At 58.3% G+C, this 57671-nt stretch carries 55 protein-coding genes and 1 riboswitch (2 of these 56 cut by a window edge); of the genes, 23 read left to right on the top strand and 32 right to left on the bottom strand.

The features are described from left to right. A protein-coding gene (locus tag AC2TAD_RS16540; RefSeq protein WP_480868981.1) for a peptidylprolyl isomerase crosses the window boundary here: on the bottom strand, nt 1-688 show its 5' portion. It extends 161 nt beyond the left edge of the window; only the first 688 of its 849 coding nucleotides appear in the window; its start codon is at nt 686-688; the stop codon falls past the left edge of the window. A gap of 176 nt (nt 689-864) precedes the next feature. Between AC2TAD_RS16540 and secA the strand changes: the two genes are divergently transcribed. The 3 genes from secA (at nt 865) to AC2TAD_RS16525 (ending at nt 6183) form a co-directional block, all read left to right on the top strand. After that, the gene (gene secA / locus AC2TAD_RS16535; protein ID WP_170755467.1) at nt 865-3582 is read left to right on the top strand and encodes a preprotein translocase subunit SecA; all 2718 of its coding nucleotides are present in this window, start codon (nt 865-867) and stop codon (nt 3580-3582) included. 99 nt (nt 3583-3681) lie between these two features. Further along, on the top strand, nt 3682-4602 hold the full coding sequence (locus tag AC2TAD_RS16530; protein ID WP_480868979.1) for a hypothetical protein: 921 nt from the start codon (nt 3682-3684) through the stop codon (nt 4600-4602). A 24-nt stretch (nt 4603-4626) separates the two neighbouring features. Continuing rightward, nucleotides 4627-6183, top strand: coding sequence for a substrate-binding domain-containing protein (locus AC2TAD_RS16525; RefSeq protein WP_480868977.1), 1557 nt, complete (start codon nt 4627-4629; stop codon nt 6181-6183). Between the two features lie 3 nt (nt 6184-6186). Here the strand turns inward: AC2TAD_RS16525 and radC are convergent, their stop codons facing one another. The 13 genes from radC to dnaK form a co-directional block, all read right to left on the bottom strand. Continuing rightward, the gene (radC, locus tag AC2TAD_RS16520; protein WP_480868975.1) at nt 6187-6942 is read right to left on the bottom strand and encodes a RadC family protein; all 756 of its coding nucleotides are present in this window, start codon (nt 6940-6942) and stop codon (nt 6187-6189) included. A 35-nt stretch (nt 6943-6977) separates the two neighbouring features. Next, entirely contained in the window at nt 6978-7712 is a 735-nt protein-coding gene (locus tag AC2TAD_RS16515) for an ABC transporter permease (RefSeq protein ID WP_480868973.1), read from the bottom strand. Continuing rightward, complete coding sequence (locus AC2TAD_RS16510; RefSeq protein ID WP_170755471.1) at nt 7709-8434, bottom strand: ABC transporter ATP-binding protein; 726 nt, start codon at nt 8432-8434, stop codon at nt 7709-7711. The genes AC2TAD_RS16515 and AC2TAD_RS16510 overlap by 4 nt, the downstream gene beginning before the upstream one ends. Then, nucleotides 8431-9105 carry a thiaminase II gene (gene tenA, locus AC2TAD_RS16505; protein WP_480868972.1) on the bottom strand — a complete coding sequence of 225 codons (675 nt, stop codon included), beginning with the start codon at nt 9103-9105 and terminating at the stop codon, nt 8431-8433. Before tenA ends, AC2TAD_RS16510 begins: the two co-directional genes overlap by 4 nt. Next, the gene (locus AC2TAD_RS16500; protein WP_170786111.1) at nt 9102-10037 is read right to left on the bottom strand and encodes an ABC transporter substrate-binding protein; all 936 of its coding nucleotides are present in this window, start codon (nt 10035-10037) and stop codon (nt 9102-9104) included. The genes tenA and AC2TAD_RS16500 overlap by 4 nt, the downstream gene beginning before the upstream one ends. A gap of 20 nt (nt 10038-10057) precedes the next feature. After that, nucleotides 10058-11023: a ThiF family adenylyltransferase gene (locus tag AC2TAD_RS16495; RefSeq protein ID WP_480868970.1), complete on the bottom strand. Its 966-nt coding sequence runs from the start codon at nt 11021-11023 to the stop codon at nt 10058-10060. Next, on the bottom strand, nt 11020-11616 hold the full coding sequence (locus tag AC2TAD_RS16490; RefSeq protein ID WP_480868968.1) for a thiamine phosphate synthase: 597 nt from the start codon (nt 11614-11616) through the stop codon (nt 11020-11022). The genes AC2TAD_RS16495 and AC2TAD_RS16490 overlap by 4 nt, the downstream gene beginning before the upstream one ends. Next, nucleotides 11613-12377 carry a thiazole synthase gene (locus AC2TAD_RS16485; protein ID WP_170355657.1) on the bottom strand — a complete coding sequence of 255 codons (765 nt, stop codon included), beginning with the start codon at nt 12375-12377 and terminating at the stop codon, nt 11613-11615. Before AC2TAD_RS16485 ends, AC2TAD_RS16490 begins: the two co-directional genes overlap by 4 nt. Nucleotides 12378-12379: 2 nt before the next feature. Further along, nucleotides 12380-12574 (bottom strand): sulfur carrier protein ThiS, encoded by a 195-nt coding sequence (gene thiS / locus AC2TAD_RS16480; protein WP_170355656.1) that lies wholly within the window; start codon nt 12572-12574, stop codon nt 12380-12382. Then, on the bottom strand, nt 12558-13535 hold the full coding sequence (locus AC2TAD_RS16475; RefSeq protein WP_480868966.1) for an FAD-dependent oxidoreductase: 978 nt from the start codon (nt 13533-13535) through the stop codon (nt 12558-12560). Before AC2TAD_RS16475 ends, thiS begins: the two co-directional genes overlap by 17 nt. Further along, a complete protein-coding gene (gene thiD, locus AC2TAD_RS16470) occupies nt 13532-14335 on the bottom strand; it encodes a bifunctional hydroxymethylpyrimidine kinase/phosphomethylpyrimidine kinase (RefSeq protein WP_480868964.1) in 804 nt (267 codons plus the stop codon). The genes AC2TAD_RS16475 and thiD overlap by 4 nt, the downstream gene beginning before the upstream one ends. 46 nt (nt 14336-14381) lie before the next feature. Continuing rightward, nucleotides 14382-14488: riboswitch (TPP riboswitch) on the bottom strand. Between the two features lie 173 nt (nt 14489-14661). Next, entirely contained in the window at nt 14662-15807 is a 1146-nt protein-coding gene (gene dnaJ, locus AC2TAD_RS16465; protein WP_480868962.1) for a molecular chaperone DnaJ, read from the bottom strand. Between the two features lie 74 nt (nt 15808-15881). Beyond that, nucleotides 15882-17789 carry a molecular chaperone DnaK gene (dnaK, locus tag AC2TAD_RS16460; RefSeq protein ID WP_480868960.1) on the bottom strand — a complete coding sequence of 636 codons (1908 nt, stop codon included), beginning with the start codon at nt 17787-17789 and terminating at the stop codon, nt 15882-15884. Nucleotides 17790-18002: 213 nt separating this feature from the next. Here dnaK and AC2TAD_RS16455 point away from each other — a divergent pair, with 213 nt between their 5' ends. Beyond that, entirely contained in the window at nt 18003-18605 is a 603-nt protein-coding gene (locus tag AC2TAD_RS16455) for an alpha-ketoglutarate-dependent dioxygenase AlkB family protein (RefSeq protein WP_480868958.1), read from the top strand. On the opposite strand, the gene AC2TAD_RS16450 is transcribed toward AC2TAD_RS16455, so the two are convergent. Further along, complete coding sequence (locus AC2TAD_RS16450; protein ID WP_170755481.1) at nt 18602-19429, bottom strand: ABC transporter permease; 828 nt, start codon at nt 19427-19429, stop codon at nt 18602-18604. The two genes, AC2TAD_RS16455 and AC2TAD_RS16450, sit on opposite strands and share 4 nt — an antisense overlap. Before the next feature lie 122 nt (nt 19430-19551). Here AC2TAD_RS16450 and cysQ point away from each other — a divergent pair, with 122 nt between their 5' ends. The 7 genes from cysQ (at nt 19552) to AC2TAD_RS16415 (ending at nt 27550) form a co-directional block, all read left to right on the top strand. Further along, nucleotides 19552-20349, top strand: coding sequence for a 3'(2'),5'-bisphosphate nucleotidase CysQ (gene cysQ / locus AC2TAD_RS16445; protein WP_480868956.1), 798 nt, complete (start codon nt 19552-19554; stop codon nt 20347-20349). Then, on the top strand, nt 20349-21149 hold the full coding sequence (locus AC2TAD_RS16440; protein ID WP_480868954.1) for a 3-deoxy-manno-octulosonate cytidylyltransferase: 801 nt from the start codon (nt 20349-20351) through the stop codon (nt 21147-21149). The genes cysQ and AC2TAD_RS16440 overlap by 1 nt, the downstream gene beginning before the upstream one ends. A 70-nt stretch (nt 21150-21219) precedes the next feature. Further along, on the top strand, nt 21220-22203 hold the full coding sequence (gene galE / locus AC2TAD_RS16435; RefSeq protein WP_480868952.1) for a UDP-glucose 4-epimerase GalE: 984 nt from the start codon (nt 21220-21222) through the stop codon (nt 22201-22203). A gap of 7 nt (nt 22204-22210) precedes the next feature. After that, complete coding sequence (locus AC2TAD_RS16430) at nt 22211-23278, top strand: glycosyltransferase family 2 protein (protein WP_480868950.1); 1068 nt, start codon at nt 22211-22213, stop codon at nt 23276-23278. A 136-nt stretch (nt 23279-23414) separates the two neighbouring features. After that, nucleotides 23415-24401, top strand: coding sequence for a glycosyltransferase family 2 protein (locus AC2TAD_RS16425; RefSeq protein ID WP_480868948.1), 987 nt, complete (start codon nt 23415-23417; stop codon nt 24399-24401). Next, a complete protein-coding gene (locus AC2TAD_RS16420; RefSeq protein ID WP_480868946.1) occupies nt 24398-26098 on the top strand; it encodes a DUF5927 domain-containing protein in 1701 nt (566 codons plus the stop codon). Before AC2TAD_RS16425 ends, AC2TAD_RS16420 begins: the two co-directional genes overlap by 4 nt. Before the next feature lie 6 nt (nt 26099-26104). Continuing rightward, nucleotides 26105-27550, top strand: coding sequence for a nodulation protein NodH (locus AC2TAD_RS16415; protein WP_480868945.1), 1446 nt, complete (start codon nt 26105-26107; stop codon nt 27548-27550). Here AC2TAD_RS16415 and AC2TAD_RS16410 read toward each other — a convergent pair. From AC2TAD_RS16410 to hslO, 8 genes are all read right to left on the bottom strand, one after another. Continuing rightward, a complete protein-coding gene (locus AC2TAD_RS16410; RefSeq protein WP_480868943.1) occupies nt 27534-28052 on the bottom strand; it encodes a L,D-transpeptidase family protein in 519 nt (172 codons plus the stop codon). The two genes, AC2TAD_RS16415 and AC2TAD_RS16410, sit on opposite strands and share 17 nt — an antisense overlap. A 61-nt stretch (nt 28053-28113) precedes the next feature. After that, a complete protein-coding gene (locus tag AC2TAD_RS16405) occupies nt 28114-28899 on the bottom strand; it encodes an ion transporter (RefSeq protein ID WP_170355643.1) in 786 nt (261 codons plus the stop codon). A 20-nt stretch (nt 28900-28919) separates the two neighbouring features. Next, entirely contained in the window at nt 28920-30143 is a 1224-nt protein-coding gene (locus AC2TAD_RS16400; RefSeq protein ID WP_480868941.1) for a class I SAM-dependent RNA methyltransferase, read from the bottom strand. Between the two features lie 48 nt (nt 30144-30191). Next, nucleotides 30192-32024, bottom strand: coding sequence for an ABC transporter ATP-binding protein (locus AC2TAD_RS16395; RefSeq protein WP_480868939.1), 1833 nt, complete (start codon nt 32022-32024; stop codon nt 30192-30194). Next, nucleotides 32021-33859, bottom strand: coding sequence for an ABC transporter ATP-binding protein (locus tag AC2TAD_RS16390; protein WP_480868937.1), 1839 nt, complete (start codon nt 33857-33859; stop codon nt 32021-32023). Before AC2TAD_RS16390 ends, AC2TAD_RS16395 begins: the two co-directional genes overlap by 4 nt. A gap of 191 nt (nt 33860-34050) precedes the next feature. After that, nucleotides 34051-35205, bottom strand: coding sequence for a CCA tRNA nucleotidyltransferase (locus tag AC2TAD_RS16385; RefSeq protein ID WP_480868935.1), 1155 nt, complete (start codon nt 35203-35205; stop codon nt 34051-34053). Then, nucleotides 35202-35801, bottom strand: a complete 600-nt coding sequence (locus AC2TAD_RS16380; RefSeq protein WP_480868933.1) for a CoA pyrophosphatase — start codon at nt 35799-35801, stop codon at nt 35202-35204. Before AC2TAD_RS16380 ends, AC2TAD_RS16385 begins: the two co-directional genes overlap by 4 nt. Next, nucleotides 35791-36768, bottom strand: a complete 978-nt coding sequence (gene hslO / locus AC2TAD_RS16375; RefSeq protein ID WP_170355637.1) for an Hsp33 family molecular chaperone HslO — start codon at nt 36766-36768, stop codon at nt 35791-35793. Before hslO ends, AC2TAD_RS16380 begins: the two co-directional genes overlap by 11 nt. Nucleotides 36769-36844: 76 nt before the next feature. Between hslO and AC2TAD_RS16370 the strand changes: the two genes are divergently transcribed. Next, the gene (locus tag AC2TAD_RS16370) at nt 36845-37288 is read left to right on the top strand and encodes an NUDIX hydrolase (RefSeq protein WP_170755495.1); all 444 of its coding nucleotides are present in this window, start codon (nt 36845-36847) and stop codon (nt 37286-37288) included. On the opposite strand, the gene AC2TAD_RS16365 is transcribed toward AC2TAD_RS16370, so the two are convergent. Then, complete coding sequence (locus AC2TAD_RS16365; protein ID WP_480868931.1) at nt 37285-38556, bottom strand: PP2C family protein-serine/threonine phosphatase; 1272 nt, start codon at nt 38554-38556, stop codon at nt 37285-37287. The two genes, AC2TAD_RS16370 and AC2TAD_RS16365, sit on opposite strands and share 4 nt — an antisense overlap. 154 nt (nt 38557-38710) lie before the next feature. Between AC2TAD_RS16365 and AC2TAD_RS16360 the strand changes: the two genes are divergently transcribed. Then, nucleotides 38711-39037, top strand: coding sequence for an Hpt domain-containing protein (locus tag AC2TAD_RS16360; RefSeq protein ID WP_170355634.1), 327 nt, complete (start codon nt 38711-38713; stop codon nt 39035-39037). 2 nt (nt 39038-39039) lie between these two features. On the opposite strand, the gene AC2TAD_RS16355 is transcribed toward AC2TAD_RS16360, so the two are convergent. The 3 genes from AC2TAD_RS16355 to AC2TAD_RS16345 all read right to left on the bottom strand — a co-directional run bounded on the left by AC2TAD_RS16355 (nt 39040) and on the right by AC2TAD_RS16345 (nt 42046). After that, nucleotides 39040-39918, bottom strand: coding sequence for a hypothetical protein (locus tag AC2TAD_RS16355; RefSeq protein ID WP_480868929.1), 879 nt, complete (start codon nt 39916-39918; stop codon nt 39040-39042). A gap of 81 nt (nt 39919-39999) precedes the next feature. After that, nucleotides 40000-41226 carry a threonine ammonia-lyase IlvA gene (gene ilvA, locus AC2TAD_RS16350; RefSeq protein ID WP_480868927.1) on the bottom strand — a complete coding sequence of 409 codons (1227 nt, stop codon included), beginning with the start codon at nt 41224-41226 and terminating at the stop codon, nt 40000-40002. Between the two features lie 58 nt (nt 41227-41284). Beyond that, the gene (locus AC2TAD_RS16345; protein WP_480868925.1) at nt 41285-42046 is read right to left on the bottom strand and encodes a hypothetical protein; all 762 of its coding nucleotides are present in this window, start codon (nt 42044-42046) and stop codon (nt 41285-41287) included. Between the two features lie 141 nt (nt 42047-42187). Here AC2TAD_RS16345 and AC2TAD_RS16340 point away from each other — a divergent pair, with 141 nt between their 5' ends. The 5 genes from AC2TAD_RS16340 (at nt 42188) to msrA (ending at nt 46823) form a co-directional block, all read left to right on the top strand. Next, nucleotides 42188-43411 carry an argininosuccinate synthase gene (locus AC2TAD_RS16340; protein ID WP_480868924.1) on the top strand — a complete coding sequence of 408 codons (1224 nt, stop codon included), beginning with the start codon at nt 42188-42190 and terminating at the stop codon, nt 43409-43411. 141 nt (nt 43412-43552) lie between these two features. Then, the gene (locus AC2TAD_RS16335; RefSeq protein ID WP_480868923.1) at nt 43553-44620 is read left to right on the top strand and encodes a YjgN family protein; all 1068 of its coding nucleotides are present in this window, start codon (nt 43553-43555) and stop codon (nt 44618-44620) included. A gap of 3 nt (nt 44621-44623) precedes the next feature. Next, nucleotides 44624-45667: a M48 family metallopeptidase gene (locus AC2TAD_RS16330; RefSeq protein ID WP_480868922.1), complete on the top strand. Its 1044-nt coding sequence runs from the start codon at nt 44624-44626 to the stop codon at nt 45665-45667. Between the two features lie 114 nt (nt 45668-45781). After that, complete coding sequence (locus AC2TAD_RS16325) at nt 45782-46063, top strand: SCP2 sterol-binding domain-containing protein (RefSeq protein ID WP_170355627.1); 282 nt, start codon at nt 45782-45784, stop codon at nt 46061-46063. An 88-nt stretch (nt 46064-46151) separates the two neighbouring features. Then, nucleotides 46152-46823 carry a peptide-methionine (S)-S-oxide reductase MsrA gene (msrA, locus tag AC2TAD_RS16320; RefSeq protein ID WP_170755505.1) on the top strand — a complete coding sequence of 224 codons (672 nt, stop codon included), beginning with the start codon at nt 46152-46154 and terminating at the stop codon, nt 46821-46823. On the opposite strand, the gene AC2TAD_RS16315 is transcribed toward msrA, so the two are convergent. Together AC2TAD_RS16315 and AC2TAD_RS16310 are read right to left on the bottom strand one after the other, a co-directional pair. After that, complete coding sequence (locus AC2TAD_RS16315) at nt 46820-47689, bottom strand: ribokinase (RefSeq protein ID WP_480868919.1); 870 nt, start codon at nt 47687-47689, stop codon at nt 46820-46822. The genes msrA and AC2TAD_RS16315 overlap by 4 nt on opposite strands. Then, complete coding sequence (locus AC2TAD_RS16310; protein WP_480868918.1) at nt 47686-49950, bottom strand: NADP-dependent malic enzyme; 2265 nt, start codon at nt 49948-49950, stop codon at nt 47686-47688. The genes AC2TAD_RS16315 and AC2TAD_RS16310 overlap by 4 nt, the downstream gene beginning before the upstream one ends. 161 nt (nt 49951-50111) lie before the next feature. On the opposite strand from AC2TAD_RS16310, the gene mutS reads away from it, so the two are divergent. Further along, nucleotides 50112-52727, top strand: coding sequence for a DNA mismatch repair protein MutS (gene mutS / locus AC2TAD_RS16305; protein WP_480869038.1), 2616 nt, complete (start codon nt 50112-50114; stop codon nt 52725-52727). Between the two features lie 28 nt (nt 52728-52755). Here the strand turns inward: mutS and AC2TAD_RS16300 are convergent, their stop codons facing one another. Next, the gene (locus tag AC2TAD_RS16300; protein WP_170355624.1) at nt 52756-53319 is read right to left on the bottom strand and encodes a nucleotide exchange factor GrpE; all 564 of its coding nucleotides are present in this window, start codon (nt 53317-53319) and stop codon (nt 52756-52758) included. 10 nt (nt 53320-53329) lie between these two features. Further along, nucleotides 53330-54394, bottom strand: coding sequence for a heat-inducible transcriptional repressor HrcA (gene hrcA / locus AC2TAD_RS16295; RefSeq protein WP_170755507.1), 1065 nt, complete (start codon nt 54392-54394; stop codon nt 53330-53332). 112 nt (nt 54395-54506) lie between these two features. Here hrcA and rph point away from each other — a divergent pair, with 112 nt between their 5' ends. From rph to AC2TAD_RS16275, 4 genes are read left to right on the top strand one after another with little or no spacing between them, the layout of a single operon-like run. Beyond that, entirely contained in the window at nt 54507-55220 is a 714-nt protein-coding gene (gene rph / locus AC2TAD_RS16290) for a ribonuclease PH (RefSeq protein WP_480868916.1), read from the top strand. After that, nucleotides 55217-55831 carry an RdgB/HAM1 family non-canonical purine NTP pyrophosphatase gene (rdgB, locus tag AC2TAD_RS16285; protein WP_480868914.1) on the top strand — a complete coding sequence of 205 codons (615 nt, stop codon included), beginning with the start codon at nt 55217-55219 and terminating at the stop codon, nt 55829-55831. The genes rph and rdgB overlap by 4 nt, the downstream gene beginning before the upstream one ends. After that, nucleotides 55821-56975 (top strand): radical SAM family heme chaperone HemW, encoded by a 1155-nt coding sequence (hemW, locus tag AC2TAD_RS16280; protein WP_480868912.1) that lies wholly within the window; start codon nt 55821-55823, stop codon nt 56973-56975. The genes rdgB and hemW overlap by 11 nt, the downstream gene beginning before the upstream one ends. A 1-nt stretch (nt 56976) precedes the next feature. After that, a complete protein-coding gene (locus tag AC2TAD_RS16275; protein ID WP_480868910.1) occupies nt 56977-57330 on the top strand; it encodes a YbaN family protein in 354 nt (117 codons plus the stop codon). On the opposite strand, the gene AC2TAD_RS16270 is transcribed toward AC2TAD_RS16275, so the two are convergent. Beyond that, on the bottom strand, nt 57320-57671 hold the 3' end of the coding sequence (locus tag AC2TAD_RS16270; RefSeq protein ID WP_170355618.1) for a ParB/RepB/Spo0J family partition protein. Its footprint extends 545 nt past the window's final position; 352 of the gene's 897 nt are visible here — the last part of the coding sequence; the start codon falls outside the window, past its right edge — the gene reads right to left on this strand; its stop codon occupies nt 57320-57322. The two genes, AC2TAD_RS16275 and AC2TAD_RS16270, sit on opposite strands and share 11 nt — an antisense overlap.

Here is a 57671-nt window from a genome sequence, read left to right as displayed (position 1 = left end):
GTGCCTCGGTTTTGCGTTTGTCGTTCAGGATGATCACGTGCCAACCGAACTGAGTCTGCACCGGATCAGAAACTTGTTCTTTGTCCAATCCTACGACGGCTGTCTCGAATTCCGGAACCATCCGCCCTTTTCCGAACCAACCCAGCTCGCCCCCATTCGGGCCAGAGGGACCGGTCGATTTTTCTTTGGCGAGTTCCGCGAAATCCGCACCGTCATCCAGTTGCGACTTGATCTCGTTGGCTTCTTCTTCGGTTTCGACAAGTATATGGCTGGCGTTGAACTCATCTTCACCTTCGAACTCGGCGAACCGCGCGTCGTAGGCGGACTGAATCGCCTCGTCGGTGACCAGATCGCCGATCAAAGCGTTCACAGTCTGAACGGCCAGCAACGAGCGGGTTTCATTCGCCAGCGCCAATGCGTTCAGCTTGGTCAGCTCGTCCTGTTGCTGACCCAATAGCTGCTGCTGGATCAACTGTTCGATGATGAAGTCATACAAGACGTCGTCTTCAATCTGCTGATAATTCGCCGGAAGGGTCGCAACAGTGGCGATAACGTGACCCAAAGTGATCTCATCTCCGTTCACGCGGGCGACCACGGTGCTGGCGTCAGGCTTGGTTTCGGCGGCCAGCGGCAGGGCCAGCACGGCAGTCAGAGCCAGCGATGGCAGAAAAGTGAGGCCTTTGGGCATGGAATCATCCTATTTCTTTGCCACGACGGGGCGCAGCGTTGACACTGTGGAACCTGCCGCTTACATCGCTTTGAAGCCTTGGACAGGGCCGCCTTTCACCCCCCGTATCTATGGGTTGCGCGCAAGGTGGGCAAGCCTGTCGCAACCAAGACAAGAACAGATCCGCTGGAGTGAACATGCTGGGACTCGGAACGCTCGCCAAAAAGGTGTTCGGAACACCGAACGACCGCAAGATCAAGGCGACCCGCCCCCTGATCGAAAAGATCAACGCACTGGAGCCCGAGTTCGAAAAGCTCACCGATGAAGGTCTGATCGAAAAGACCGCCGAACTGCGCAAACGCGCGCTGGACGGTGAAAGCCTGGACGATTTGCTGCCCGAAGCCTTTGCCAATGTGCGCGAGGGCGCGAAGCGCGCGCTGGGTCTGCGGGCGTTTGACGTGCAGTTGATGGGCGGCACCTTCCTGCATCAAGGCAATATCTCGGAAATGAAGACGGGTGAGGGCAAAACCCTGGTCGCCACTTTCCCAGCCTATCTGAACGCACTGACCGGCAAGGGCGTGCATGTGGTCACGGTGAACGAATACCTGGCCAAGCGCGACTCGGAATGGATGGGCAAGGTGTTCGCCGCGGTTGGCATGACAACCGGCGTGATCTGGTCGGGGCAACCTGACGCCGATAAAAAAGCCGCTTATGGGTGCGATATCACCTATGCCACCAACAATGAGTTGGGCTTTGACTATCTGCGCGACAACATGAAATCGGACCTTGCCGAGATCTACCAGAAATACCACAACTTCGCGATTGTGGACGAAGTCGACTCGATCCTGATCGACGAAGCGCGGACACCGCTGATTATCTCAGGGCCGTCGCAGGACCGATCTGATCTGTATACCGCGATTGACGCGCTGATCCCTTCGCTGGCCGATGATCATTTCACGCTGGACGAAAAATCGCGAAACGTGACCTTCACCGATGAGGGCAATGAGTTTCTGGAACAGCAACTGATCGCCAACGGGCTGATCCCCGAAGGCCATTCGCTTTATGATCCCGAAAGCACGACCGTGGTGCACCATGTGAACCAGGGACTGCGCGCGCATAAGCTGTTTCAGCGCGACAAGGATTATATTGTTCGTGACAATAACGTGGTCCTGATCGACGAGTTTACCGGCCGTATGATGGCGGGCCGCCGCCTGTCCGAGGGTTTGCATCAGGCCATCGAAGCCAAGGAAGGCGTTCCGATCCAGCCCGAGAACGTGACGCTGGCCAGCGTGACCTTCCAGAACTATTTCCGCCTGTATGACAAGCTGGGCGGCATGACCGGCACCGCCCTGACCGAGGCCGAAGAATTCCAAGAAATCTATGGTCTGGGCGTGGTCGAAGTGCCGACCAACAAGCCGATTGCCCGCGTGGATGAAGATGATCAGGTCTATCGCACCGCGATGGAAAAATACGGCGCCATGATCGAGCAGACGAAAGAGGCGCAGGAGAAGGGGCAACCAGTTCTTCTGGGCACTACCTCGATCGAGAAATCCGAACTTCTCAGCCAGATGCTCCAGAAAGAAGGCATCGAACATAACGTTCTGAACGCCCGCCAGCATGAACAAGAGGCGCAGATCGTCGCCGATGCGGGCCGTCTGGGTGCAGTGACCATCGCCACCAACATGGCCGGTCGCGGAACCGACATCCAGTTGGGCGGGAATGTCGAGATGAAGGTTTTGCAGGCCCTGGCCGAAAACCCCGAGGCCGACCCGGCCGAACTGCGTGCAGCCGAAGAGGCGCGCCACGCTGAGGAAAAAGAAAAGGTACTGGCCGCCGGTGGCCTTTACGTGATGGCGTCCGAACGCCACGAAAGCCGCCGCATCGACAACCAGCTGCGTGGACGCTCGGGCCGTCAGGGCGATCCGGGCCGCACCGTGTTCTACCTCAGCCTAGAAGACGATCTGATGCGGATTTTCGGCTCGGAGCGGTTGGACAAGGTTCTGACCACGCTGGGCATGAAAGAGGGTGAGGCGATCGTCCACCCCTGGGTGAACAAGTCGCTGGAGCGCGCGCAATCCAAGGTCGAAGGTCGCAACTTTGACATGCGCAAGAACGTCCTGAAGTTTGACGACGTGATGAACGACCAACGGAAAGTGGTGTTCAGCCAACGACGCGAGATCATGTCTGCGGATGACCTCTCCGAGATCGTCTCGGACATGCGCGAGCAGGTGATCGACGACCTGATCGACGAATACATGCCGCCCAAAACCTATGCCGATCAGTGGGACACCGACGGTCTGCATGAGGCGATCAAGGACAAGCTGACCATCGACGCGCCGGTTCAGGACTGGGCCGCCGAGGAAGGCGTGGACGACGAACAGGTGCGCGAGCGTCTGGTCAATGCCGCCGATGAGATGATGGCGCAAAAGGCCGCCGCCTTTGGCCCCGAAAACATGCGCAACATCGAAAAGCAGGTTCTGCTGAACACCATCGACGGCAAATGGCGCGAGCACCTGCTGACACTGGAACATCTGCGCTCGGTCGTTGGGTTCCGAGGCTATGCCCAGCGTGATCCGCTGAACGAATACAAGAACGAGAGCTTCCAGCTGTTCGAAAGCATGTTGGACAGTCTTCGCGAAACCGTGACGCAACAATTGTCACGCGTGCGCCCGCTGACCGAAGAAGAGCAGCGCGAGATGCTGGCTCAGATGCAGGCGCAACAGGCGCAGGCTCAGCAAGCTGTCGACCAAGCAACCGAACAGGCCGAAGCAGTGGCCGAGGCCGAAGCCTCAGGCGATCCGCTCCCCGGGTTTGATGAAAACGATCCCAACACATGGGGTAACCCATCGCGCAATGACCGCTGCCCCTGCGGATCGGGCAAAAAGTTCAAACACTGCCACGGCAGACTGACCTGATTTAACCGGGTTCAGTCACAATGAGTCCGCGCCACGGCCACATATTGGCCGTGTTTCGGCTTAAACATCCGACTCGCTCCTTCAACTGGGGAGGGTGTTTTGTTTGTAATCAAGAACTACGTGACCACCGGGGGAACAGTCGCATGCGCCCTCGCCATTGGTTACTTAATGCAGAATGGAACACCTGCGCAGCCGCAAGGCACGCAGGTCGCAGCAAACTCGGCCTCGTATCAGAGTGTCGGGATAACCTGGCTTGAGCATATCGTTCTGACCTCCTCGGCTCCTTCCGGTAATGGCGCCAGCGAACCGCACTCTCAACGACACGTGGTCACGACCGCGCAATCGATCGCGGACAACAGCGATTGTGCCATCAGCGCACGCGCAGTTGCCGTTCCCGGTGCCGCCGCACATCTAAGCGTCATTGCCCCCTGCCACAGCAATTCGCGCATCGATGTCCACCACAGGGGTCTAACTGTCACCCAGAAGACTGACAAGAACGGCAAGGCAGACCTAACTGTTCCAGCCTTGTCGGAATACGCGATCTTTCTGATCTCGACAGAGGATCAACAGGGAACGGTTGCCACGACTCATATTCCAGAAATCGCGCATTACAACCGGGTCGCCCTACAATGGACCGGGCAGACCGATCTTCAGATTCATGCTCTGGAATTCGGTGCCAGCTATGGCGGCAAGGGGCATGTCTCAGCCGATCCTGAAACCCAGGGAATCGGCAAAGTCGTACATCTGGGGCACACCGGGATAGGCGATGCCAAAAACATTCAGGTGTATTCCTACCCGGCTGGCCAATCCGCCCAATCCGGTTCGATTGCCCTGTCCGTCGAGGCCGAAGTGACTGCCGAGAATTGCGGTCAGGAACTGGCCCTGCAATCGCTGGAGTTACGCGGCAACCGTCGTCTGCAGTCACGCGATTTGTCGCTGACTCTGCCTGATTGCGGCCAGTCTGGCGAGTTTCTGGTGTTGAATAATCTGCTCGAAGACCTGACAATCGCGGCCAAATAAAACGCAGGCAGGCTCGGGCTTTTGATGACTTTCTATCGTGTGGCGGTGGCCGCACTGTTTTCGGCGATATATACCCTGAATGCATCGGCGCAGGATATCTCTCTTACCTCCCATGACGGCAAGGTCGAGGTCGTGGGTAACCTGTTGGGATTTGACGGTGAATTCTATCGCGTGGATACGCAGTTCGGAGAGCTGACCGTAGACGGCTCAGGCGTCACATGTGCCGGGCCTGCCTGCCCCAGCCTCACGGATTTCGTCGCCGAGCTGCGCTTTTCCGGTGCATCGGTCATGGCGGAAAAAATCTTGCCCGAATTGATCATCGGCTTTGCCCGACAAGAAGGGTTGTCGGCGGCGCCTATTCGGGAATCCTCAGGCCGATTTTACTATGAGTTGAAAACAACTGATCGTGAGGCACCGCTTGGTCGGTTTTACTTTGACCCTGGTACTACAGCCCGCGGGTTTTCGGATTTCATTGAAAATGAAACCGACATCGTGATGGCCCTGCGTGAGATCACTTCCCAGGAACAAGAGGCCGTGCAGGACGCCGGACTGGGGGACCTTCGGCATAGTCGGCGTGCGCGGGTCATTGCATTAGACGCACTGGTGCCGATCGTGGCCACCGACAATCCTGTGGGACAGATATCCTTGGGGCAGCTGGTTCAGGTTCTGTCCGGCCAGATCGACAACTGGGTCGCACTCGGTGGTCCCGATGCGCCAATTTCCGTTCATATGCCCGAGGTTGGCTCAGGTTTGACTCAAGGTGTTGAAAAACAGCTTTTGCAACCCGCAGACGTTACGCTTGCCGACACGGTTATCCGACACAAACGCAGCACTGCAATGGCGCGGGCTGTTGCCAAAGATCCGTTTGCAATCGGGATCGCCAGCCAGGCCGAGGCCGGTGCGGCCCGCGCGTTGGCCCTGACCGGTGGCTGTGGTCATCCGCTGGCAGCCACGCGCCAATCTATCAAAACCGAGGATTACCCACTGACCGCGCCGATGTTTCTGTATCTGCCCAATCGTCGGTTGCCGCGAATTGGACGACAGTTTCTGGCCTATATCCAAGGCGCCGAAGCTCAGGATGTGATCCGGAATGCCGGTTTCGTAGATCAATCGCCCGAGTTGCTGCCTCTTAGCGCGCAGGGTGATCGGTTGGCAAACGCCGTGGCATCTGGCGCCTCAGAAGTCGGTCTGGACGAATTGCAACGGATGGTCGAAACATTACGGCCGCGATCCCGTTTGTCCTTGTCGTTTCGGTTCGAGGCAGGCTCCTCCCGACCGGACGCGCAATCCAGATCGAACCTGCTCCATCTGGCCCAGCTTTTGGAATCCGGCAAGTTTGATGGACGAACACTGACCTTTGTCGGATTCAGTGACGGAGACGGCGCCGCCACCGCAAACGCCCGGATTGCCGAACTGAGGGCGAAAACCGTCCGAAACGCGGTGCTCGATGCGGTTGAAACCAAAATCGCAGACAGCGTGACGCTTGAAGTTGATGGCTTTGGCGAGGCGATGCCCATGGCCTGTGACGACACTGAATGGGGTCGCAAAATCAATCGCCGGGTCGAAGTGTGGGTCGAGTAACCTTTACAAGTAACCTTCCGAACGAAAACTCAGTTCGTTTGATTTTCCGATGATCAGGTGGTCATGCAGAGTCAGGCCAAGCGCCAGACATACATCCTGAATCCGGTTGGTCATGTCGATATCCGACTGCGAGGGCGTCGGATCGCCCGACGGATGGTTATGCGCCAGAATGAGCGCCGAGGCGTTCAGTTCCAACGCCCGTTTCGCTACCTCGCGCGGATAAACAGGCACATGATCAACTGTGCCCTTGGCTTGTTCCTCATCCGCAATCAGGACGTTTTTACGATCCAGATAGAACACCCGGAACTGCTCGGTCTCACGGTGGGCCATTGTGGTGTGACAATAGTCCAGCAACGCATCCCAGCCCGAGATCACGTGCCGTTGCATCACCCGCGCGCGGGCCATGCGATGGGCGCAAGCCTCAAGGATTTTCAGATCAGTGATGACTGTATCACCTACACCCTTGATCTGACGCAGCCGTTCTTCGGGCGCGGTCAGCACGCGGTTGAAATCCCCAAACGTATCCATCAGCGCCCGCGCCAGAGGTTTCACGTCCTGCCTGGGGATGGACCGGAACAGCACCAGTTCCAACAACTCATAATCCGGCATTGCGTCGGACCCACCCGACATGAACCTTTCGCGCAGCCGCTTGCGATGGTCTTTTATATAGGAGGGCAATCGACCACTTGGCAGCGGCTGCGCGGACGCTTCGTCCGTTTCAAACAGCATCGGGGCTTCGGCAAAGGCGTCCTTGGTCATGTACCAACCCTGACGCCGAATCGGTTTCCAAACCGTTAACGCGCTTCACCTGCCATGCGCGCCGTGGCGCGGCGGATGATCAGATGCAGCAGAATCGAAAACACGCCCAAGGTCAGCATCGCGGCAAACATCAGATCGGTCTTGGCGCGCCCATTGGCCAGCAGCATTAGATAGCCCAAGCCTTGAGACGAGCCCACCCACTCGCCAATCACGGCCCCGATGGGCGCATAAACCGCCGCCAGCCGCATCCCCGACGCCAACGAGGGCAGCGCCGCCGGAATGCGGATATGCCACAACACTGCACGCGGGCTGGCCTGCATGGTGCGTGCAAGGTCCAGATAGCCGGGGGGCGTACGCATCAGCCCGTCGAAAAAGGATGAGGTGATCGGGAAATAGATGATCAGCACCGCCATCGCGACCTTGGACCACAGCCCATAACCCAGCCACAGGGTCAGCAACGGGGCCAGAGCAAACACCGGCAGCGCCTGTGTAAAGACCAGCATCGGCTGCACCAACACACGCGCTGCCCGCGAATTGGCCAATTGAAGCGCGGTGATCACGCCGAGAGCTGTGCCGAAAGCCAATCCGATCACCACCTCAACCGCCGTGATCCATGTATGTTCGGCAATCACCCAGCGGTTCTGCCACCATGTCTCAGCCACCAGCGCAGGACCGGGCAGGATGAATTTCGGCAGGCCCGTTAAGCTGACAATCGCCTGCCAAACGGCCAGCGCGAATACAGTTGCGGCAAGGGCGGACAGGATCTTCATGCAGCCTCTCTCAACAACCGCAACAACGCGCCCTGCGTCTCCAGCGTTTCCAGGTCATCCACATGGCGCGGAGCCGGGGCCGAAGGCGGCTCGCAGGGCGTCAGCCCCTGCGCGGTCATCACCACAATAGATTGACCCAAACGCGCGGCCTCGGCCGGATCATGCGTCACCAGCAACACGGTGCGCCCTGCCAGCGCCTCGGCGGCCAGATCCTGCATGTCTGCCCGGGTGCGGGCGTCGAGCGCCGAGAACGGCTCATCCAACAAAACGATGGGGCGATCCTCCATCAACGTGCGCGCCAAGGCCACGCGCTGACGCTGACCGCCAGACAATTCTCCGGGTTTTTTGTTCAGATGATCCTGCAATCGCATCCGCTCGATCAAACGGTCCCGGCGGGCCAGGTCGGGTTTTTCCCCGCGCAGCCGCGCACCCAGAGAAACATTCTGCGCCACCGTCGCCCAAGGCAGCAGTAGATCGTCTTGCGCCATATAGGCGACGCGGCTTGTCACTGGCTGCGCGTCACCGGCAGTGATCTGACCATTGAACGCGGCACCTGTTTCCAACCCCGCGATCAGGCGCAGAACGGTAGTTTTCCCCACACCCGATCCGCCCAGCAGACAAGTCCACTGCCCCGCCCCAAGGGTCAGGGTCAACGGCGCGAACAAGGGCGCGCCGTCGATTGTGGCCGAGCCACTGATGGTCAGATCAGGCGCTTGGGTCACGGGGTCAGCCCCATTTGCCAGAAGTTGACCTCAAGCTCGGTCGCAGTGCGGAAGGTCTGACACAGTCGATCCCAGCGTGGTGAAGCCTCAAAATCTGCCCCAATACGCCGCGTTAGAGCCTGATCCAGCAATTCTCCGACCGCTTGACATGCGCCTTGGTATTCCTCACCGGCATAGGTGTTGATCCAATCGCGATAGGTCTCGGATGTCGCCTCAGCAGCCAGCCGCGCGCCGATCTCACCATAACCCATGACACAGGGCGCAAGGGCGGCCAGCAGGTCCAGCAGATCTCCGCTATACCCGGCCTCTAGCACGAACCGCGTATAGGCCAGATTCTCGGCCCGCTCGGGAGTCGCGAACAGCTCCTCCTGCGAAATCCCGGCCGCTTCGCAGATGCCGATATGCAGCTGCATTTCTTCGGCGACCAGAGCGTTCACGGTGCCCACAGCGGTCAACATCTCGGAATGCGTTTCCGATTTCACCACCGCCAATGCCCAGGCGCGGCTAAAATGGATCAGGAACACGTAATCCTGCCGCAGATAGTGCAGGAACGCCTCACGCGGCAGCGTGCCGTTCTTCATGCCTTCGACGAAGGCGTGGCGGGTATAATCCCGCCACGGCCCTTGCGCCGCATCACGCATCAGCGCGAAGGCTTTGCCGTAGCCGCTCATTGCGCGGTCACATCAATGGTGATGTCACTGACCGGATTGATGCTGTCGATCATGCCGCTGTCTTTCAGGAACGCCTCGAACCGTGCGTACCGACCAGCGTCAAAACCAGCCGGACGCAGGGCGAAACGGGGCAGAGTGTCGACCCATGCGCGCGCATTCAGCTCATCCTGCAGCTCGGGCGAGGTGGCCGCGAAGATCTCCCAGCTTTTTTCCGGGTTGTTGACGATATACTGCGTAGCTTTTTCGGTCGCGGCCAGAAAACGCGCGATCATGTCGGCATCCATGGTTTCGGGGTTGGCCACATAGATCAGCTCATCATAGGGCGGTACGCCTTCTTCCTCGATGTAAAAGCAGCGGCCCGCGACACCTTCGATATCCATTTGGTTCAGTTCGAAATTGCGGAACGCACCGATCACCGCATCCACCTGCCCGGTCATCAGCGACGGCGACAGCGAGAAGTTCACGTTGATCAATTCGATATCGTCCAGCGCCACACCATGGGCATTCAGCATGGCGGTCAGGATCGCTTCTTCCACGCCAGCGACCGAGAAGCCGATTTTTTTACCCTTGAGGTCGGCCAAAGATTTAATCGGACCGTCTTCCAACACCAGCAGGCAGTTCAGCGGGGTCGCAACCAGCGTGCCCACGCGTTTCAGCGGCAGGCCTTCGTGGATTTGCAGGTGCAGCTGCGGCTGGTAGGACACCGCCAGTTCAGCTTGACCTGCTGCCACCAGACGCGGCGGGGCAGAAGGATCGGCGGGCGGGACGATTTCAACCTCAAGCCCCTGCTCGGCGAAATAGCCATTTTCCTGTGCCACGATGATCGGGCCGTGATCGGGGTTGATGAACCAGTCCAGCAGGACGGTCATCTTGTCCTCGGCCCAGGCTGGCGCAGCGGCCAGCAGGGCGATGGCGGTGATCAGTTTCTTCATGTCTCGCGTTTCCTTTTCGCTTACGAGGTCGAGGCCGCGACGAGGACAATCTCGCCCGGCCAATCCGGTTGAATCTTTTCAGCAGCGCGCCATGCGCGCAGACCAGTTGCACAGCACAAGGCCAGTCTTTTGCCTTGATTAGGCTCTATTTCTTGCAAATTTTCAGGCGAAACGCGCTGCGCGTTCGGATGCGCTGGGATTGCTGCCTCTGCCTCATCGCGCAGCTCGACGATCTGGTCATCCGTGCTGAGTTGGCTGGCTGAGACGAACCGAAAACAGCTATTCGGCTCGGGCGCGGTGTCGAACCGGAAGGTGCTGGTGCGCAGGGTAAGGGCGTCATATTGCACCATCTGCCCCAAGGGCGAGGGCGTGATCCCAAGGATCAGGTTCAGCGCCATCTGTGCCTGCATCGCGCCTATTGTCCCAACGACCGGACCCAGTACACCGGCGGTTGCGCAGCTCGCTCCGCTATCGGGCGCGTCAGGGAACACCGTGCGCAGCGAAGGTGCCCCTCCGCAGAACCCACCAACATAGCCCGATAACCCCAGCACCGAGGCGCTGATCAACGGTTTCCTCTGCGCCAAACAAGTATCGGATAGAATATAGCTGGCCGCATAGCTATCCGCACAATCCAGGATCACATCAGCCTGCGCGACCATATTGGGCGCATTTTCGTTTGTTAGAGCCTGTTTCAGCGCATCAACGTTAATCTCATCATTCAAGCTCCGGCAGCGCTCAGCCGCCACATCAGCCTTGGGTCGACCACAATCCGCCTGCGTAAACAAAGTCTGGCGATGCAGGTTGGACAGATCGACTGTATCCCCGTCCATCATCCTGATCCGCCCGACTCCAGCCCCAGCCAGCAAGGGTAGAACCGGCGCAGCTAACCCTCCGGCCCCGACGACCAACACATGCGCCGCAGACAACCGCGCCTGCCCTTCTGCCCCCACCTCAGGCAGGATGGTTTGGCGGGCATAACGGCTCATCGGGTGGCCTCGATCCATTGGCGCACGCGCGCTTCGGGGTCCGTGTTCAGGGTGATATCTGTCACGACCGAGACGATATCCGCCCCCGCCTGCAAAACGCCCGGCGCGCGTTCGACGCTCATCCCGCCGATCCCGACCAAAGGGATATCGCCCACCCGCGACTTCCATTCGGTGACACGTGGCAGGCCCTGCTGATGCCACTTCATCTTTTTCAAAATGGTCGGATAGACCGGCCCCAGCGCCACATAATCCGGGTCCATGGCCAGAACGCGTTCCAACTCGTCGTCATCATGGGTCGATACGCCCAGCTTCAGCCCAGCCTTGCGAATGGCTTGCAGGTCGGCGTCGTCCAGATCCTCCTGCCCCAGATGAATCCAGTCACAACCCAGATCAATCGCGGCCTGCCAATAGTCGTTCACCACCAGAACCGCGCCATAGTGGCGGCACAGATCGCGCGACAGGGTAATCTGTTCACGCACCACCGCTTCGGGCTGATCCTTGACGCGCAGCTGCACCAGTTTGACACCCAATGGCAGCATCCGCCGCAGCCAGTCCGAGTGATCAAAGATCGGGTAAAAGCGGTCGAGGCTCATGACAGAAACGCCTTTCCGATCACAGGGGTCGAGGGTTCGGCCATATCGCGCGCCTCAATCGGGTCGGCCTGATGGGCCAGTTGCCCGGCCTCAATCGCCTGCATCATGGCCTGCGCCATCGCCGGCGGATCACCGGCACGCGCTACGGCCGTGTTCAGCAGAACAGCGTCATAACCCAGCTCCATCGCGCGCGCGGCGTGGCTGGGCAGGCCAATGCCAGCATCAATCACCAACGGCACATCCGGGAATTCCGCCCGCATCGCCCGCAACGCGTATTCGTTGTTCAATCCGCGCCCCGACCCAATCGGCGCGCCCCAGGGCATCAGCACCTCACACCCTGCGGCCAGCAGACGTTCACCCACGATCAGATCGTCGGTGGTGTACGGGAAGACCTGAAATCCATCCTCGGTTAGGATGCGGGCAGCTTCGACCAGTTGGAACACATCCGGTTGCAGACTGTCCGTGTGGCCGATCAGTTCCAGCTTGATCCATTTGGTGTCGAACACCTCACGCGCCATATGTGCGGTGGTCACAGCCTCTTTGACCGTGTGGCACCCGGCGGTGTTTGGCAGGACCAACACGCCAAGATCGCGGATCATCTGCCAAAATGTTTGCCCCGCGCCAGATTCCCGTCGCAGCGACACGGTGGCCACCCCGGCCCCGCTTTCCCGAAACGCCTGCTCCAGAATGGCCGGGCTTGGATATTGCGCCGTGCCCAGCATTAAGGGGTTGGGCAAATCTGTGCCGTAAAACGTTTTCATCCTCAGCCCCCCTGCATCGGTGCGACGACCTCGACCCGGTCGCCATCTACCAGTTCGTGCGCAATGCGCAGGCTCGAAGGAACGAATTCCTCGTTCACCGCCGTTGCGACCCGGCCCGAGAATCCGCATTCAACCAACATTTCCGCCAGCGTCAGAGCCGTTATTTCTCGGGTCTCGCCATTAAGCACGATCTTCATCGACCATCTCCGAATGTTTATTTTCAAGCGCCAGATCGGCCACACCCTGCGCCAGCGCCGGGGCCAGTAGATAGCCGTGGCGATAAAGACCGTTGGCGTAAATCATGTGCCCCAACCGCCGAATACGCGGCAGGTTGTCGGGGAAGGCAGGACGTAGATCGACGCCAATCTCCAGCACCTCGGCCTCGCCGAAGGCCGGGTTCAACGCATAAGCCGCGCTGAGCAGTTCCAGCATAGACCGCGCGGTGATGCGGCTGCTGTCCTCGCTCTCGATCATCGTCGCACCCAGCATGTAGACGCCACCACCACGCGGAACGATGTAAAGTGGCATCCGGGGATGCAGCAACCGCACCGGCCGGGTCAAAGTGACCTCGGGGCAGCGGATCACCAACATCTCACCCTTCACACCTCGCAGATCATGCAAGACCTCGCGCGCGTGCAGCCCCCGGCAGTCAATCGCGTTTTCCAACCGCGAAGGCGCAAGCTTGCGGTGGAACACAACGCCCTGATTCTGCAACTGTCGATACAGGTCATGCAGCGCTTGACGCGGATCAAGATGTGCCTCTTGCGCAAAGTGCAGACCCTTGGGGAAATCATGTAAATCAGGCTCTAACTCAGAGATTTCAGATTGATCGACTTCGACGAATGCTTCAGTCCTACGCGCAAATCGTCGTAAATCAGGCAAGTCGCGCGGATTGGCCACAACCAACGTCCCACACCGTTGCACCTGAGTCCGCGCGGCCCACCAATCCAACGCGGTCTGCCCCAAACGCATCACTGGCTCTTCAGCATTTTCATACTCGCACCATGGGGCTAGCATCCCACCGGCCCACCAAGAACAACCATGCGCTCCGGGTGGCCCGCCGGGGTCAAAAACCTGCACTTGTGCCCCGCGCGAGACCAATTCACTGGCCACAGCCAAACCAGCAACGCCCGAACCTATGACCGACCAGATCGTCACGCAGGCCAAAACTGGTGGAAATGATGCACCGGCCCATGACCATGCCCAATGTTCAAACGATCTGCTTGTGCAATCGCACCCTGCAGGTATTCGTGCGCCTGCGCGACTGCGTTGGGAACTGACAACCCCTTCGCCAATCCCGCCGCAACCGTAGAAGACAATGTGCACCCGGTGCCATGCGTATTTTTGGTTTGACGGCGGGGGGCCGAGAATTCAGCGATCAAGCCCGTCCGATCCATCAAAAGATCGTGGCAGACGTCACCCTTTCCATGTCCCCCCTTCATCAATACGGTCTGAGCCCCAAGGTCGCATAGCCCAAGCCCCTGTTCGATCATCTGTTCTGTAGTCTCCGCGTCCGACAAGCCCAGTAAACATGACGCCTCGGGCAAATTCGGCGTCAGTACAGAAGCACACGGCACCAACACATCACGCAATGTCTGCACCGCGTCCTCAGCCAGCAAGGAGTCACCCGATTTGGCGATCATGACCGGGTCGAGCACAATCGGACCGCCGAACCCAGTGATACTGTCAGCCACGGTTCGGATAATTTCTGGAGTTTCTAGCATCCCGATCTTGATCGCCCCGACATCCAGATCGCTAAGCACGGCCTCAATTTGTGCTGCAATCACATCCAACGGAATACTGTGAACAGCCGTCACCGCCCGCGTGTTCTGCGCCGTGATCGCCGTGATCACGCTGGCGCCATACACTCCAAGAGCAGACATGGCCTTGAGGTCGGCTTGAATGCCGGCCCCCCCTCCACTGTCCGAACCTGCTATCGTCAAGGCAATAGACGCCATATCGTTGCTCCAGATTATCTTGGGCAATCGTGGCGTAGAAAACGTCCATAATTTGGCGACCGTTCCCTCCGCCGGTATTGCCCGGATCAGGTTCGATGGGTTGATGCAATAGCACCTCTCAGCCCCTCACAAGAGGCACCCCAACGGTTGGTGCGGAACATTTCAGGCACGCGAGAAATAATCAAGAGGATTCTGCGAGGCTCTGCCTCACGTTCCGAGCTACTTGTGGCCAGATAAAGTTCGGATCCCCTGCTTCATCTGGCTATAAATATCTCGGGGGAGTCGCCCGGAACGGGCGGCGGGGGCAGAGCCCCCTACCCTGCTTTTCAGCCCTTCATTCCATCCCAGAAAGATTTGACGGATGAGAAAAAGCTTTTGGACTCTGGGTGGTTGTCTTCACCTAAGTCGTCGAACTCTTTCAACAGCTCTTTCTGGCGGCTTGTCAGGTTCACCGGCGTTTCCACCGCAAGTTCAATGAACATGTCCCCTACACCGCCACCGCGCAACGCGGGCATACCTTTACCACGCAGGCGCATCTGACGGCCAGACTGGCTGCCAGCTGGAATCTGAACGCGACCACGCCCGCCATCGATGGTGGGGACTTCGATCGACCCACCCAGGGCTGCTTTGGCCATGCTGACAGGTACGCGGCAATAGAGGTTCACGCTGTCACGCTCGAACAGTTTATGGTCCGACACTTCGACGAAGATGTACAGATCACCCGGAGGACCACCCCGCATTCCAGCCTCACCCTCGCCCGCTAGGCGAATGCGCGTACCGGTTTCGACACCAGCCGGAATATTGACCGACAGGGCGCGTTCTTTTTCCACGCGACCCGCACCGCCACAGGATTTACAGGGGTTCTTGATGATCTGACCCAGACCCGAACAGGTCGGACAGGTGCGTTCCACCGTGAAAAAGCCCTGCTGCGCACGGACCTTACCCATGCCCGAACAAGTGGGGCAGGTCGTGGGTTCTACACCACCTTCCGCACCCGAGCCATCACAGGCCGAGCAGGCCACAGCGGCAGGCACGTTGATGGTTTTTTGCAGACCCGAGAACGCCTCTTCCAGCGTCACGCGTAAGTTATAGCGCAGGTCCGAGCCGCGCGCCGCGCGACGTCCACCGCCTCCGCCACGTTGGCCGCCCATGAAATCGCCGAACAGATCGTCGAACACGTCGGAAAACGCGCTCGAGAAATCGCCCTGACCAAAGCCGCCGCCAGGACGGCCGCCACCGGTGCCGTTTTCAAAGGCCGCGTGGCCGAAACGGTCATAGGCTGCCTTGCGCTCGGCGTCCTTCAGGATGTCGTAAGCCTCGTTCGCTTCTTTGAACTGGGCCTCAGCGTCCGGGTTGTCCTTGTTGCGGTCGGGATGCAATTCCTTGGCCTTCTTGCGAAAACCCTTCTTGATCTCATCCGCCGATGCGCCCTTGGGTACGCCGAGCACATCGTAGTAGTCGCGTTTTGACATCAGTATGTCCTTCTGCCTCAACGTAAATGGGCCGGCCCGGAGAACGGACCGGCCCGAATTGGCCCGGTGAGCCGTTAGTTACGTTTGTCGTCGTCCAGATCTTCGAACTCGGCGTCGACAATGTCATCATCGCCCGGTGCGGCATCGGCTGCGGCCGGTTCATCTTCGCCATCTTCAGCTTGCGCCTTGTAGATAGCTTCGCCCAGCTTCATCGCGGCTTCGGTGACGTTCTGAATGCCAGACTTGATCTTGTCGGCGTTTTCAGTTTCCAGCTCGTCCTTCAACGCGGCAATCGCCAGTTCGATGGCTTCGATGGTGGTCGGGTCGACCTTGTCGGCATGCTCTTCCATCGACTTCTCGGTCGAGTGGATGAGGCTTTCCGCCTGGTTCTTGGCATCGACCAGCTCGCGGCGTTCCTTGTCGGCTTCCGCGTTCTCTTCGGCGTCCTTGACCATCTTTTCGATATCGTCGTCCGACAGACCGCCCGAGGCCTGAATGGTGATCTTCTGTTCTTTGCCGGTGCCTTTGTCCTTGGCCGAAACCGAGACAATGCCGTTGGCGTCGATGTCGAAGGTCACCTCGATCTGAGGCATGCCGCGCGGTGCGGGTGGGATATCTTCGAGGTTGAACTGACCCAGGATCTTGTTGTCCGCAGCCATTTCACGCTCACCCTGGAACACGCGGATGGTTACAGCGTTCTGGTTGTCTTCGGCCGTCGAGAAGACCTGAGACTTTTTGGTTGGGATGGTCGTGTTGCGGTCGATCAGGCGGGTAAACACGCCGCCCAGCGTCTCGATACCCAGCGACAGCGGGGTCACGTCCAGCAGAACCACATCTTTGACGTCGCCTTGCAGAACACCGGCCTGAATAGCGGCGCCCATGGCAACCACTTCGTCCGGGTTCACGCCTTTGTGGGGCTCTTTACCGAAGAACTTGGTGACCTCTTCGATCACTTTCGGCATCCGGGTCATACCACCGACCAGAACAACCTCATCCACGTCGCCAGCCGACAGGCCCGCGTCTTTAAGGGCCGCCTGGCAAGGCTTTATCGACTTCTTGATCAGGTCGCCAACCAGCGATTCCAGCTTGGCACGGGTCAGCTTCATGACCATGTGCAGCGGCTGGCCGTTGGCACCCATCGAGATAAACGGCTGGTTGATTTCGGTTTGCGAGGTCGAGGACAGCTCGATCTTGGCTTTCTCAGCGGCTTCTTTCAGACGCTGCAGGGCCATCTTGTCTTGCGACAGGTCGACACCGTGTTCCTTTTTGAACTCATCCGCCAGGTAGTTGACGATGCGCATGTCAAAGTCTTCACCACCCAGGAAGGTGTCGCCGTTCGTCGATTTGACTTCGAACAGACCATCGTCGATTTCCAGGATGGTCACGTCGAAGGTACCGCCACCAAGGTCATAAACCGCGATGGTTTGGGTTTCTTCCTTGTCCAGACCATAGGCCAGAGCAGCCGCTGTCGGTTCGTTGATGATCCGCAGCACTTCCAGACCGGCGATTTTACCGGCATCTTTGGTGGCCTGACGCTGAGCATCGTTGAAATAGGCGGGAACAGTAATAACCGCCTGTGTGACTTCCTCACCCAGATAGCTTTCTGCGGTTTCCTTCATCTTGCCCAGAGTGAAGGCCGAGATCTGGCTTGGGGAGTACTTTTCACCGCGGGCTTCGACCCACGCGTCGCCGTTACCGCCATTGACGATGTTGTACGGCACCATTTTCTTGTCTTTTTCGACTTCGGCATCATCCACGCGACGACCGATCAGACGCTTGACGCCAAAGATCGTGTTGTCGGGGTTGGTGACCGCCTGACGTTTTGCAGGCTGACCGACCAGTCGCTCATCTTCGGTGAAGGCGACGATCGAGGGCGTGGTCCGCGCCCCTTCGGCGTTTTCGATGACCTTCGGCTGCGAGCCGTCCATGATAGCCACGCACGAGTTGGTGGTTCCCAAGTCAATCCCGATTACTTTACTCATATGTTCGATCCCTTTCTCTTCAAGGCGATGTCCCGAGGCCGGGACCCGTTATGGCATCCCTGCCTCGATCTCAATTGCGCAATGGCCCTACACCATGACGCGTCCCGGCGTATATAAGGGCGAGACCAAAAGCCTGCAAGCGGTGTAAATCGCAGGTTTTCGGGAATCTGTGGCCTTTTTTGCAAGGTTTTGGCAAGGATTGGGGAATCTTGGATGGCACGGCTGCTTTTGCGCGATTTCGATATACGAAAAGCTTATCTGGACGGGCACGCTCAGGCGCAACTGGTCGATCTGCTGCGGCCGATTCTGAAATCTGCGCCATTGTTTCGACCAACTACGGCTTCGGGCAAGGAAATGTCAGTCCGCATGACATCCGCCGGATCTTTGGGATGGGTATCAGATAAAGCGGGATATCGGTATCAGGATCTGCACCCTAAAGGCATGTCATGGCCTGCTATCCCCGACCCCATCCTTGATATCTGGCGGGACCTCGCATCATCCGAACGCGATCCCGATTGCTGCCTGATCAACTACTACGGCGAAGGAACGCGCATGGGGCTTCATCAGGACAAGGACGAGGCGGATTTTTCATGGCCCGTTCTGTCTGTCTCACTGGGTGACGACGCGCTGTTTCGCATCGGCAACACCACCCGCGGCGGCAAGACCGAGTCGATCTGGCTGAACTCGGGTGATGTCGTAATCATGGGCGGACCTGCGCGCCTGGCCTATCATGGCATAGACCGAATTAGGTTCGGTTCATCCCGGTTGCTGCCCAAAGGGGGGCGGATCAATCTGACCTTGCGTGTCGCACGTTAACTGCGGGCACCCCAGCTTTGCGAGATATGCTGGCGTGTAAAGAAAATGCCCAGCAGCCCGATCAGCAGCAAGACAAGACCGACCCACAGCGGGTACTCCCAACTTGTGTTGCGCGGAAAGTAGTTGCGAAACACAAACCCGCGGCACTGATCAATAATGTGAAACAGCGGGTTCCAGATGAACATCAATAAAGTAAACCCTCCCAAACTGTTTGCTACAAACATCTTGCCCGAGAAAATCATGTTCATACGCCGGTACACGGTCGAGGAAATGGACACAAAAGTTGGCAGCCAAGGCTTCAGCGCCATGAACACAACGCCTACAGCGCATCCCGTGAACCATGCCAAAACCAGCATATAGAACGCACCACCAGGATCTTGCACCTCAAGCGGTTCGATCGCGACGTGGTATACAAACAGGATCACCAGGATCGAAACGAGCTGAGTGTATAATGTCCCAAAGGCCGCTGCCAAAAGCGATACCATCATGTTCATCGGAGAATGCAACATCATCGGATTGTTGCCCGTTGAAACCCCAGACACACCACTGACAGACTTCACATGGGTCAGAAACAGAAATACCCCGGACAACAAAAACAGGATCGGGTTACCGCGAATCTTTGCAACACCCGTAATTTTACCGACCAAGGTCATGATCAGATAGAACACCGTGACCAGCGCAAGAATTTGCACAATGTTCATAATTACGGCCAGCACAGCATTCGACCGCTGCGAACGGATGCTGCGCACGACCGCATGATAGATCAGCTCAAGTGTGGTAAATGCACCGCCCACCAGCGATTTATTTCGCTCAAAATAAAACACGTACGCACTCTTTCCCGCTGAATCGCCTGCAATTTGCCACGAATTTCTTGCCGTTCCGTAACCGGCGCATCATAAGGCCGTCAGAATTTTCGATCAACAAATCACTGGAACGGAGCATTGTTGTGACCTACGACGCCCTCATCCCTGTCATTCGACGCCTCGCCTTGGAAGCTGGCGACAAGATCATGGAGATTTATGAGGCAGATGATTTCGACGTCAAAGTCAAATCCGATGCCAGCCCCGTGACCGAAGCGGATGAGGCTGCAGACGCTCTGATTTCGGCCGGGTTGCGCGCTGCGTTTCCCGATATTCTGCTGGTGACCGAGGAACAGGCCGCCTCGCATTCGGAGAAAGGCGAAACGTTCCTGATCGTTGACCCGCTGGACGGGACCAAGGAATTCATCAACCGGCGCGGCGATTTCACGGTAAATATCGCTTTGGTCGAGAATGGCGTGCCGACGCGCGGCGTTGTCTATGCACCCGCTAAAGGGCGCATGTTCTATACCCAACCGAATGGCCAATCGGTCGAGGAAACCGGCACGTTGGACAAGGCACAAGCGGGGGATGTGACACCGATATCAGTCTCTAAACCAGACAATTCGGCGCTGATGATCGTGGCGTCGAAGTCGCACCGGGATCAGGCGACCGAGGATTACATCAACAAATATCAGGTCAAGGACAGTAAAAGCGCGGGCTCGTCGCTAAAATTCTGTCTGGTCGCAACGGGCGAAGCAGACCTCTACCCCCGCGTCGGCCGTACGATGGAATGGGACACCGCCGCAGGCCACGCTGTTCTGGCCGGTGCGGGCGGACACGTGGTGCGGTTCGACGATAATTCCCCCCTGACCTACGGCAAGGACGGCTATGCAAACCCGTTCTTCATCGCCTACGCTCCGGGTGTTGAGCTGAAGGAGGCCTGATGTCTGTTCTCATCGCTATTCCCGCCCGCTACGCCTCGACCCGCTATCCGGGCAAACCGCTGGTACCGCTGACCGGGGCTAGCGGCAAAGCCATGACCCTGATCGAACGGTCCTGGCGCGCGGCCTGTTCGGTGTCGGGCATCGACAAGGTGGTTGTCGCCACCGATGATGACCGCATCCGCGCCGCGTCCGAGGCGTTCGGGGCCGAGGTCGTGATGACCTCGGACACTTGCCAGAACGGCACCGAACGCTGCGCCGAAACCCATGCCAATCTGGGCGCGGGCTTTGACATTGTGGTCAACCTGCAGGGCGACGCGCCCCTGACGCCGCATTGGTTTGTCGAGGATCTGATCGCGGGCCTGCGCGCCGCGCCCGATGCCGGGGTCGCCACACCGGTGCTGCGCTGCGATGGCGATGCGCTCAACAGCCTGCTGAACGACCGCAAACACGGGCGGGTCGGTGGCACCACCGCCGTGTTCGCCGCCGATCACAGCGCGCTGTATTTCTCGAAAGAGGTGGTGCCCTATACCGCGCAGACCTATGCGGGCCCGGACGACACCCCGGTGTTTCACCATGTGGGCGTCTATGCCTATCGCCCCGATGCGCTGGCCGCCTATCCCACTTGGCCCGTTGGCCCGCTGGAGCAGCTGGAGGGGCTTGAACAGCTGCGCTTCATGGAAAACGGCCGCAAAGTTCTGTGCGTCGAGGTTGAGGCCAAAGGCCGCCAGTTCTGGGAGCTGAACAACCCGCAGGACGTGCCCAAGCTGGAACAGATGATGGCCGAGATGGGCCTGGATTGAATAAAACGGCCGCTGGCGTGTTTATCCAACAGGAACTAAACACGCCCGGTTTCGAAAACTGGATACTGAATTGACGCATATTCTTGTCACCGGCGGGGCCGGATATATTGGATCGCATGCCTGCAAGGCGCTGGCGCAGGCCGGCTATACACCTGTGACCTATGACAACCTGATCACCGGTTGGCAGGACGCGGTGAAATTCGGGCCCTTTGAACAGGGCGACCTGCTGGACCGCGCCCGGCTGGATGAGGTTTTTGCCAAGCACCAACCCGCCGCCGTGATGCATTTCGCCGCCCTCAGCCAGGTGGGTGAGGCGATGTCCGAGCCTGGTAAATACTGGACCAACAACGTCACCGGCTCGCTATCCCTGATCGAAGCCGCGGTCGCCGCGGGTTGCCGGAACTTTGTGTTCTCATCGACCTGCGCGACCTACGGCGAGCACGACAATGTGGTGCTCGATGAAGACACCGCGCAATTGCCGCTGAACGCCTATGCGGCCTCAAAACGGGCGATCGAGGATATCCTGAGGGATTTCGAAGCCGCGCATGGGCTGAACCACGTGATTTTCCGCTATTTCAACGTGGCGGGTGCGGACCCCGATGGCCAAGTGGGCGAATTCCACCGCCCTGAGACCCACCTGATCCCTTTGATGCTGGATGCCATTGACGGCAAGCGCGACGGGCTGACTGTGTTCGGCACCGATTATGATACGCCCGACGGGACTTGTATCCGCGACTACGTGCATGTTTGCGATCTGGTGGATGCCCATGTGCTGGGGCTGAATTGGCTGGAACAGGGCAAGGGCAGCCGGGTGTTCAATCTGGGCACCGGCTCGGGCTTTTCGGTGATGGAGGTGATCGGCCACTCCAAAGCCGTCACCAACCGCGAGGTGCCCTATTCCATCGGCCCACGCCGGGCTGGAGACTGCACCAAACTGGTTTCAGGGTCCGTCCGGGCCGGGGAGGAACTGGGCTGGTCGCCGGAAAGATCCACGTTAGAGACTATGATTGGCGACGCTTGGCGGTGGCACCAAAACGGCAATTACGAGAAATGAGCTTTTGGTGACCGATCCCGCACCCGATAACCTTCCGCCCATCAGTTGGACGCAGAAGTATCGGTTGCGGCTGAAACGGAGGCGGCTGTTGTGGCGATCCTTTCGCAGTCGCCACGATCTAACGGCCCTGGCAAACCGGACTGCTGGGATCGGACAAGACGCAATTTTGGCCTTTACCACTCTGCGCAACGAGATCACCCGTCTGCCCTGGTTCCTGCGCCGTTATCGCGCGCTGGGTGTTGACCACTTTCTGATCGTGGACAATGGCAGCGATGACGGCTCGGTCGAGCTGCTGCGCGACCAAACGGATGTTTCGCTATGGCAAACGCAGGCCAGCTATCGTGCGTCGCGCTTCGGCTTGGATTGGCTGACATGGTTGCAAATGCGCTATGGTCACGGGCACTGGACCTTGATGGTGGATGCCGATGAACTGCTTGTCTATCCTGACTACGACACCCGGACCTTGCACGACCTGACCGCATGGCTGGACGCAAGGGGACAGCGCTCTTTTGGTGCTTTGATGCTGGACCTGTACCCCAAAGGCCCGCTGGGTGCCGAACCTTATAACTCTGAAACCGACCCAACCGACCTGCTGAGCTGGTTCGATCCGGCGCCTTACAGATCACGAAGGCAGTCGCCTTTAGGTAATCTCTGGGTGCAGGGCGGTGTGCGGGAGCGCATGTTCTTTTCAAATAAGCCGGACCGATCCCCAACCCTGAACAAGATTCCACTAATACGTTGGTCGCGGCGGTATGCCTTTGTAAACTCTTGCCATTCCGCATTACCCCGAGACTTGAATGCCACCTACAACGGGCCGAATAACCAAACCCCATCCGGGGTATTGCTGCATACGAAATTCCTGCCCGAGATCGTCGAAAAGTCGCAGTCCGAAAAGACCCGCCGACAGCATTTCCACGATCCAGATCAATTTGGTGACTACTATGACGGGATAGCCGATCGGCCGACTCTCTGGACCTCTCAATCCGCACGCTACACGGGTTGGAAAACGTTGCAACAAGCCAAACTGATGGGTCTAATTGAGTGGGAAACCGCCACTGGGGCTAACGACTTGTAAATGCATTGCTTTGATACATGAAAAAATGGCATAACTCGACAATCACCCGGCACCACTCTGGCACATCCAGGCCCCGGGGATGCTCGCGTAAATCAAAAGGTTGGGCGGTCACGTGAGCCTGTTGGATTCTTACCGAATGAGACTGCGGCGCAAGCGCCGTATTTTGCGCTGCGCTCGAAAACGACGCGATCTTTCGACCGTCTCGAACAACACTGGTAAGATCAAACGCCGCGACACCCTGCTGATGAGCGTGGTGCGGAATGAAAAAATCCGCCTTCCTTATTTTCTGGAATATTATCGTAAGCTGGGTGTGAACCATTTTCTTTTCGTGGACAATGACAGTGACGATGGCACGGCCGAGTTCCTGGCCGCGCAGCCGGATGTTTCGGTCTGGCATACAAACGCCAGCTATCGGCGCGCGACCTTCGGGATAGATTGGTCGAACTACCTTTTGCGCAAATATGCCCATGGACACTGGGTTCTGACCGTGGACCCGGATGAGTTTTTTATCTACCCGTTTTGCGACACGCGGCCGCTGCGGGCACTGACAGATTGGCTGGACGGATGCGCCGTTCGCAGCTTTGGCACGATGCTGCTGGATATGTACCCGCGTGGCCCGGTCGATGCACAGGTTTATACCGAAGGGCAGGATCCGTTCGAAATTGCCCGTTGGTTCGATTCCGGCAATTACATGATCACCCGGAACCCGGAATACGGGAATCTATGGATTCAAGGCGGGCCGCGGGCACGGGTGTTCTTTCGCGATACCCCGTCAAAGGCGCCAGCGCTTAACAAAATCCCGCTGGTGAAATGGGATCGTCGCTATGCTTATGTCAGCTCGACTCATTCGCTGCTGCCACGAGGTTTGAACCAGGTCTATGACGAATGGGGCGGCGAAAAGGCCAGCGGCGCGCTGCTGCACGCAAAACTGATCAATACGCTGGGCGAAAAAGCCCGCGAAGAAATGGGCCGTCGCCAGCATTATCGCAAATCCGGCGAATATCAGGCTTATGCGCAGGGCCTGGACGAGCAGCCCGTCTTTTGGTGCACGTGGTCCGAGAAGTACATCAACTGGCGACAGCTTGAGATTCTGGGTCTTATGTCCAAGGGAAACTGGGCATGAGCAATCTGGGCGTCGTCATGCTGGTACACACGGCTCTGCACCGGGCCGAGCAGGTTGCGCGGCATTGGACGGCGTCGGGATGCCCCGTCGTGATCCACGTGGATCAGAACGTGTCAGATCAGGTCTTTTCCGATTTTGTGGCTTCTTGTGACGACAATCCACTTATCCGGTTCTCCAGACGTCACAAATGTCCGTGGGGCAGTTGGGGTCTTGTCGAGGCGTCGCAGGCAGGGGCCGAACTGATGCTGGACGCGTTCCCAGATGTTCACCATGTTTACCTGTCCTCGGGCGCTTGCCTACCTTTGCGACCAGTACCTGAACTGATCGAGTACCTCGCGCAACGCCCCAGAGTGGATTTCATCGAAAGTGCAACCACGGCAGACGTAAGCTGGACAATTGGCGGCCTGGATCAGGAACGCTTTACGCTGCGATTTCCGTTTTCATGGCGCAGGCATCGCAAACTGTTTGATGCCTATGTCAAATTGCAACGCGCACTGGGAATGCGTCGCAGCATTCCCGAGGGGCTGGTTCCGCATATGGGTAGCCAATGGTGGTGTCTGACACGCCAGACCCTGTCCGCAATTCTGCAAGACCCCAAACGCAAGGTCTATGATCGCTATTTCCGGCGGGTGTGGATCCCGGACGAAAGCTATTTCCAAACACTCGCCCGATTGTATTCCACACATATCGAAAGCCGGTCATTGACCTTGTCCAAGTTCGATTTCCAAGGTCGTCCGCATATATTCTACGACGACCATTTACAGCTTTTACGGCGGTCCGATTGTTTTGTGGCCCGCAAGATTTGGTGCAATGCCGACCGCTTGTATCAGACCTTTCTGACCAAACAGAGCAGCGCAGTCACTCCGGCTGAGCCAAGCCCCGGCAAGATCGACCGAGTGTTTTCCAAAGCGGTCGAGCGTCGCACGCGCGGGCGGGATGGCTTGTACATGCAAAGCCGCTTTCCCCGGCATGGCAGCGAGAACGGTCTGACGTGTTTTCCCTACTCAGTGTTTCAGGGCTTTACGGAACTGTTCGACGATTTTGAAAGCTGGCTGACGGATACGACTGGTGCACGCGTCCATGGCCATCTCTTTGCCCCGGAACGTGCCCAGTTTTCGGGGGGTGAGACGATCTCGAATGGCGCACTCAGCGACTGCGCGACTTTGCGGGATTATAACCCAACCGCCTTCCTGTCTAATCTGATCTGGAACACGCGCGGCGAGCGCCAGTGTTTTCAATACGGACCTCGCGACACGCAGTCGCTTAATTGGTTTCTGGCGCGCGACAAGAATGCTCAGATTTCGGTCGTGACCGGGGCGTGGGCCATATCTCTGTTTCGGTCAAATATGAATTTTTCGGATATCCGGGCCGAGGCCGCGCGCCTTCAGCAGATCGAAACCAAGCAGCTCGAGGTTCTGAACTCGGTCTGGACCAAAGCGCGGGTACGAACGTGGTCACTGGCTGAATTCGTCGAATCCCCCATGGAACCCCTGCAAACTGTGGCAGACGAAATTGGAATGCAGACCCAAGCCCACCTGACGACCGCGCCGACGATGGTTGACCTGAGCGGCTTTGGACAGTTTCTGCAGAACCTAAAAAACCAAGGAATGCACCCTTACCTGATGGGCGATTTTCCTGCTGATGATGTGTTCGGCAAACGGACAAGACCCTATCACAAACCCTATCTGGTGCAGTGACCACTTATGCAGCCCCGTTTCGACTATTTTGTCATCCTTGCCGCCATGCGCACCGGCTCCAACCTGCTCGAGGCGAACCTGAACGCACTGGATGGTGTCACAAGCCATGGCGAGGCGTTCAATCCCCATTTCATCGGACGCGTTAAATCGGACACGCTTTTGGACATTTCGTTGGACGAACGGGACGCCGACCCGTCACGCCTGCTGGAAGCAATCAGGATTGCACCCGGCGAAATGAATGGGTTTCGTTTTTTCCAAGGGCATGATTCCCGCGTGTTAGAGCCTGTTTTGAGCGATCCCCGTTGCGCCAAGATCATCCTGACGCGTAATCCGTTGGACAGTTTCATTTCCCTGCAGATAGCGCGGGAAACCAAGCAATGGCAGTTAAAGAACGTAAAACGCCGGCGCGAAGCTCAGGTTGAATTCGATCCTCACAGCTTTAGGGACTATCTGGACCAGCAGCAGGATTTTCAGCTGTTTTTGCTGCACCATTTGCAGGCAAGCGGCCAAACGGCCTTCTACATCTCGTATGATGACCTGCATCGTCTTGAAACTCTGAACGGTCTGGCCAAGTGGTTAGGTGTGGAAAGTCGCTTGTCCCGGATCGACGACACGCTCAAGCCGCAAAACCCCGAGCCGCCTCTGGCCAAAGTCACCAACCCTGACGAGACCGAGCAATCCCTGCACGGGCTGGACTATTTCAATCTGCATCGCACACCCAATTTTGAACCTCGAAGAGGTCCGGCGGTCGCCAATTACGTTGCAGCACCGAACACGCGAGTGATGTATTTGCCAGTTCGCGGAGGTGTCGAGGATCGGGTTAAGGCGTGGTTGGCCAAACTCGACGGGGTGTCGCCCGAGGATCTGTTGACGAACCAGAACCGCAAGCAAACCCGGCACTGGCTTCAGTCCAACAAAGGGCATCGTAAGTTCACCGTTGTGCGCCATCCTTTGGCCCGCGCACATTCGGTGTTTTGCAGGTACATCCTCAGTACCGAACCTGGCGCCTATCTGAAGATACGCAACATACTGCGCAACCGGTTCAAAATCCCGATCCCGGGACATGTGCGCGCTGAAACCTATTCACTGGATCAACACCATGAAGCGTTCAGCGCGTTTCTGGTGTTTCTGCGCCAAAACCTCGCCGGGCAAACCCCTGTTCGAGTGGATGGCGTCTGGTGCAGTCAGGCACAAGTCCTTGAGGGGATGGCGTCGTTCGCTCTGCCCGATCTGATCTTACGCGAAGATGAAATGACCAAAGCGCTTCCTGATCTGGTGCGAGAGATGGGTCATGATGCCCCACCCATGCCGGATACAGCCCCCGATGACGCGCCATTCACATTGGCCGAAATTTACGACGAAACACTCGAAACGCTGGCAGAGGATGCCTACCAGCGCGACTATATGCAATTCGGGTTCGGAGGATGGAAACCGGCTACGGGCGCAACGTGATAGTCGTGCCGCGATTCACCATCGCATAGATCTCTTCGATCTCTTCGTTAGTGACCGCGATGCAACCCGCCGTCCAATCTTCTGTTTTCTTTGCCCGTTTACGCTCGGCCCGCTTGTTGGGTTGGCCGTGGATAAAGATGTCTCCGCCCGGATCAACACCGGCCGCCTTGGCCTGAGCCACATCCTGCGAGTTGGGATAGGAAATACCCAACGACAGGTGATAACGGCTGTTGGGATTGCGGCGATCAATCAGATACGTGCCTTCCGGCGTGCGTCCGTCACCGCGCTTGGTCTTGGTGCCCCGCGGAGCAAAGCCAAGGTCGACCTTGTATTCCTTCAGGACATGTTCGTTATGAAGAAGATAAAGTTTACGTGCACCCTTGTTGATCACTAATGAGGTGACCTCGGGCCCGTCATAGGTCAGAAACCTTGGGCTGGCCGACGCGCAGGCCGAAAGGCCCAGCGTTGCTACAGCACCCATTCCAAATGCTCGACGATCCATGTTTCACTGCCTGCTGCTCTGTTTTTTTCAAGGATTATGCCAGAATCGGCAAAAACTGAAATCACTTTTTGATGTCCGAGTGCTCAATTAAACGGCGCTCGATGCTTTCCAGCCGCTCCAGAACCTCATCGCGGTAGGCGTCGGTTTTAACCTCATCCTCGGCATGGTGGGCATCCTGCATCGAATTCACGATCAGACCGACCAGCAGGTTCACCACGGCGAATGTCGTGACCATGATGAAGGGCACAAAGAACAACCAGGCATAGGGGTACACCTCCATCACCGGGCGGACGATACCCATCGACCAGCTTTCCAGCGTCATGATCTGGAACAACGTGTAGGCCGACAGACCCAGATCACCGAACCACTCGGGAAAGCTGTAGGAAAACAGTTTGGTCGAGATCACGGCCCCGATATAAAACAGGATCGCCATCAGTAGGAACACACTGGCCATGCCCGGCAACGCCGAGATGAAGCCTTCCACCACTCGGCGCAGGCGCGGCGCAACGGATATTACCCGCAACACCCGCAGAATTCGCAGTGCCCGCAGCACCGACAGGGCACCCGCACTCGGGACAAGAGCGATGCCCACGATGATGAAATCGAAGATATTCCAGCCGCTTGTAAAAAACCTGCGGCCCGTTGCGACCAGCTTCATCGCGATCTCAGCCACAAAGATCGCAAGACACAACTTATCCAGAGTTACGATCAGGGGGCCCGCAGCCTCCATCAGCGTGGGTGAGGTCTCCATCCCCAAAAGCACCGCATTGAACAGGATGACCCCGGTGATGAATTTCCCAAACCATGGGGCTTCGATGATGGTCAGCAGGCGCTGAGTGATCCCCATTGGGATGGTCTCCTGTGCGGTTAGGGGTTCAGGGTGAACCGGGCGGCAAGTTCGGTGTGGGACGACCATCGAAATTGGTCAACCACCTGTACCCATTCAAGGGTGTATCCCGCGTTAACCAGCGTCTTTGCGTCGCGGGCAAAAGTCACCGGGTTGCACGAAACATAGGCAATCACCGGACGTTTGGCCTGCGCCAGCTCAGCAGTTTGCGCCTCGGCCCCGGCGCGGGGCGGGTCGATGACCACGGCGTCATAGGATTTCAGCTCATCGGGCATCAAAGGGCGGCGGAATAGGTCGCGCGCCTCGGTCGTGACTTTCTTGAGGCCCTGCGCCCGCCGCCAGCCCTGATCCAGTGCCTCGGTCATGGCGGATTCGCCTTCGACGGCATGCACTTCGGCGGCTTCCGCCAGCGGCAGAGAGAAGGTTCCGCTGCCCGCAAACAGGTCAACGATCCGCTTTGCCCCTTGCGTGGCCTGCGAAACCGCCTGTAACAGAGCCTGTTCTCCGTATTTCGTGGCCTGCAGAAACGCGCCGGGGGGCGGGACGACCGCCGCTTTGCCGAACCGTTGAACGGGGGGTTGGCGCATGGCGATGACTTCACCGTCCCAACTAAGACGGGCGAGGCCATGTTTCTCGGTTGCTTGCGCCAGGGCCAGCTCCAGCGGGCCGTCCAGCGGTTTACCACCTTTCACGGCCACATCCAGCCCGCCCTCGGACAGGGTCAGGGTAACGGCCAGAACTCCCTTTCGGCTGCCACCCAACAGGGCCAACGCCTCGGCCACGGGGATCGCAGCGATCAGGTCCGGATCCAGCAGGTGACAATCAGGTATCTCGGTGATGGTATCAGACGCGCGTCCATGGAATCCCGCAAGCGTGCCCTTTTTCGTCCGCCGCACGGCGACGGTGGCCCGCCTGCGCGAACGTTCCGGCGAGGTGTGAATGGGCCGCGTCGGCGCATCGAGCCCCTGCGCGGCCAGCGCGTTGCGCACCACATCCACTTTCCACCCAGCGACAAAATCGTCTGACGCGTGCTGCAGCTGACACCCGCCGCACGCCTTGTAGTGGCGGCACGGCGCCTTGACACGCTGGTCCGAGGGGGTTTCGACCCGGATATCTTGCAAAAACTGACCGTCCACCGTGCCGCTAACCACCTCACCCGGAAGGGTACGCGGGGCATAGACAGGGCCTTCGGCGATGCCATCGCCATGATGACCAAGGCGGATTATGGTGAATTGCTGCGTCATGGGGGCCTGATACCGGGGGTTTGCGCGCAACAAAAGCCCTTTGGGCCCTTATTCTGCCGCCTCTGCCTGAATGAACCCACCGGACTGGCGATGCCAGAACCGGGCATACAGGCCGCCTTGCTCTAACAGGGCCTCATGGGTGCCGGTTTCCACGATCCGGCCCTGATCCAGAACCACGATCCGGTCCATCTCGCTGAGCGTTGACAGGCGGTGCGCGATTGCCAGCACGGTTTTGCCCTGCATCACCCGGTGCAACGCGGTTTGAATCGACGCCTCAACCTCGGAATCCAATGCCGACGTCGCCTCATCCAACACCAGAATCGGCGCGTCCTTCAGAATGGCGCGGGCCAGAGCGATCCTCTGCCGTTGCCCGCCCGACAATTTCACCCCCCGCTCACCCAGATGCGCGTCATATCCTGTGCGGCCATGGGCGTCCTGTAGCGACAGGATGAACTCATGCGCTTCGGCTTTTTGAGCGGCTGCGATCATATCCTCCTCGGACGCGTCCGGGCGGCCGTACAGAATATTCTCGCGCGCGGATCGGTTGAACATCGCAGTTTCCTGCGTGACCATGCCGATTTGACTGCGCAGGCTGTCCTGAGTGACCTGGCTGATATCCTGCCCATCAATCGAAATCGCGCCTTTTTCCCCATCATAGAGCCTGAGTAGCAGCGAAACCAAGGTTGATTTACCCGCGCCGGATGCGCCGACAATGCCCAGTTTCTCGCCCGCGTGAACGGTCATATTCACATCGAACACACCGCCCACATCGCGGCCATAGGCAAAGCTGACATGGTCAAAGGCGATCCAGCCCTCGGGCACGCGAAGGACGGTCGCGTCTGGCGCTTCCTCGACCCGGTCGCGCTTGGCCAGAGTGTTCATGCCGTTCTCGACCTCACCCACATTGGCATAAAGGCCCATCAGCGTGAAACTGACCCAGCCGGTCATCTGCGAAATGCGGATCGAGACCGCACCCGCCGCCACAATATCCCCTGCTGTCGCGATCCCATTGCGCCACAGCATCAGCGTGACGCCCAAGAGCAGAACCGGCAGAACCCCGGCCAGTACCATAAGGATCAGCCGGAAACTGGCCGACAGCTTGCCGAAGGCCAGCATCTTTTCCCGCAGATCGACCATCGCGTTTCGTGCGGCCTGATCCTCGAAAGCGGAATGGGCGAAGAGCTTCACTGTTTTGATATTGGTTATCGTGTCGACCACCTGCCCCGACACCATCGCCCGCGCCCCGGCCCGTGCCGCCGACCGCACGCGGATGCGCGGCAGATACCAGCGGATCAGCAGGAAATAGACCACCAGCCAAGCGGCAAAAGGAAGGATCACCAGCGGATGAATAGACCCTAGCAAAAGCAAAGAGCCCACAAGCGAGGCCAGTGCAAACACAATCGCACTAATCGTTTCCGACACGACAGAGGCCAACGCGTTCGAGGTCTGCATCTGCTTCTGCGCGATCCGGCCTGCGAAATCGTCGTCGAAATAGGTCACAGACTGACCCAGAGTCCAGCGGTTCAGCTTGGCCAGAACCAGCGGCGGAATGTTGGGCATCACGATGTAGTTGTTCGAAAAGGCCGACAGCCCGAAAAACACCGGACGCAGCAGCATGAAAAACGCCGCCACCCCTAAGATCGTCCACAGCGCGGGGCCGCTCAGAATGCCCTCGGGCCCGGTTTCCGCAGTCAGGTCGATCACAAGACCCAGCATCCACGCCGTGCCCGCTTCCATCGCGCCGGCGGTGGCTGAGAAGGCCGCGGCTACAAAGATCATCGGCCAGGCGCCCGACAGGCACCAGCGAATGAACGCCCCCAGCGTTTGCGGCGGGGGCGTTTCGGTGTTTTTGAACGGGTTGATCAGGTCGGCAAGCTTCATTCCGCAGCCTCGGGGTTCAGAAAGCCACCAGATTGCCGCGCCCAGAACTGCGCGTACAGCCCGCCATTGGCCAGCAGTTCAGCATGACCACCCTGTTCGACGATCCTGCCGCCATCCATGACCAGAATGCGGTCCATCTGAGCAATGGTGCTCAGACGGTGGGCGATGGCGATCACGGTTTTTCCTTGCATCATGCCGTAAAGCGTTTCCTGGATTGAGGCTTCGACCTCGGAATCTAGGGCAGAGGTCGCCTCATCCAACAGCAAAATCGGCGCGTTTTTCAGAATGACCCGAGCCAGCGTCACCCGCTGCCGCTGCCCACCCGACAGTTTTACACCGCGTTCACCCACATGCGCGTCATAGCCGGTGCGCCCCTGAGGGTCTTGCAGATCCAGGATGAACTCATGCGCTTCGGCCTGTTTGGCGGCGGCGATCATCTGTTCTTCGGTCGCGTCGGGACGGCCATAAAGGATATTGTCCCGGACCGAGCGATGCAGTAACGCGCTGTCCTGTTGCACCATGCCGATATGGCTGCGCAAACTGTCCTGAGTGACCTGCGCGATGTTTTGAGCGTCGATCAGGATCGCCCCTTGTTCGACGTCGTAAAACCGCAAAAGTAGTTTTACTAGGGTCGATTTTCCAGCGCCGGATCGCCCGATGAGGCCGATCTTTTCGCCCGGCTGGATCGTCAGGTTGATGTGGTCCAGCCCCCCGGTTTTGCGCCCGTAGTGGTGCGACAGATCGCGAATGTCGATCTGGCCGTTGCCCAGCTGCAAGGGTTCGGCACCCGGCGCATCCAGCAGATCGATGGGTTGAGCAATGGTCTCCATCCCCTCGGCCACAACGCCAAGCTGGCGAAAGAAACTGGTCAGCGCCCACATGATCCAGCCGGTCATCGCATTCAACCGCAGGGTCAAAGCGGTGGCCGCCGCTACCACCCCAACCGAGGCACTGCCCTGCATCCACAGCGCAATCGCCCAACCGACAACGCCCACGATCAGCAGCCCGTTCAACGTGACCAAAACCGCATCCATGATGGTGAAAATCCGCATCTCGATCTGGAAGGTACGGCGGGTTTCCTCGATGGCTTCGCGGGCATAGTCGAGTTCCTGCGCGTCATGGGCAAACATCTTGACCGAATGGATATTGGTATAGCTGTCCACAACTCGCCCTGTGACAGCCGAGCGCGCATCAGAGGCCGCCTGCGACGCAGGGCCAACACGCGCCACTGTCCAGCGTACCAGCAAACCGTACAATGCAAACCAAATCAGCAACGGCAAAAGCAAACGCGGATCAGCTGCCATCAACAGGATCGCAGCACCCACCAGATAGGCCAGCGAGAACGAGATTGCGTCAAAGACCTGAAACACCGCCTCACCCGCCGCAGGGGGGGTCTGCATTATGCGGTTGGCGATCCGGCCCGCGAAATCATTCTCGAACCAGCCCACGGACTGACGCAGCACATGCTTATGCGCGCGCCAACGAAAAATAGTGCCTATATTGGGCAAAATCGCATTGTTTAGCAAAAGTACGTCCACCACGTGCAGCAGCGGACGCAGCAGCAACACGAAGACGGCCATCAGGATCAACTCGGTGCCGTGGGCCTGCCAAACCTCGGCCGGAGACCCGGACAGCAGGTCAACAACGCGGCCCATATAGTAGATCAGCCCGACTTCGACACCGGCTACTATAATAGAGATCAGCGCAGCCCAAAAGAACAGCCGATAAAACGGTCGCGTGTATTCCAACATGAACGGCCACAGCCGCGTGGGTGGTGTGTTGGTTTCCTGATAGGCGACAAAAGGGTCAACAAGGTTTTCGAAATAGCGAAACATGGAGGATGCTCCAGATTGAGCAGATAACAGGTCATGCGAGGACAGATGGCGCCAGAACACCACCCCTACGGGTCAAAGTGTTCCGGCTTTAGCCGAACCAGATCCCGTAATACATTCGCATCCCTCCAATCATGTGACAGCCGCACGTAAGCACAAAGCTTTCGGCTTGTCATCCCTTTTTGAGACCTCGCCTACCCGCCCAGCAGATCACTTCGGGTCAGGGCAAAGCCGGATGCGATCCAGCGGGCCTCAAGCTCGGCCAGCTTCTTACCCAGCGCGGGACCGGTAAATTCAGGGATCAGATCAGTAGCCTGAACGGGGAAATCGGCGGCCGCCCCGGCGCGCAGATCTTGGCGCATCGCCTCGGACCAAGGCTGTTCCAGCAAGGCGCAACGCAGCAGGGTTTCGTGCATCCCGCCCTCTTCGCCATAGCGAAAGCCCAGCTCGGCAATGCTGGTGGTGGCCATCGCCTCATCACGCATCCGGGTCAGGCGTTGCAGCTGCGCCTTGCTTAGGCGCAGGGTTTTGGCGATCTCGGGCGTTGCTATGGAAGCCAGGCGGCGGATCGGGTCAGGCGTGGCCCCGGCCTGTTCTTCCAACGCAACCAACGGGGCAAGCGCGCGATCCTCGGCCCCCGGCAGCACCTGCGCCAACACTCCTGCCTGCCGCATCGCTGCGACCGAGGGCGCAGGATCAGTCGCGCCAAGCAGCTTCAACATCTCGGCCCCGACCCGTTCGCGGGACAGACCGGTCAATCCGTCCAGATTGGCAGCAATCGCGGCCAGTGCATCCGCGTCGAAACCCGCATCCATATCGCCGTACCACGCATGAAACCGGAAAAAGCGCAGCGAGCGCAGGTAGTCCTCGCGAATGCGGTTTTCGGCGGTGCCGATGAAGCGCACCCGCCGCGCCTGCAGGTCCGGCAAACCGTTAAGCGGGTCCAATACAGAGCCATCGGGTCGGGCGTATAGCGCGTTCATGGTGAAGTCACGCCGCGCGGCGTCTTCTTCGATTGTGTCGGCAAAGGCCACAACGGCGCGGCGGCCGTCCGTCTCTACATCACGGCGAAAGGTGGTGATCTCATGTGGGACGCCGTGGCTGACCACGGTGACAGTGCCATGTTCGATCCCGGTGGGAATGGCCTTGAGGCCCGCGGCCTGCGTCAGTTCCATCACCCGTTCGGGGCGCGCATCCGTTGCGATGTCGATATCCGAAACCGGAGCCTTCAACAGCGCATTGCGCACGCAACCACCTACAAAAAGCGCCTGTGCCCCGGCATCCGTCAGGGCTGCGCACAATTTTTGGGTTGCTGGGTCCGCGACCCAACCGTCCGAGATTTGTATCATTCGTTCATCCGCGCGGCCAATCCCCGCAACATCCGGGCCGTCGCGCCCCAGATATAATAAGGACCGAACGGCACTGCATAATAATACCGTTTGTGGCCACCCCAGCGGCGCGATTCAACAACATAATTCGCCGGATCAAGCACATGTGTCAGAGGAACCGAGAATACCTCGTCAACCTCGCCCGGCTCGGGGGTGATCGGGAACGGGTCTCGCAGGATTGCCACAACCGGCGTCACAGCGAACGCGGTGACGGTTTCGTGCGGCGGCAGATGGCCCAAAACCTGCGGCACGTCGCTGGGCAGGCCGATTTCCTCCTGCGCCTCGCGCAAGGCGGCGGCGGTCACATCCGCGTCGCCTTCGTCTTGTTTGCCGCCGGGAAAGGCGATCTGGCCCGGATGATGTTTCAGCGCCGAGGACCGTTTCGTCAGGATCAGGCAAGGCTCATCGCTTGCGATTGAGATCGGCACTAGCACACCGGCAGGACGCAGTTTGCGCCCCTCGGGCAGCACCGTGTCGGGGTTTAGGTCGAAATCGCTGGACCCCGGGCCGGGGCGGCGCAGCGCCGCCCGCAGCTGTTCGGTGGGATCAGGCCTCATCCGCATCAAAACCGACAGAGGCCGGATCCAGCACGTAATGCGCACCGCAGAACTGGCAATCTGCGGTCACGTCGCCCTCGGGCGTCGTCATCTTTTCAATGTCGCGCGCCGAGTAGATCGACAGGCTTTGACGCACACGATCCTCGGAACAGGTGCAACCGAATTGCACCGGCTGCGCGTCATAGACACGCGGCTGTTCCTCGTGAAACAGGCGGATCAGCAGGTCGGTGGGCGCGATCGAGGGGCCGATCAGCTCAAGATCCTCGACCGTATCCAGCAGGATGTTCACGCGGCCCCAGTTTTCACCTTCATCCCCGTCGACCAGATCATTGGCCGTCAGAATCTCACCGCTGCCTTCACCCGATGCGGCAAAGGGCGAGGCTTTGGGCATATGCTGCAACATGATCCCGCCCGCGCGCCAGTGTTCACCGACGCCCGGCTCAGTCGATTTGCCAAAGCTGAGCGAGAACCTCGTCGGCAACTGTTCAGATTGTGCGAAATACGCCTCGGCACAAGCACTAAGCGAACCACCCGCCAGCGGGGTGATGCCCTGATACGGCTGCGTGCCCTCACCCTGGTCGATGAGGATGGCAAAATACCCCTCACCCACTTGATCAAAGGGGGCGGCGTCGGTCAGCTTATCTCGGTCGAAACTGGCATAGGCACGGATGCGGGCCGGCTCGCCCTCTTGCGTGGGGGCATAGTAGTCGGTGGCGATCATGCGCACCGCGCCCTTGGACTGCACCTGAAGCGACAGTTTCCAGCGCAGAGCAACGGTCTGGCCGATCAGCGCGGTCAGCAGGGCCATCTCGGCCACCAGAGCCTCGACCTTTTCGGGGTAATCATGCTGTTTCAGGATGCCGTCCAGCACCCCGTCCAGCCGCGCGACGCGGCCGCGCATATCCGACAGATCAAGTTGAAAGGGCAGGACGGTGTCGTCCCACGCGATTTTGGTTCCAAGAGACATGGGGTTTCCTTACACGCCACAGATTGGCATACCGCCAGCATATAGGTCGAAGTTTTCGGGTTGTAAGGGGCCATACATGATCAGACGGTTCGGTGAAACCCCGCAATCGGGGCAGAAATACATCAGACGTGTCGGAGTTTATGCTCTGTTACCGCGCGGCGGCAGCCTGTTGCTGACCTGCCAGTTGCAGCCCGGCCCCGATCTGCAACTGCCCGGAGGCGGTATTGATCCGGGCGAATCACCGATCACCGCCCTGCATCGCGAAGTGTACGAGGAAACCGGTTGGCTGATCGCCGCGCCGCGTCGCATGGGCGCGTTTCGGCGCTTTACCTTCATGCCCGAATACGACCTGTGGGCCGAGAAAATCTGCCTGATCTACCGCGCCCGACCCGTGCGCCGCATCGGCCCCCCGACCGAGCCGTTTCACGAGGCGCTATGGATGGACTGCGCGGACGCTGCGCAGATGTTGGGCAATGCGGGCGACCGCCACTTCGCCAAGCTACATTTACAGGGCCTTTAGGTTCCGCTGTATTCAAAAAAAACTGCGGACACATCGTCGTCCATTCCGGTGTTGGGCACCATCTTCTGTGTCAGCCGCCAGAACATATCATCCAGAAACTCTGTCCTACATCGCTCGGGCACGCAGTTTAGCGCCAGGTCTCGTAACCCCTCTTCTTCAAGCAAGCCACCATCAGCAATACTGCATTCGGTGAAGCCATCAGAATACAGCAGCAGTTTGTCGCCCGGCTGCATATAGGTCTCAGTACGCTGGAATTTGACATCCGGCAGCAGGCCGATTGGCAAACCGCCTTCGCCCAGAAATTCGGTGGTTCCGTCGGCCCGCAGCATTAGCGGATGGGGATGACCGGCCTGAACCATCTTAAGATGCCCGTTGCGCAAATCGACAATCGCGTAAACCATCGTGAAATATTCTTCGACACCCGCATCCGCCATTAGTCGAGAATTCAACATCTCTGCCACCTGTTCCGGCGGCAGCAACGCATAGAATTTGTCAAATCGCTTTTCCATCGCCACGTTCTGATCAAAGTGGTTGCTGGACAGATACCCCCCCAACCGCGCCGTCATCATGGCCGAGGTTATACCGTGGCCCGAGACATCAATGCTGTAAAATCCCAGCCGGTTCACGCCGGGCGAAAACATACCGACCAGGTCGCCGCCGATATGCCCGCAAGGTTTCAATAACAAACTGACCCGCGACTTGCCGAATTCCCTAATCAGTTCCGGCACCAGAGATTCCTGAATCTTGCGCGCCTGCATCAGATCCTTGTCGATGGCGTCATGCGCCACGCGCAACTCTTCCAGCGCGGTTTCGATCATACGGTTTTTCTCGGACAATTCACGCTGCATATCCAGAATGCGGGCGCCCGCCGAAATGCGCGCGCGCAGTTCATCCGCCTCAAGCGGTTTGATCAGGAAGTCGTCGGCCCCCGCATCCAGACCGCGCGCCACTTCCTGCTTTTCGCTTTTTGATGTCAGCAGAATGAAATAGCTATACTGGTCGCAGTCCAACGCGCGGAAGGCCCGACAAAATTCCAACCCACTCATCCCCGGCATGACCCAGTCGCTGAGCACCAGATCAGGCGGTGTGTTTGCGCAGATCTCGATGGCCGCTTCACCATTGTCGGCCTCGAAAACTTCGAACCCCCATTTCTTCAGAGACGCCACAAGAATGCGTCGTTGCAGGCGGCTGTCATCAACGACAAGCACCTTTTGGATCGCTCCAAAATCCAGCTCTGACCTGATGTCTTTGCGACTGACCTCTGCCACGTGAGTCCTCTGCGATGGGGCGCCTACCTAATTCTGCTCAACCTATAGCGCAGCGGTTTAACAACCGGTGAAAGGCAATACTGAACCCGCTTAACCCAACCTTTACCTTGGGCGGGCTAAGCAATCAGACAACAGTTATTGCGGAGCTTGCGGCATGATCGACTGGGCCAGAGTCAAACAGCTTAGGGATGAGGTCGGCGCAAGCGAGTTTGACGAAGTGGTGAATATTTTTCTTGATGAAGTACAAGAGGTAATTGGCCGCCTTCGCACCGACACCCATCGGGTAAGTTTTGACCAAAACCTGCATTTTCTGAAAGGCAGCGCACTCAGCCTGGGATTCCAATCATTGGCAAAGCTGTGCCAAGACGGTGAAAGGCATTCCGCACAGGGGAACAGCAAGTCTGTAGACCTCGATAGTATCGTTCAGGTGTTTGAGGCATCAGCTGCGGAATTCAAGTCCGATCTGGGGAAGATCTCGTAGCCTTACAGTTTGATCGGAAAGTCCTCGGGAAAACGGAATTTCCGCAAAGTTACCTCAAGCGCCCGGTCGTGGGTGAAATATCCGTCGGCCATTGTCTTTAGCGTTCGGGTTGCCTCCAGTCGGCTCAGTTCGACACATTCTTCCATCGGCAATTCCTGTGTGCGTGCAAGCTCTTTTACCAGACGACGGAAACGGCGTGAGCGCCGACGCCAGCCCACGATACCGACCGATTGCCCTGGTGTGCTGGCGATCTTGACGCCATCCGCCATGGATTGGTCCACAAGCGGCGATCTTTCCTCTTGGCGTCGATGCAACTCTTGTAGATTTCCATAGTGAAAGTGCAGGTTGAGCAGACCCGGCAGCAGACGGAACGTGTCGTTTGTCACACCATGCCCGCCCGTTCCAAAAGCGGCCCGGCGCTGGACGATACACGGTTTCGAATAGGGAACCTCGAAAAGGCTGAACTTTTCGCCCTTGAACAACAAATCTTCATCATCGTCCTGCAAAGTGACCAAATTGAATCCGACAGCGCCAGCGGTGTTTTCACCAAATGCGAATTCATAGTCTAGCAAGCCCGATCCATCGGCGGTTAGCAGCACTTCATCACAATCCGAAACAATCACTCGGCTGTAGAACTGAGTCAGCATAGCTGAAAAATCCGACAGCATTCGCCAGCGGGCATATTCAAACGTTTGGTGCAAACCATCGCGCAAAATCGCAATCACATTGCAGCCCTCGCCGATCCGATCGATTTCAGGATCAGCTCCGTGCGACAGAATATAGACGTTCTCGGGCCCAAGCTGGGCCGAGTAGTAGGCGACCCATTTCTCAAGATACCAATAGTCGCGCCATACCATGGTCACTGCTGCAAGCGGCTTCATCTGTGCACTTTCCAGTCTTGTTCGCTCGCTCGTGCCTAGGCGAATTTCCAAGTGCAAACAAGTCGATCGACAAATGCGCCGTCAGATCACGAACTGTGCAAGCGTTTCGTCTTCGGTGATGTCGGTATAGGTGAATCCGGCTTCGTCCAGATGCGCAAACAAGCGGGCGAAATTCTCGGGCTTGCGGGTTTCGATCCCGATCAGGACCGAACCGAAATTGCGCGCCGATTTTTTCATGTATTCAAACCGGGCGATGTCATCCTCGGGGCCGAGGATACTCAGAAATTCTTTCAAAGCTCCGGGGCGTTGCGGCAAGCGCAGGATGAAATACTTTTTCACACCCGAATAGCGCTGCGCCCGTTCCTTAACCTCGGGCAGGCGTTCGAAATCGAAATTCCCACCGGATGTCACACAGACCACAGTCTTGCCGCGGATAAAACTTTGGATATCGCCCAGCGCCTCGATCGCCAGCGCACCGGCGGGTTCCAGCACGATGCCCTCGACATTCAACATCTCGATCATGGTGGTGCAGATGCGGTCCTCGGACAGGACATGCACGTCGGACAGGTGACGATCCTTGAGCAGCGCAAAGGGTTTCGCGCCGATCTTGCCCACCGCCGCCCCATCGACGAAATTGTCCACATGGTCCAGTGCCACCGGATGCCCCGCCGCCATCGCCGCGTGCAGGCAGGCCCCGCCTTTAGGTTCAACAAACAGGCAATGAGTGCGATCCCCGAACCACGTTGCCACGCCCGAGGACATACCGCCCCCGCCAACCGGCAGGATCACGTGATCAGGCAGATGGCCCAACTGCTCCTCGATCTCAACGGCCAGTGAGGCCTGCCCCTCAATCACGTCCTCATCGTCGAACGGCGACAGGAAATGCCCACCCTGATCGGCGCACCAGGCCTGCGCAGCGGCCAGAGTGTCGTCGAAATAGTCGCCGGTCAGGTGGATTTCGACATTGTCGCCACCGAAGATGCGGGTTTTCTGGATTTTTTGCTGCGGCGTCGTCACTGGCATGAAGATCACCCCGCGCACGTCCAGATGTTTACACATGAACGCCACGCCCTGTGCGTGATTGCCCGCGCTGGCGCAGACGAACAGGTCTTGTCCCTGCTGTTTGCGCATGGCATTGAACGCGCCGCGAATTTTATATGAGCGTACCGGGCTGAGGTCTTCGCGTTTCAGCCAGATATCCGCGCCATATCGGTCAGACAGATGGGCATTGCGCTGTAGCGGCGTTGCCGGAAAAACAGAGCGCATCGCCTGTTCGGCGGCGCGGGCGCGGGTCATGAAATCACTCATGACCCGTTCAGTGGCCGATCCTGACTAAAAGAGCAAGGAATACATATGTGTACGGGCGTCAATCGAGTTCGCGTTTTTCGATGAAGACACCATACATGGTTGTAAGAATACTGACGTTAATCAGCGGCAATACCAGCATTGAGAATAGCAGCGTTAGCAGAATCCCCAAGATCGGAATAATGGCCAGCAGCGAAAAGGCCATCTGTACCAAAAATTGGAACAGGGCGTTCACGACCAACAGCACAATAATCGCTCCGCCTGCACTTGAGGTACTGCCCCATGCGTTCGAAAGGCTTAACGGCTCACCAAGCGCTGCGGCTGGCAGGATAACAGACAGGCGGTAGAAAGCGACTATCAGAAAGATGGCATATACGACCATTACAGCGGCTGAAAACGCGCCACCGCCGGTTGCCAACAGAAGGACACTCATCGGCAGAAACGCGACCCCCATCAGAAGTCCAAGCAAAAGAATGCGCCCAAGGTAGGCGAGGATTCTATCGAACCGGAATGCCGGGAATATCCCGCTGGGATATTCGGTCAGCAGGATAAAACGGTGCCAGGACACGGCGATCCAGAACATCGTCAGCACAAAGATGATTGCAACACAGACCACCAAAATCGCAAACGAACCATTGGCTGCGGTCGAAGGAAACGCCCCGGTACTGGCGTCCAACTGGTCCCACGGGATGTCGATTAGAAAAAACAGGGCAATCGTCAGCGCCGTTGCAATCAATGACGGACCCAGCGTTATCTGAAGCGCTTGCTTAAAATTTCCAAAAACCATCCGCACCGAGTGCACAAAAATCTTCCAACCCAACATCCGAAAACTGCCCTTTCAACCATTTCGTGTTTTATATGCGAATGTTTCACCCGAAATCAGGCAGCCCGTCAACGCAGATAACTTGCCCCCGCTTTCAAAACCCGCTAGGGGCCAGTCGTTCTACGCATAAAGGGAAGTCAGATGTCCGCGCCCAAGAAAGTTGTTCTGGCCTATTCCGGTGGCCTTGATACCTCGATCATTCTGAAATGGTTGCAGACCGAGTATGGCTGTGAGGTCGTGACCTTCACCGCCGATCTGGGTCAGGGTGAGGAACTGGAACCCGCCCGCCAAAAGGCCGAGCTGCTGGGGATCAAGCCCGAGAACATCTATATCGAAGACATCCGTGAAGAGTTCGTTCGCGACTTCGTCTTCCCCATGTTCCGCGCCAATGCGCAATACGAAGGGCTGTATCTACTGGGCACGTCGATTGCGCGGCCTCTGATCTCGAAGCGCCTGGTTGAGATTGCGGCAGCGACCGGGGCCGATGCCGTGGCGCATGGCGCGACCGGCAAAGGCAACGATCAGGTGCGGTTCGAACTGGCCGCCTATGCGCTGAACCCCGATATCAAGGTCATTGCGCCCTGGCGCGAATGGGATCTGACCAGCCGTACCCGTCTGATCGAATGGGCCGAAGCGCATCAGATTCCGATCGCCAAGGACAAACGCGGCGAGGCTCCGTTCTCGGTCGATGCGAACCTGCTGCACACCTCGTCCGAGGGCAAGGTTCTGGAAGACCCCGCCGACATGGCGCCGGACTATGTGTACCAGCGCACCGTCCACCCCGAGGATGCGCCTGATCAGCCCGAATTCATCGAAATTGGCTTTGAAAAAGGCGATGCGGTCAGCATCAATGGCGAGGTGATGAGCCCCGCAACCATCCTGACCAAGCTGAACGAATATGGCGGCAAGCACGGCATTGGCCGTCTGGACCTGGTCGAAGGCCGCTTTGTCGGTATGAAATCGCGCGGTATCTATGAAACTCCCGGCGGCACCATCCTGCTGGAGGCGCATCGCGGTATCGAATCCATCACCATGGACCGCGGCGCGATGCACCTGAAGGACCAGCTGATGCCGCAATATGCCGAGCTGATCTATAATGGCTTCTGGTACTCGCCCGAGCGTGAGATGCTGCAAGCGGCCATCGACAAATCGCAAGAACATGTCACTGGCACCGTCCGCGTGAAACTGTACAAGGGTCTGGCCTCGACCGTTGGCCGCTGGTCGGATCACTCGCTGTATTCCGAAGCGCATGTGACGTTTGAGGAAGATGCCGGTGCCTATGATCAGACAGACGCGGCGGGCTTTATCCAGCTGAACGCGCTGCGATTGAAACTGCTGGCCGCACGCGACAAGCGCCTGAAATAGCGGCAACGCTGCACCAAAAGGTTGAATAGGGATTCGCGGTCGCAACTCTGCCGTACAATCGCCTTTTTGAATGTTCAGACAAAGCGGGTCGGTTCCCTTGTGGGATCGGCCCTTTTTTCTATCCATTCTTTTGAGGCTGAAATGCAGGCAAATCACCCACAAGGCACCCCAAACGAATTCGAGTTCCGAGGCTCGGCCAGCGAGTATTTCGGGATCTGGATCGTCAACTTGCTATTGTCGCTTATCACGTTCGGAATTTACAGCGCGTGGGCAAAGGTTCGGACCAAGAAATACTTTTATCAAAACACCTATGTGGCAGGACGCAGCTTTGACTATCACGCAACCGGACTTCAGATTCTGTTCGGACGGATTATCGTCGTTGCGGGTATCGTGATTTACTCCGTTCTCGGCGCAATCCCGATTGTGAACCTTGTGATGATAATAGGGCTGATCTTCGTGATCCCATATCTGCTGGTCCGCTCACTGCGGTTTCAGGCACGTGTCTCTAGCTGGTCGAACGTTCGGTTCGACTTTCAAGGCACATGGGGATCGGCGGCGGCCAATTACTTCCTGTACCCGATCATCGCCGCACTGACGCTTTATACGACATGGCCATTTGTCACGCGATCCGTCCAGAGGTTTCACGTGAACGGTCACAAATTTGGTGCAACTGCAATGACCTTCGACAGCCCGATCGGGCCGTTTTACAAGGCCGCACTGGCGGCGATGGCTTGGGGTTTGGGAACCATCGTCGTTGCGATTGCAGTGGTTGGTGTAAACATGAATTTCGTAGAAGCTCTGGCCTCGATCAACGAAAACCCCGAGGACGTCGCCGCCGCGATCGACGTTTTCCTGATCTTGTTGCTTCTTTTCGCGATCTTTGTTCCGGCATCGATCATCTATCGCGCCATGGTGCGCAATACGGTTTACAACTACGCCATTCTGGGCGACGGTCACAGGTTCCATTCGGATGTGAACGCGCTGCGCTTGCTGTGGATTTCTGTTTCAAATGCGATCGTCATTTCTGTGACCCTTGGTCTGATGTTGCCATGGGCGCATGTTCGCCGGGCGCGGTATCTGGCCGATCACACCACCTTTATCCCCTCGGGTTCGCTGGACGAATTCGTCGGAGGTGTCACGGCCAATGTCAGTGCCATTGGCGATGCCTATGGTGACATCGAAGGCTTTGACATCGGTATCGCGGTCTGACCGTTGCAAGATCTGCCCGATAATATCAGCGCGCCCGTTGAAGGGCGCGCCTATCCACCACTCAGCTCACGCGAAATCCGTGCGCGTCTGGCTGTTGGATCCAATACCGTCTGGTTGATCGACGGAGACGGGCAGATACAAACACGCTGCGCCCCGAATGAGCTGGATATCGAGCCCCGCGTCGGGTCGACCGAACGCAGGGTGAATTTTCCAGATGGCACGCTGTTTCTGACCACCAGGCATGCCGCGCTGGAACACTTGATTTCCGATAGCAGTGGATCCTGGCTGCACCATACCGAACGCTTTCACCCTCGGCTTATTCTGGTCTCGATCGCCTGTCTGTTTGCCGCTTGGGGTATATGGAAATATGGCCTGACCGTGCTGGTCGCACTGGCCGTCTGGATGACGCCACCGCCGCTTGTATCGGCCATCGATGCCAGCACCTTGCAAGCAATAGACAAAGTGCTGGCGAAACCCAGCGCCCTGAGTCCGGATCAACAGGAACAGGTTCAGAACAATTTCGACCGTCTTCTGACCAACATGGGACCCGAGGCGCAAGACTTTGCCTACAATCTGCAATTCAGGCGCCTGCCTGGAATTGGCCCAAACGCGTTTGCCTTGCCCAACGGAACCATCGTCGTCACCGATGAGCTGGTAAAGCTGATCTCGGTGGACGCGATGGCAGGTGTGCTGGGTCATGAAATCGGGCATGTCGCTGAACAGCACGGTTTGACCCAGCTGTATCGGTCGCTTGGGACATTTGTCCTGATCGGAATGATGGCCGGGGATACTGGCCCCATCCTTGAAGAGGTTCTGCTAGAGGGTAATCTGATCCTGTCCCTGTCCTACTCGCGCCAGCATGAATTGTCTGCTGACCGATACGGAGTCGATCTGGCCGCCCGGTCAGGCTTTGACCCAAATGGGTTGTCCGAGTTTTTCGATATTCTCGAGACCGAGTTCGGAGATCACGGTACCGATTGGTTCAGCACCCATCCGGGGTTCCAGGAACGGCAGGAAAACCTAAGAGAGTTGAACCACCGCCACTAGCTGTTGTGCCTAGGGTCAGAGCCTTCTTCACCGTTACGTAAGTTGTCCTTTGGTCAAGCTTGCGGATAAACCCATTGGCTCTTTACGGTCTCGCGAACAGGGAAAGAGGATATCATGTTACAAGAGATCGCGGACGGAATTCAAAAGAACCTCGCAGGCAAGAGCTTTGAGGGCTCTCTCAAATTCGATTGCGGTTCCGATGGCGTGATTGTTCTGGCCGACAATCAGGCCACGACACAGGATCAGGATACGGACTGCACCATCAAAATCTCGCAAAGCAACCTGACCAAACTGCTCACGGGCAAATTGAACCCGATGACGGGTGTTGCTCTGGGTAAGCTCAAGATTTCGGGAAACATGGGCGTCGCGATGAAGCTGGGGCAATTGTTGGGATAAACTCGTCTCACCAGCGCGTGACAAACGATGTCAGGCGATTGCACGGATCAAAAAGAGAAGGCAAGTTTCTATCAGAAGGAGACCTGCCATGACACGCATCGCTTATCTCGACTACGTCAAACCGACGCTTCTTTTTGCTTTGATTACGATCGCGGCCTTGCTGCGTGCCGCCCCCGCGCCCGCAGCAGGAACCGAGACCCTGACCGTTGCCGGAGGGTGTTTCTGGTGCGTCGAATCCGATTTCGAATCCGTCCCCGGTGTGATCGAAGCGGTTTCGGGCTTTACCGGCGGCAAAGCTGCCAACCCAACATATGATCAGGTGTCCAAGGGCGGCACCGGCCACTACGAGGCCGTCCAGATTACGTTCGACCCGGCTCGCGTTTCCCGTGAAACCCTGCTGAACATGTTCTTCCGATCGGTCGACCCCACGGATGCTGGCGGTCAGTTCTGTGATCGTGGAAACAGCTATCGCACTGCGATTTTCGTCTCCGGCGCCGGCGAAAAGGCCGTGGCTGAGGCTGCAAAGGCCGACGCCCAGCGCGCTTTGGGACAGACTGTTGTAACCCCCATCCTGCAAGAAAGCGCATTCTATCCGGCGGAGGAATACCATCAGGATTACTACAAAGGCGACAAGCTGGTCTTCACCCGCTTCGGACCCAAGCGCCAGAAGAATGCCTATAAGGCTTATCGCAACGCCTGTGGCCGAGACGCCCGCGTAAAACAGCTTTGGGGTGGCGACGCACCTTTTGCCGGGTCTTAATCGAACCGCGCTTCCCTGACTTCTTTGAGGTCGGGGATCACATCTGCCGTACCGTGCCGCGTGACCATCAGGGCCGCGGCACGATTTGCTTGTGAAATCGCCTGCGCCATCGGCATTCCGCGATCCATCCACGCCAGAACATAGCCGGTAAAGGTGTCGCCTGCTCCGGTCGTATCCACGGCCTGCACCTTATGGGCCGGGAAGTCCAAGGCTTCTCCGCGATGATAATACCGCGCGCCTTCGGCCCCCAGTGTGACAATCACATGCTCAATCTGGAGGTCCGTAACAGGTTGACCGGTGGCCTCGTGCAACTGCTCGGCCTCGACCGCGTTGAGGATCAGGAAATCCAGATATGGCAGCACGGCCTGAACGGACTCTGCCTGAAACGGAGCAGCAGCATAACAGACCGTCAGACCCAATTCACGGCCCATCTTCGCCGCCTCAACCTGCAGATTGGTTTCGTTCTGCATCACCAACAGATCGCCTTGCGACGCGGATGACAGCGCTTGCCCCAGTTGATCCTGTGAAATCGCATGGTTCGAGCCCTGAAACAGGATGATATTGTTCTCACCCTGCGCATCGACAGCAATGATTGCGTGGCCCGTTGGCACATCGACCTCAGCGATATAGCGCGTATCAACACCATACTCGGTCAGTCGATCCCGCGCCCAGCGCCCATCAAAACCAACGGCGCCGATATGCGCAATCCGTGCACCAGCCCGGGCCGAGGCCACAGACGTATTCGCCCCCTTGCCTCCCAGAAACCGGTCCAGACGGCTGGCCGAGAGCGTTTCCCCCGGCCCGGGCAGATGCGGCACGTCATAGATCATATCCGCATTGATCGAACCGAGGTTCCAGATCGTCATGGTTTACCCGAAATATCGCACGAGGCCAGAATGGCCATGTTCAGGATGTCATTCGCGGTCGAGACGGTTGAGCAGATCTGGATCGGCTTGTCGACACCCGACAGGATCGGGCCAATCACGGTCGCGCCGCCCATCTCTTGCATCAGCTTGGTCGAGATCGAAGCCGAGTGCCGCGCAGGCACAATCAGGATATTGGCCGGACCCGTCAGACGCTGGAACGGATAAGCCGCTTGCTGATCCACGTTCAACGCCACATCGACGGTCATCTCGCCCTCATACTCGAAATCCACGCCGCGCTGGTCAAGAACGGCCGGGGCGCGATGCATCTTTTCAGCGCGTTCCGACACCGGATACCCGAAGGTCGAGAAGCTGACAAAGGCCACGCGTGGTTCAAGCCCCATATGGCGTGCAACAGCAGCCGAGCGTTCGGCGATATTGGCCAGATCATTCTCATCCGGCCACTCATGCACCAAAGTATCGCCGATCAGCACGATCCGCCCTTTATACAAAAGCGCTGTTACCCCCGCCGCGCCATGCGCGGCGTCAGCATCGAACACATGGTTGATGCGGTCCAGTACATGCGCTGACTTACGCGTGGCGCCAGTCACCAGACCATCAGCATGGCCGTGGGCCAGCATCAGCGAGGAAAACACGTGGCGGTCACGCGCCGCCAGACGGTAGACATCTTTGTTGTCGAAACCTTTACGCTGCAGGCGTTTATACAGAAAATCGGTATAGGTATCGAGGTGCATGGTATTGGCGGCATTCACCACCTCAAGCTCGCGCACAGCATCGCCCAACCCAGCCTCTTCCAGCTTTTGCTTGACGTCATCCTGGCGACCCACAACCAGCGCCTTGCCAAAGCCCGAGCGCTGATAAGTCACCGCAGCGCGCAACACGCGGGGGTCATCGCCCTCGGCAAAAATCATCCGGCTTTGCGCCTGACGCGCCCGTGCGTTCAGACCGCGCAGAATGCTGGCCGTCGGATCCATGCGGGATTTCAGGCTGAGCTCATAGGCGTCCATGTCGATGATCGGACGCCGCGCGGCCCCGGTATCCATGCCGGCCTTGGCAACGGCGGGCGGAATGCGATGGATCAGGCGCGGATCGAACGGCGTAGGGATAATATAGTCACGCCCGAAGGTCAGCGACTTGCCATAAGCCATCGCAACCTCATCCGGCACATCCTCGCGCGCAAGATTGGCCAGCGCGTGGGCACAGGCAATCTTCATCTCATCATTGATGGCGCGGGCGTGGATATCCAGCGCGCCGCGAAACAGGTAGGGAAAGCCCAGAACGTTGTTCACCTGGTTGGGATAATCGCTGCGGCCCGTGGCGACGATGGCATCCACGCGGACCTCATGCGCCTCTTCCGGCGTGATCTCAGGGTCAGGGTTCGCCATGGCAAAAATGACCGGATTATCGGCCATGCTGGCGACCATATCCTGAGTAACCGCCCCTTTGACCGACACGCCCAGGAACACGTCGGCACCGTTCATCGCCTCGTCCAGCGTGCGCAGGTCAGTGGTGATCGCGTGGGCCGATTTCCACTGGTTCATTCCCTCGGTCCGGCCCTGATAGATCACGCCCTTGGTGTCGCAGACGATGCAGTTTTCGTGCCGCGCACCCATGGATTTGAGCAGTTCGATACAAGCGATGCCTGCCGCGCCCGCACCGTTCAGCACGATCTTAACGTCTTCGATCTTCTTGCCTGAAATATGCAGAGCATTCAGCAGGCCCGCCGCGCAGATCACTGCCGTGCCGTGTTGATCGTCGTGGAAGACGGGGATGTCCATCTCTTCCTTCAGGCGCTGTTCGATGATGAAACACTCGGGCGCCTTGATGTCCTCAAGGTTGATGCCGCCGAAAGTAGGCCCCATCAGGCGCACAGCGCGACAGAATTCATCCGGGTCTTCGGTGTCCAGCTCAATATCGATCGAGTTCACATCGGCGAACCGTTTGAACAGGACGGATTTGCCCTCCATCACCGGTTTCGACCCCAGAGCGCCCAGATTGCCAAGACCCAGAACCGCCGTCCCGTTCGAGATCACAGCCACCAGATTGCCCTTGTTTGTATAGTCATAGGCCGTCTCGGGCGCTTCGGCGATGGCTTCACATGGAACAGCGACGCCGGGGCTGTAGGCCAGCGACAGATCGCGCTGCGTGGTCATGGGAACGGTGGCTTGCACCTCCCACTTGCCGGGGGTGGGGTCCAGGTGAAAGGCCAGCGCCTCTTCTTTTGTAATCTTCGTTTTAGGCATCTTATCGGTCGTTTCCATGACTTCGGGGCTTATGCGTCATAACGCAGGCGGGGCTGCGCCTCAACGACAATACGTTTTCACCTTTCGTCACGGTTAGGGGATTTGTAAGGTCGCGCCCGGAAGACGCCAAAAGGGGGCCGCTTTTGTCCACAGTCACGCCGATGATGGCGCAATATCTTGAGATCAAAGAGGCCCATTCAGACGCCCTGCTGTTCTACCGCATGGGCGATTTCTACGAGATGTTCTTTCAGGACGCCGTCAATGCCGCCGAGGCACTGGACATCGCCCTGACCAAACGCGGCAAGCATAATGGTGAGGACATCCCTATGTGCGGCGTGCCGGTTCATGCCGCCGAGGGCTATCTGCTGACGCTGATCCGCAAAGGCTTTCGCGTGGCCGTGTGCGAGCAGATGGAAAGCCCGGCTGAAGCTAAGAAAAGAGGCTCTAAATCGGTGGTTCGGCGCGATGTTGTGCGTCTGGTCACCCCGGGCACACTGACCGAGGACGCCCTGCTGGAAGCCCGCCGTCACAACTTTCTGGCCGCCTATGCAGAGGTTCGGGATGAGGCCGCGTTGGCCTGGGCCGATATCTCGACCGGCGCGTTTCACGTGATGCCTTTGACATCTGTGCGGCTCAGCCCCGAACTGGCGCGGCTGGCCCCGTCCGAGTTAATCGTGGGCGACGGGATGGAACAGGCGCTGAACGAGACGGTGCGAGATCTGGGCATTTCGCTCACGCCCATCGGACGCGCCAGTTTCGACAGCACGGCGGCGGAAAAACGCATCTGCGGGTTGTTTCACGTGGGCGCTTTGGATGCGTTCGGGTCCTTTGGCCGAGCCGAAGTGTCGGCCATGGGCGCGTTGATCGACTATCTGGAGATCACGCAAAAGGGCAAACTGCCCCTGCTGCAAACGCCGCTGAAGGAATCCGAGGACCGCGTGGTCCAGATCGACGCCGCCACGCGCCGCAATCTGGAACTGACCCGGTCTTTGTCAGGCGGCCGCGCCGGATCACTGCTGTCCGTGGTTGACCGCACCGTGACGCCGGGCGGCGCACGTCTGCTGGAACAGCGCCTGTCCAGTCCGTCTCGTAATCTGGACATAATCCATGCCCGGCTTGATGCGGTAAGTTTCGCTGCTGAGGATAACCTGATCGCCTCGGACCTGCGCGAGGCACTGCGCAAATCCCCCGATCTGGACCGCGCCCTGTCGCGCCTGTCGCTGGACCGTGGCGGGCCGCGCGATCTGGCTGCCATCCGCAACGTCCTGACCCAGGCCGCCGCGATTGCCGAAATCTGCGAGTCGCAGGATCTGCCCGTTCTGCTCTCGACCGCGTTGCAGAACCTCGTGGGGTTCGACGATCTGCTGAACCTTCTAGACGAGGCTTTGGTCGCAGAGCCGCCCCTTCTGGCCCGCGACGGCGGTTTCATCGCTCCCGGTTTCGACCCCGAACTGGACGAGGCCCGCACTCTGCGCGACGAAGGCCGGTCCGTCATCGCCGGGTTCCAGCAGAAATACGCAGAGCACACCGGCATCACCTCGCTGAAAATCAAGCACAACAACGTGCTGGGCTATTTCATCGAAACCACGGCTACGCACGCCGAGAAAATGCTGAACCCGCCGTTCTCTGAGACCTATATCCACCGTCAGACCACCGCCAATCAGGTGCGGTTCACCACGGTGGAACTGTCCGAGATCGAAACCCGCATCCTGAACGCCGGAAATCTGGCGCTTGAGATCGAAAAACGGCTCTACCAAAGGCTTTCTGGCGATATTCTGGCCATTGCCGCCCGCCTCAACCAAGCGGCCCGCGGGCTGGCCGAGCTGGACCTGACCACCGCGCTGGCCGATCTGGCGCGGGGTGAAAACTGGTGCCGTCCACAGGTCGACAGCTCGCGCGCGTTCAACGTGCAAGGTGGTCGTCATCCGGTCGTCGAACACGCGCTGCGCCAGCAATCAGGTGATGCTTTCATCGCCAATGACTGCGATCTGAGCGCCGATCAGGGGGCCGCGATCTGGCTGCTGACGGGCCCCAACATGGCCGGTAAATCGACCTTCCTGCGCCAGAACGCCCTGATCGCCCTACTGGCGCAAATGGGCAGCTATGTCCCGGCCGAAAAGGCCCATGTCGGCGTGGTCAGCCAGCTATTCAGCCGGGTCGGAGCCTCAGACGATCTGGCCCGTGGGCGTTCAACCTTCATGGTCGAGATGGTCGAAACCGCCGCCATCCTGAACCAGGCCGACGACCGCGCGCTGGTTATTCTGGACGAAATCGGGCGCGGAACGGCCACCTATGACGGCCTCTCCATCGCCTGGGCCACGCTGGAACATCTGCACGCCGCCAACCAATGCCGCGCTCTGTTTGCCACCCATTACCACGAACTGACCGCGCTGGCCGGGAAGCTCGAAGGCGTCGACAATGCCACCGTCGCCGTAAAGGAATGGGAAGGCGAGGTGATCTTCCTGCACGAGGTTCACAAAGGCGCCGCCGACCGATCCTACGGGGTACAGGTCGCGCAGCTGGCCGGGCTGCCCGCATCCGTGGTCGACCGTGCCCGCGTTGTTCTGGACCAGCTGGAAAAAACCGAACGCGAAGGCGGCAAGCAAAAGGCGTTGATCGACGACCTGCCTCTGTTCTCAGCCGCGCCGCCACCTCCGCCGCCCGCGCCCAAAGCATCGCCCGTCACAGATATGCTGGACGACATCCTGCCGGACGAGTTGACCCCGCGCGAGGCGCTGGACCTTATCTACAAACTGAAAGAGGCGGCCAAATCCTGACCGCCCCTTTCCAAGTCTGTGTGATCGCTTAGCTCGCAGGTGTCGACGACACCCCAACCTGCGCCGGGCGCAGCAGGCGGTCATGCAGCATGAACCCTTCGGCTGAGACCTGAATGATGTCGCCCGCGCGCGTTCCCGGCACCGGAGCTTCGAACATCGCCTCATGCACATTCGGATCAAATCGATCACCAACCTCGGGGGTGATCACCTCGATCCCGTGTTTCTGGAACACGTTCGTCAGCGCACGCATGGTCAGCTCAACACCTTCGATCAGACCGGCAGCAACCTCTTTCTGCTCATCGGTCGCGGCCTCAAGCGCGCGTTTCATGTTGTCGTAAACCGGCAGCATGTCACGGGCCAGTTTGGACCCACCATATTGTTCCGCATCGCGACGCGCCTTGTCGCCCCGCTTGCGCGCGTTTTCGGCATCGGCCAGCGCGCGCATGAACCGGTCTTTGTACTCGTCACGCTCGGCGCGCAGTTCGTCCAGCTCCAGCGCTTCGTCGCTGAACTCTGCGATTTCTTCCGCCAGCTCTTCGGCCTCGGCGGCTGCTATATCGTCCAGAAAATCTTCGTTCTTGGGCTCTGCCATCTCTTACCCTCTAGCTCCGGTCGGAAATCAGCTTGCCGACCAGTTGCGCCGTATAATCCACGATCGGCACGATCCGTCCATAGTTCAGACGTGTGGGTCCAATAACCCCGACCGCACCGATTATCTTTCGATCAGCGTTCATATATGGAGACACCACCAAAGAGGAACCCGAAAGTGAGAAAAGTTTGTTCTCAGAGCCGATAAAAATGCGCACACCCTCGCCATCTTCAGTCAATTCAAGAAATTCGGCGATGTCACGCTTACGCTCCAGATCGTCAAACAGGGTGCGAATGCGATCCAATTCCTCTTCCTGCGCCGGATCATGCAGCAGATTCGCCCGCCCGCGCACAATCAAACGGGCTGAGTCGCTGCCATCATTGTCCCAGGCCGCGATTCCACTTTCGACCATGTCGCGCGCCAGCACATCAATTTCCTGTTTGCGCGCGTCGATCTGAGACAGCATCTGCTTGCGTACTTCGCTGATTGTGCGCCCCTCGATCAGCGCATTAAGGAAATTCGCCGCCTCACGCATGGAACTGGGCGTCTGCCCCGGAGGCGGGGTGAACAGGCGGTTTTCCACGTGCCCGTCCGAAAACACCAGCACCACCAAAGCCCGGTCATGGCCCAGCGAGACGAACTCGATATGCTTGATCTCGGCCTCATGCTTGGGCGTCAGCACCAGTGATGCGCCTTGTGTCACGTGTGACAGGGCCGATCCCACCCGGTCCAGCATTCCGCCTACATCACCTGCGTTAGAGCCTAATGTCTCGTCCAGCTTCTGCCGGTCATCAGCGCCCAGATCGCCGACCTCAAGCAGCCCATCGACAAACATCCGCAGCCCCTGCTGCGTTGGAATCCGCCCCGCAGACACATGAGGGCTGTCCAACAGGCCCAGAAACTCCAGATCCTGCATCACATTGCGCACCGTCGCGGCGCTGACCTTTTCCGACAGGGTGCGGGTCAGGGTGCGGCTGCCCACCGGCTCGCCACTTTCCAAATAGCTTTCGACGATCAACCGAAACACCTCGCGCGAGCGGTCGTTCATCTCATTCAGAATTTTACTTGCTTCGCTCATCGGCGGCCCCCTGCTGGATCGTCATTAAATCGCAGGTAAATGAAAGGTCAATCGGGGTTGCATCGTAACGCCACGGGGCGGTATCCCAGGGCCAGCAAACAAAGGAAATTCCATGCGACCCTCAGGACGTAATCTAGACGAAATGCGCGCTGTTTCCATCGAGACAGGTTTCACCAAACATGCCGAAGGGTCTTGCCTGATCAAGATGGGCGACACCCATGTGCTGTGTACCGCCACAATCGAGGATCGCGTGCCGCCTTTCATCAAAGGCTCGGGCCTGGGTTGGGTAACGGCGGAATACGGGATGCTGCCCCGCGCGACCAACACCCGGATGCGGCGCGAGGCGGCCTCGGGCAAGCAAGGTGGCCGCACCGTGGAAATCCAACGCCTGATTGGCCGCGCCTTGCGCGCCGGTGTGGACCGGGTTGCCTTGGGAGAACGTCAGATCACAGTCGACTGCGATGTGATCCAGGCCGATGGCGGCACCCGCTGCGCCTCAATCACCGGCGGTTGGGTTGCGCTTCGTCTGGCGGTGAACAAGCTGATGAAGGCGGGCGATGTGATCAGCGATCCGCTGGTCGATCCGGTCGCCGCCGTGTCTTGTGGTATCTATGCCGGTCAACCCGTGTTGGATCTGGACTACCCCGAAGACAGCGAGGCTGGTGTTGACGGCAACTTTATAATGACCGGTACGGGCAAGCTGATCGAAGTGCAGATGAGCGCCGAAGGCTCGGTCTTTAGTCGCGCGCAGATGGATCAGTTGATGGATCTGGCGGAAAAAGGAGTGGGCGAACTGGCCGCCGCACAAAAGGCCGCCACCGCATGACCCGCAAGTTCGACAGCGACAGGCTGCTGGTTGCCACTCATAACAAAGGCAAGCTTGAGGAGATGGCGCATCTGCTTGAGCCCTTTGGTGTGACCGTGATCGGTGCGGGCGACATGAACCTGCCCGAACCGGAAGAGACCGAGGATACCTTCGTCGGCAACGCCCGGATCAAGGCACATGCCGCCGCACAAGCAACCGGCCTGCCTGCCCTGTCGGACGATTCTGGGATCACCATCGACGCGCTGAACGGCGCACCCGGCGTCTACACTGCCGATTGGGCCGAAACCGGCAATGGCCGGGATTTCCTGATGGCGATGACCCGCGCTCATAATGAGTTGGAAGCCAAAAACGCCCCCCACCCGCGTACTGCGCAGTTCCGCAGCACGCTGGTGCTGGCCTGGCCCGACGGTCATGACGAAGTGTTCGAGGGCATCGCCCCCGGCCATCTGGTCTGGCCCATTCGTGGCGAAGGCGGTTTTGGCTATGACCCGATGTTTGTCCCCGACGGCTATGACATTACCTTTGCCGAGATGGATCGCTGGGAAAAGAACAAGATCAGCCATCGCGGCCACGCGGTGGAGATGTTCGTGAAGGGCTGCTTTGGCGGATGATTGGCGCAACGGGGGCTTTGGCCTGTATGTGCATTGGCCCTTTTGCGAGGCCAAATGCCCATATTGTGATTTCAACAGCCACGTTTCCAGTAATATTGATCAAAAACAATGGCTTGAGGCGTATCTGACCGAGTTCCATCGCTCGGCCACAGAAACGCCCAATCGCGTCCTGAACACGATCTTCTTCGGTGGCGGCACCCCATCTCTGATGGACCCCGACACAGTCGCAGCTGTGATTGATGAGGCCCGCGCCCTGTGGCGCCCCGCCAATGACATGGAAATCACGCTTGAGGCCAATCCCGGCTCGGTCGAGGCTGGGCGCTTCGCTGCCTATCGTGATGCCGGCGTGAACCGGATCTCAATGGGGGTACAAGCGCTGAACGATGAAGATCTGCGTCGTCTGGGCCGTATCCACACAGTGGCCGAAGCACGCGCCGCCTTTGATATCGCACGGAATTGCTTTGAGCGTGTCAGTTTCGATCTGATCTATGCCCGCCAGCATCAAACGTTGGACGATTGGCGCGCGGAACTAACCGAAGCCCTGTCGATGGCCGTTGATCATCTGTCGCTGTACCAACTGACGATCGAGGAAGGCACCGCCTTTGGCGACCGTTACGCGGTGGGCAAACTGCGCGGCCTGCCCGAGGATGACCACGCCGCTGACATGTACCTCGCCACGCAGGAGATTTGTGAGGCCCACGGCCTGCCCGCCTATGAGGTTTCGAACCACGCCCGACCGGGGTCAGAGTCGCAACACAATCTGATTTACTGGCGTTATGGCGATTATGTCGGCATCGGCCCCGGAGCACACGGACGAGTAACCGCAAACGGAACAAAATGGGCCACCGAAACATACCTATCGCCGAATGCGTGGCTGAAAGCTGCATCTGCGGGATCAGGTGAGAAGGAGCGAGCTGCCTTAACTCTGCAAGATCAGGCAAGTGAATACCTTATGATGGGGATTAGGATTGACGAAGGACTAGATATTGATCGATTTGGTGCTCTGTCCAAGCAACCTCTGCCACAAGAGAAACTGCACCATCTCTGCGAACTAGGGATGATCGAACTGCATGATAACCGGCTTCGCGCAACCAAAGAGGGACGCGCAGTTCTAAACGCCGTCATTCGAGAATTGTTGGGGTAACATGCAGTATCTCTGGGCAGCTTTGGGTTTGATTAGCGTCGCGCTTGCCGTGATCGGCATTGTGCTGCCCCTTCTGCCCACGGTGCCGTTCCTACTGTTGGCGGCGTTCTTCTTCGCGCGCTCGTCTTCACGCCTGCACCACTGGCTAATCACGCATCGTACGTTTGGACCATTAATCCAGGATTGGCAGAGCTCTGGCGCCATTCGACCCGCCGCAAAAAGAGCGGCCACCGTGTCGATCGCTGCCGTCTTTGGAATTTCTGTTCTGATCGCGGTGCCCATCTACGTATTGGCAATTCAAGCCGTCGTTCTTGGCGGTGTGCTAACTTTTATTTGGACCCGGCCTAACGACTAAGTTTGGCACACAGATCGTCCAACTGATCCAGATTCTCATATGTCAAAACAACCTGGCCCGTCTCGGTTCCGGCTTTATGATTGATGACAACCTTCATTGCGAGAATTGCAGACAGGTCTTTTTCAAGCGCACGCGTATCGGCGTCTTTGCCCGCGTCCAAATTCCGTGATCGTGGTGCAGATTTTTCAGCCTCGGGTTGATGCTGCTTTTTTACCAAAGCCTCAGTTGCACGCACCGAAAGACCATCTCGAATGACGGTTTTGGCCAGATCGGTCGGGTTTTCAGCCGTCACCAAAGCCCGCGCATGTCCGCCAGAAAGCTTCCCCTCAACGACGAAATGC

The sequence above is a fragment of the Ruegeria sp. HKCCD7628 genome (assembly GCF_057221005.1).
This window is presented reverse-complemented; position numbering and strand designations above follow the sequence as displayed.

Coding starts and splice junctions, on each gene's coding strand:
- AC2TAD_RS16415 (WP_480868945.1), top strand. CDS start 26,105: ATGCAGCCCCGTTTCGACTATTTTGTCATCCTTGCCGCCATGCGCACC.
- AC2TAD_RS16370 (WP_170755495.1), top strand. CDS start 36,845: ATGATCAGACGGTTCGGTGAAACCCCGCAATCGGGGCAGAAATACATC.
- AC2TAD_RS16340 (WP_480868924.1), top strand. CDS start 42,188: ATGTCCGCGCCCAAGAAAGTTGTTCTGGCCTATTCCGGTGGCCTTGAT.
- AC2TAD_RS16385 (WP_480868935.1), bottom strand. CDS start 35,205: ATGATACAAATCTCGGACGGTTGGGTCGCGGACCCAGCAACCCAAAAA.
- AC2TAD_RS16300 (WP_170355624.1), bottom strand. CDS start 53,319: ATGGCAGAGCCCAAGAACGAAGATTTTCTGGACGATATAGCAGCCGCC.
- hslO (WP_170355637.1), bottom strand. CDS start 36,768: ATGTCTCTTGGAACCAAAATCGCGTGGGACGACACCGTCCTGCCCTTT.
- AC2TAD_RS16380 (WP_480868933.1), bottom strand. CDS start 35,801: ATGAGGCCTGATCCCACCGAACAGCTGCGGGCGGCGCTGCGCCGCCCC.
- msrA (WP_170755505.1), top strand. CDS start 46,152: ATGACACGCATCGCTTATCTCGACTACGTCAAACCGACGCTTCTTTTT.
- AC2TAD_RS16490 (WP_480868968.1), bottom strand. CDS start 11,616: ATGAGCCTCGACCGCTTTTACCCGATCTTTGATCACTCGGACTGGCTG.
- thiD (WP_480868964.1), bottom strand. CDS start 14,335: ATGGCGTCTATTGCCTTGACGATAGCAGGTTCGGACAGTGGAGGGGGG.
- dnaK (WP_480868960.1), bottom strand. CDS start 17,789: ATGAGTAAAGTAATCGGGATTGACTTGGGAACCACCAACTCGTGCGTG.
- rdgB (WP_480868914.1), top strand. CDS start 55,217: ATGACCCGCAAGTTCGACAGCGACAGGCTGCTGGTTGCCACTCATAAC.
- AC2TAD_RS16360 (WP_170355634.1), top strand. CDS start 38,711: ATGATCGACTGGGCCAGAGTCAAACAGCTTAGGGATGAGGTCGGCGCA.
- secA (WP_170755467.1), top strand. CDS start 865: ATGCTGGGACTCGGAACGCTCGCCAAAAAGGTGTTCGGAACACCGAAC.
- AC2TAD_RS16420 (WP_480868946.1), top strand. CDS start 24,398: ATGAGCAATCTGGGCGTCGTCATGCTGGTACACACGGCTCTGCACCGG.
- AC2TAD_RS16310 (WP_480868918.1), bottom strand. CDS start 49,950: ATGCCTAAAACGAAGATTACAAAAGAAGAGGCGCTGGCCTTTCACCTG.
- AC2TAD_RS16495 (WP_480868970.1), bottom strand. CDS start 11,023: ATGAGCCGTTATGCCCGCCAAACCATCCTGCCTGAGGTGGGGGCAGAA.
- dnaJ (WP_480868962.1), bottom strand. CDS start 15,807: ATGTCAAAACGCGACTACTACGATGTGCTCGGCGTACCCAAGGGCGCA.
- AC2TAD_RS16390 (WP_480868937.1), bottom strand. CDS start 33,859: ATGTTTCGCTATTTCGAAAACCTTGTTGACCCTTTTGTCGCCTATCAG.
- thiS (WP_170355656.1), bottom strand. CDS start 12,574: ATGAAGATCGTGCTTAATGGCGAGACCCGAGAAATAACGGCTCTGACG.
- AC2TAD_RS16425 (WP_480868948.1), top strand. CDS start 23,415: ATGAGACTGCGGCGCAAGCGCCGTATTTTGCGCTGCGCTCGAAAACGA.
- AC2TAD_RS16400 (WP_480868941.1), bottom strand. CDS start 30,143: ATGACGCAGCAATTCACCATAATCCGCCTTGGTCATCATGGCGATGGC.
- AC2TAD_RS16410 (WP_480868943.1), bottom strand. CDS start 28,052: ATGGATCGTCGAGCATTTGGAATGGGTGCTGTAGCAACGCTGGGCCTT.
- AC2TAD_RS16500 (WP_170786111.1), bottom strand. CDS start 10,037: ATGAAGAAACTGATCACCGCCATCGCCCTGCTGGCCGCTGCGCCAGCC.
- tenA (WP_480868972.1), bottom strand. CDS start 9,105: ATGAGCGGCTACGGCAAAGCCTTCGCGCTGATGCGTGATGCGGCGCAA.
- AC2TAD_RS16315 (WP_480868919.1), bottom strand. CDS start 47,689: ATGACGATCTGGAACCTCGGTTCGATCAATGCGGATATGATCTATGAC.
- hrcA (WP_170755507.1), bottom strand. CDS start 54,394: ATGAGCGAAGCAAGTAAAATTCTGAATGAGATGAACGACCGCTCGCGC.
- radC (WP_480868975.1), bottom strand. CDS start 6,942: ATGACCAAGGACGCCTTTGCCGAAGCCCCGATGCTGTTTGAAACGGAC.
- AC2TAD_RS16455 (WP_480868958.1), top strand. CDS start 18,003: ATGGCACGGCTGCTTTTGCGCGATTTCGATATACGAAAAGCTTATCTG.
- AC2TAD_RS16515 (WP_480868973.1), bottom strand. CDS start 7,712: ATGAAGATCCTGTCCGCCCTTGCCGCAACTGTATTCGCGCTGGCCGTT.
- AC2TAD_RS16405 (WP_170355643.1), bottom strand. CDS start 28,899: ATGGGGATCACTCAGCGCCTGCTGACCATCATCGAAGCCCCATGGTTT.
- rph (WP_480868916.1), top strand. CDS start 54,507: ATGCGACCCTCAGGACGTAATCTAGACGAAATGCGCGCTGTTTCCATC.
- AC2TAD_RS16525 (WP_480868977.1), top strand. CDS start 4,627: ATGACTTTCTATCGTGTGGCGGTGGCCGCACTGTTTTCGGCGATATAT.
- ilvA (WP_480868927.1), bottom strand. CDS start 41,226: ATGAGTGATTTCATGACCCGCGCCCGCGCCGCCGAACAGGCGATGCGC.
- AC2TAD_RS16325 (WP_170355627.1), top strand. CDS start 45,782: ATGTTACAAGAGATCGCGGACGGAATTCAAAAGAACCTCGCAGGCAAG.
- AC2TAD_RS16355 (WP_480868929.1), bottom strand. CDS start 39,918: ATGAAGCCGCTTGCAGCAGTGACCATGGTATGGCGCGACTATTGGTAT.
- AC2TAD_RS16440 (WP_480868954.1), top strand. CDS start 20,349: ATGTCTGTTCTCATCGCTATTCCCGCCCGCTACGCCTCGACCCGCTAT.
- AC2TAD_RS16275 (WP_480868910.1), top strand. CDS start 56,977: ATGCAGTATCTCTGGGCAGCTTTGGGTTTGATTAGCGTCGCGCTTGCC.
- mutS (WP_480869038.1), top strand. CDS start 50,112: ATGATGGCGCAATATCTTGAGATCAAAGAGGCCCATTCAGACGCCCTG.
- AC2TAD_RS16395 (WP_480868939.1), bottom strand. CDS start 32,024: ATGAAGCTTGCCGACCTGATCAACCCGTTCAAAAACACCGAAACGCCC.
- AC2TAD_RS16335 (WP_480868923.1), top strand. CDS start 43,553: ATGCAGGCAAATCACCCACAAGGCACCCCAAACGAATTCGAGTTCCGA.
- AC2TAD_RS16345 (WP_480868925.1), bottom strand. CDS start 42,046: ATGTTGGGTTGGAAGATTTTTGTGCACTCGGTGCGGATGGTTTTTGGA.
- AC2TAD_RS16485 (WP_170355657.1), bottom strand. CDS start 12,377: ATGAAAACGTTTTACGGCACAGATTTGCCCAACCCCTTAATGCTGGGC.